Below are 56,638 nucleotides of genomic sequence, written 5' to 3'. Positions count from 1 at the left end.
CGATGGGTGACGGAGCTCTCACTCCTGCACGGGCCCCTGCACGCTGCCCTGCTCGTGGCGGTGGTGCTCGGCACCGGCGTCCTGCTGCTGCGTCGGGGCAGGCCCTGGTGGACGCGCCGGGTGCCCGTCGCCGCGGCCGGCGCGCTGCTGCTGGTCGCGGCGGTGTGGCTGCTGCTCGACGTCACCCACCCGTGGCCCGACCCGCTGCCGCTGGACGCCTACGCCTGGATCGGCGTCGGCCTGCTGGCGCCGGTGCTCCTCGCCGTCGGGTGGGCGGGCCGGCGCTGGTGGGTCCGGGTGCTCGGCGCCGGCGCGGCGCTGCTGGTGGTCCTGGGCGCCGCCGACGGCGTCGACGCGGTCTACGGCTCCTTCCCGACGCTCGCCACCGCGCTGCAGCTGCCCATGCCCGACGAGGTCGACGCGCGCACCGTCCTGGACGCCGCGGTGCCGGCGGCCGCGGCTGCGCCAGCCGGTCTGCCGGCCGGTCCGCTGGCACAGACGTGGCACCCGCCGCAGGACCTCCCGGCACACGGTGCGGTCACCCAGGTCGCCATCCCGGGTACCCGGTCGGGGTTCACCGCCCGCCCGGCGTGGATCTACCTGCCCCCGGCCTACCTGACGGCGCACCGTCCCCTGCTGCCGGTGCTGGTGCTGATCGGCGGCCAGCCCGGCAGCCCCCGTGACTGGCTGGACGGTGGCCGGCTGGCCCAGCGGATGGACGACTTCGCCGCGGCGCACGCCGGCCTGGCGCCGGTGGTCGTCATGCCCGACGCCCTCGGCGGCGAGGTGGCCGACCCCCTGTGCACCGACTCGGCCCTGGGCCACGCGGACACCTACCTCGCGCAGGACGTCGTGGACTGGGTGGACCACGACCTGCAGGTCGACCAGGACACCGCGCACTGGGCCGTCGGCGGCCTCTCCTACGGCGGCACCTGCGCCCTGCAGCTGGCGGTCGCCCACCCGACCCTCTTCCCGACCTTCTACGACGCCTCGGGGCAGCAGGGCCCGACCCTGGGTGATCCGCAGCGCACCGCGCAGGCCGCCTTCGGCGGGGACGCCGCCGCCCTCGCGGCCGTGGACCCCCTGCAGGAGCTGCGCGGCCGCGTCTACCCCGGATCGGCCGGCTACCTCGTGGTGGGTACGCAGGACCCGGGCTACGCCGCCCAGCAGCGCACGGTCGCCGCCGCCGCCACGGCGGCCGGCATGGCGATCACCGCGACGCAGCTACCCGGCCGGCACGAGTGGAAGGTGTGGGGGGACGGCCTGACCGACGCGCTGCCGTGGCTGGCGCACCGGACGGGGCTGACGTCGTGAGCACGCACGTCACCAGCCCACCCGCGCACCCTGGGGAGCGGCTGCGGGTGCAGGTCGGCCCGGTCGGCGGCTTCCCGGTCACCGCCGCGGCGCTCCTCGTGCTGCTCGGCACCGCGCTGGTCACCGGCACGCTGGTCTCCGGGCCCGCGCCGGCGCTGACCCACGCCGTCGGGGCCGCGGCGTCCGGACCGGCGCACGGGCTGCTCACCTCGGCGCTGTGGTGCGCCGGGCCGGGGTCCCTGGCCGTCGCCGCGGTCGCGGTCGTGGTCCTGCTCGGTCCCGCGGAGCGGTGGCTGGGCAGCTGGCCGGCGTTGGGCGCCGTCGTCGCCGGGCAGGTCCTGGGCAACGCCGCCGGGCTGGCCGTGATCGCCGTCCTGGCCGGCGCCGGCGACGCGTGGGCTCGGGAGATCGCGCCCACGGTGGTGCTCGGGCCCTTCTCGGGGCTGCTCGCCGCCGCGGGCCTGGCCACGGCCCGGATGCCCGCGCTGTGGCGCCGCCGCGTGCGGCTGCTGCTGTCGATCAGCCTCACCGCGCTGGTGCTGTACTCGGGGACCGCCGGCGACGTGGCCCGGCTGGCCGGCTGGCTGGTCGGGCTCGCCGCCGGCGCGCTGCTGCGCCGTCCCCAGGACGGGCCGGCGGCGTCGTACCCCAGCCGGCGGGAGGGGCGCGCCCTGGTGGCGCTGGTGCTGGCGGTGACCGCGCTGGGACCGCTGGCGGCGGCGCTGTCACGGACGCCGGACGGCCCGTGGGCCGTCGTCTCCCACCTGTTCGTGGCGGGGGCTCCGCACCGCGACCAGCTGCGCGCGGTGTGCGCCCCGGGGGGCGACGTGGCCGACTGCCGGGTGCTGGAGGCCCGGGCCCGGCTCACCGGCCACGGCCCGGCGCTGCTGTCGATCCTGCCAGTGGTGCTGCAGCTGGTGCTGGCCGAGGGGCTGCGCCGGGGACGGCGTGCGGCCTGGGTGGGCGCCGTGGTGCTCGGGGCGGTGCTGACCACGGTCGGCGGCCTGGTGGTGGCCACGGTCCTGCGCGCCCCCGCCGAGGAGCTGCCGCTGCTCGGGGTGCGCCCCGGCAGCCTGCCCGCGGTCTCCCTGGTGGCACCGCTGGTCGCGCCGCTCGCCGTCCTGGTCCTCCTGCTGCTCACCCGCGACCGCTTCCCGGTCCGCGCCGCCCCGGGCACCGCCCGGCGCTGGGTGCTGGCCGCCGCGGCCGGGACGGCGGTGCTCGCGGCCGGCTACGTCGGCGTCGGCTGGCTGCTGCGCGCGCAGTTCGCCGGAGCGCCGTCCCCCCTGGCCCTGCTGGCCGACCTGCCGGTGCGGATGCTGCCGCCGGGCTACCTGGGGGAGGTCCTGGCGCCGCTGGTGCCGCTGCACGACGGGGCGCGGCTGCTCGCCGACTGGACCGGCGTCGCCGCGTGGACGCTGCTGCTGGTCACCGCGGTCCGCCTGGTGCGCCCGGGCGCGCCGCGGGGGGACGCGCTGCGCGCCCGGGCGCTGGTCGACCGGCACGGTGACGGGCCGCTGTCGTTCATGGCCACCTGGATCGGCAACCGCCACTGGTTCTCCCCCGACGCGGCCGTCGTCGTCGCCTACCGGGTGCTCGGCGGCGTGGCGATCACCACCGGGGACCCGGTCGGGCCGCCGGCCGCGCGGGGGACCGCGGTGCGGGCCTTCACCGCCTGGTGCGAGGACCACGGGTGGACGCCCTGCTGGTACGCGGTGACCGACGAGGTGGCCGGGGCCCTGGCCGGCACCGGAGCCCGGCAGGTGCAGGTCGCCGCCGAGACCTGGCTGCCCCTGGGGGACCTGGCCTTCACCGGCCGGCGCTGGCAGGACGTGCGCACCGCGCTCAACCGCGCCCGGCGGGAGGGGATTGACGCCCGGTGGGTCACCTGGTCGCAGGCCCCGCTCGGGCTGCGCGAGCAGCTGGTCCGGCTGTCGGAGGAGTGGCTGGCCGCCAAGGGGCTGCCGGAGATGGGTTTCACCCTCGGCGGGCTCGACGAGCTGGCCGACGACGACGTCCGCTGCCTGCTGGCCGTGGACGCCGCCGGCCGGGTGCTGGGCGTGACCAGCTGGCTGCCGGCGCACCGGGACGGCCGTCCGGTCGGGTGGACCCTCGACGTCATGCGCCGCGGGCGCAACGCCCCTGCCGGCGTGGTCGAGTTCCTGATCGCGACCGCGGCGCTGGCCTTCCAGGCCGAGGGGACGCAGTTCGTGAGCCTGTCGGGCGCCCCCCTGGCGCTGCCCGCCGAGGCCGCCGACCGGGGCGCCGTCACCCGGCTGCTCGAGCTGGCCGGCCGGACGATGGAGCCGGTGTACGGGTTCCGCTCGCTGCTGGCCTTCAAGGCCAAGTTCCAGCCGCGCTACCGGCCGCTGTGGCTGGTGTACCCGGGCACGGCCGACCTGCCCCGGATCGCCCGTGCGGTCTCCCGGGCCTACCTGCCGCACGTCACGCCGGTGCAGGCCGCCCGGCTGGCCGTCGCGCTGGCCCGCGGCCACCGGTCCCGGCGCGGGTCACGGCACGAGCTGGCCCGCTCGGCGTGAGGGGACGGCGGGCCGCGGCGGCCTGGGCGGCGGTGCTCCTGGCCGAGGCGGCGGTGCCCCTGGCCGGGACGGCGGGCTGCGCCCCGGCCGCCGCCCGGCCCGCTCCGGCCGCCGAGGTCCTGACGGTGGCGGCCGTCGGCGACTCCGTCACCGAGGCCGACTCGGCCGACTTCGACGACGGCGACATCGGCGAGCTGTCCTGGGCCACCTCCGCGACGGACGCGGGTGTGCGGGTGGTCGGCGGCTGGGCGCACGCCGGCGCCACGACCGGGGACGTGCTCGCCGGCGTCACCGACCGGGTGGCCGGCGGGCAGTTCCCGCGGGTCGACGTCGTGGTGGTCATGGCCGGCAGCAACGACGTCGACGTGGACGCGCCGTTCGAGCAGTCGGCGGCCGACCTCGAGGCCCTCGTGCGGACCGTGCAGCCGGCGCGCGTGGTGTTCTCCACCATCCCGCCGGAGGACGCCGTCGCCGCCGGGGTGCAGGCGTTCAACGCCCGGCTGGCCGACCTGGCCCGCTCCGCCGGCTGGCAGCTGGTCGACCCGATGGCCGGGGTGGGCGACGGGGCCGGCCACTGGCTGCCCGGGATGAGCGACGACGGCATGCACCCCTCGGCGCGGGGCGCCCGGCTCATCGGCCGCGCCCTTCACTCGGTGCTGAGCTCGGAGCGGGGGTGAGCGGCGGTCGTCCGACTCCGGCTCGCCGACGGTCGACCGGCCCCGTCCCGGGCGCCTCCCCGAGCCTGCGAAGGGTGGGGAGGACGGCGGCCCCTCCGCAGGGACCCGCGCCGAGCCTGCGAGGCGTGGGGGGCGGAGGGGTCCTTACGCGCTCTTCTCGCGGGGGGCGCGAGCGGGCTTGCGCGGCACGATCGTCGGGTTGACGTGCTCCAGCACGACCTCCTTGGTGATCACCACGGAGGCGACGTCGTCCCGGCTGGGGACGTCGTACATGACCGACTGGAGGACCTCCTCCATGATCGCCCGCAGCCCGCGGGCGCCGGTGCCGCGCAGGATGGCCTGGTCGGCGATCGACTCGAGGGCGTCGTCGGTGAACTCCAGGTCCACCCCGTCGAGCTCGAACAGCCGCCGGTACTGGCGCACCAGGGCGTTCTTCGGCTCGGTGAGGATGTTGATCAGCGCCTCGCGGTCGAGCTTCTCCACGCTGGTGATCACCGGCAGCCGGCCGATGAACTCGGGGATCATCCCGAACTTCAGCAGGTCCTCGGGCATGACCTCGGCGAAGGCGTTGGCCTCGTCGATCTCCTTCCGGCTGCGGATCTCCGAGCCGAAACCGATGCCCTGCTTCCCGGCCCGCTGCTCGATGATCTTCTCCAGCCCGGCGAAGGCGCCGCCCACGATGAACAGCACGTTCGTCGTGTCGATCTGGATGAACTCCTGGTGCGGGTGCTTGCGGCCTCCCTGCGGGGGCACCGACGCCGTCGTCCCCTCGAGGATCTTCAGCAGCGCCTGCTGCACGCCCTCGCCGGAGACGTCGCGGGTGATCGACGGGTTCTCGCTCTTGCGGGCGATCTTGTCGACCTCGTCGATGTAGATGATCCCGGTCTCGGCCCGCTTGACGTCGTAGTCGGCGGCCTGGATGAGCTTGAGCAGGATGTTCTCGACGTCCTCACCGACGTAGCCGGCCTCGGTGAGGGCGGTGGCGTCGGCGATGGCGAACGGCACGTTCAGCATCCGGGCGAGGGTCTGCGCGAGGTGGGTCTTGCCGCAGCCGGTCGGCCCCATCAGCAGGATGTTGGACTTGGCCAGCTCCACCGACTCGTCGCGGCTGCCGGCGCCACCGGCCTGCACGCGCTTGTAGTGGTTGTAGACCGCGACCGACAGCGCCCGCTTGGCCTTGTCCTGGCCGATGACGTACTGCTCGAGGAAGTCGTGGATCTCCTTGGGCTTGGGCAGCTCGTCGAACTTCAGGTCCGACGACTCCGACAGCTCCTCCTCGATGATCTCGTTGCAGAGGTCGATGCACTCGTCGCAGATGTAGACCCCGGGGCCCGCGATGAGCTTCTTGACCTGCTTCTGGCTCTTCCCGCAGAACGAGCACTTGAGCAGGTCGCCGCTCTCACCGATTCGTGCCACCTGCTGACCTCCACCTCGGGGAAATCAGGCTCCTGGGCCCAGGCGCCTGCATGTTGACCACACCGATGTCCCGTGTCCGGCCCCGCCTGTCGTGGTGCTCCGCGAGGCTCTCCTCCCGGCCCTGGCGGCCGGGGATCGGGCGCTCGCCGACGGTACCCGCCGACCCCGGCCGCGACCGGCGATGACTCGCCCGACCACGGCCGACGGCCGACCACGTGCGTCCCGTCTCCCCCGACGGTACGGGTCGAGGGCGCGACACGCGCACACTCGACCCGTACCGATTCGACGGATCAGGCCGGCAGCGCGTTCAGCTTCCGGCTCTGGATGACCTGGTCGACGATGCCGTAGGCCTTCGCCTCCTCGGCCGTGAGGATCTTGTCGCGCTCGATGTCGAGACGGACCTGGTCCACCGTCTGGCCGGTGTGCCGGGCCAGGATCTCCTCCATCTGCGACCGGACCCGCTGGATCTCGGCCGCGTGGATCTCCAGGTCCGACACCTGGCCGCCGGACTCGCCCGACGGCTGGTGGATCAGCACCCGGGAGTACGGCAGCGCCAGCCGCTTGCCCGGCGTCCCGGCCGCGAGCAGGACGGCGGCGGCGGAGGCGGCCTGGCCCATGCAGACGGTCTGGATGTCGGGCCGGACGAACATCATGGTGTCGTAGATCGCCATCAGCGAGGTGAAGGAGCCGCCGGGCGAGTTGATGTAGATGGTGATGTCGCGGTCGGGGTCGGCGGACTCCAGCGTGATCAGCTGGGCCATCACGTCGTTGGCCGACGCGTCGTCGATCTGCACCCCGAGGAAGATGATCCGCTCCTCGAAGAGCTTGTTGTAGGGGTTGGACTCCTTCATGCCGTAGCTGGTCCGCTCCACGAAGGAGGGCAGCACGTAGCGGCTGGAGGGCATCTGGAAACTGCTCATCAAAGTCCCTCCGGACCTCAGTTGTCGGTGACCGGGTTCGCGCTGTCGGTCATGGCCGCCCGGCTCACCACGTGGTCGACGAAGCCGTAGTCGAGGGCCTCCTGCGCGGTGAACCAGCGGTCGCGGTCGGAGTCGCGCTCGATCTGCTCGATGTCCTGCCCGGTGTGGAAGGACTGCAGCTCGTTGAGCTCACGCTTGGTCCGCCGGAACAGGTCGGCCTGGATGGCGATGTCCGAGGCGGTGCCGCCGACGCCGGCCGACGGCTGGTGCATCATGATCCGCGCGTGCGGCAGGGCGTAGCGCTTGCCCTTGGTGCCGGCGGTGAGCAGGAACTGGCCCATCGAGGCGGCCAGGCCCATGCCGTAGGTGGCGACGTCGCAGTCGATGAACTGCATGGTGTCGTAGATGGCCATGCCGGCCGTGACCGAGCCACCGGGCGAGTTGATGTAGAGGTGGATGTCCTGCTTGGGATCCTCGGCTGACAGCAGCAGCATCTGGGCGCACAGCTGGTTGGCGATGACGTCGTCGACCTGGCTGCCGAGGAAGATGATGCGCTCGCGGAGCAGGCGCTCGTAGACGGAGTCGTTGAGGTTCATCCCCCCGGCGGCTGCGCGCAGGAGCGGCGCGCCCGCCGGGTTCGGGTTGGTGCTCACGGGTGCGGTGACCTCCGTAGGACTGCCGCGCAGTCGGTCTCGCTGGCGGGGCTGGTGGTGCGGGCCCGGGGACACCGCGGGGGCGGGTGTCCCCGGTGGTCGGCTGGGTCTGCGTCGACCCTAACGCGCACGTGCGGGGCGGCAGTCCCGGCGCGGGGGGTGTTCGCCGAGGGCGCAGCCGGCGGTGCGCCGCTCCTCCCCCGGGACGACCGACGCCGCCCCGGCCCCGGGTCTCGGGCTGGGACGGCGCGGTCACACTGTCCGTGGCTGGTCAGCCCCTGGTGACGTCCTCGGTGTCCTCGGTGGCGCCCTCGGTCGCCTCGACCGCGGCGGCGTCGGCGACCTCGGCGTCGGGGGCCTCGTCGGTCGCGACGTCCTGGGCGGCGTCCTCGGTCGCGGCGTCCTCGGTCGCGGCGTCCTCGTCGGCCGCGGTGTCGGCCGCGGTGTCGGCCGCCGGCGCCGACACCGTCTTCGGGCGCAGCGCCTCGAGGTCGACGACGTTGCCGGAGGCGTCGGAGATCCTCGTCTGCTCGAGCAGCTGGGCGAGGGTCTTGGTCCGGCGGACGTCGGCGACGAACTCGGCGATGTTGCCGCTCTGCTGCAGCTGCTGGGCGTACTGCTCCGGGCTCACCCGGTTGCGCTGGGCCTGGGCCATGACCTGCGCCGACAGGTCGTCGTTGTCGACGGTGACCTCCCGGGCGTCGGCGACGGCGTCCAGGATGAACTGGGTGCGCACCGCCTCCTCGATGTTCCTGCGCTGGTCGGCGTCGTAGGCCTCGCGGTCCTCGACCCCGGACATCTGCAGGAACGTGTCCCAGTCCATGCCGGCCTGCTGCAACTCGGACTCCATGGCCCGGTTGCGCCACTCGATCTCGCGCTCGACCAGGTTGTCCGGGACCGGCACCTCGATGGCCTCGAGCAGGTGCTCGACCAGCCTGTCGCGGGCCTGCGCGCCCTGCTGCAGCACCTTGGTGCGGGCCAGGCGGGTGCGGACGTCCTCGCGGAGCTCCTCGAGGGTGTCGAACTCGCTGGCCGTGGAGGCGAACTCGTCGTCGAGCTCCGGGAGCTCCTTCTCCTTCACCGAGCGGACGGTGACGGTGACGTCGGCGGTCCGCCCGGCGTCGGGGCCCTGGTGCAGCTCGGTCTGTAGGGTCGCCGACTCGCCGGCGGACAGCCCGCGGACGGCGTCGTCGAGGCCCTCCATGAGGCTGCCGGAGCCGACCTCGTAGGACATGCCGGTGGTCGAGCCGTCCTCGAGCACCTCGTCGTCCAGGCGGGCCTCCAGGTCGATGGAGACGAAGTCGCCGTCCTGCGCGGGGCGCTCGACCCCGGTGAGCATGCCGAAGCGCTCGCGCATGACCGCGATCTGCTGGTCGACCTCCTCGTCGGTGACCTCGACGTCGTCGACGGTGACCGCGAGCTCGTCCAGCGACGGCAGCTCGAGCTTCGGGGCGACGTCGACCTCGGCGGTGAAGGCCAGGGTGTCGTTGTCGTCGAGGCGGGTCACCTCGATGTCGGGCTGACCCAGCACGCGGACCTGGTTCTCCCGGACGACTTCGGAGTAGACCTCCGGGACGGCGTGCTGGACGACCTGCTCGAGCACGAGCGGCCGGCCGATGCGGGTGTCGATGACCCGGTTGGGCACCTTGCCGGGGCGGAAGCCGGGGACGCGCACCTGGCGGCCCAGCTCCTTGTAGACCTCACCGAAGGCGTGGTCCAGGTCCCCCCACGGCACCTCGATCGCCATCCGGACCCGCGTCGGGCCCAGTTCCTCGATGGTGCTCTTCACAGCGGCAGTGCTCCTCGATCGCAGTCAGGGACGGGCGCCGGGCGGGACCGACGACGCCGGCTCGACCTCCGAGTCTAGAGACAGATGCGCGACGGTCGGGGTGGCGGGATTTGAACCCACGGCCCCCCGCTCCCAAAGCGGGTGCGCTACCAAGCTGCGCCACACCCCGTGGCGGAGCACGAGTGTAGGCCGAGCCCGCGGTCGGCCCGAGGCCGCGCCGGTGAGCCGGCCTCCGACCCGCTCCGGCACGCGGGTCGCCTCGTCGGCGCGGTGGGGGGCGGGCTGCCGCGCGGGAGGCGATCGGGGCAGTCTGCACCGGTACGGCGAGGACGGGAGGCGGCGGTGGGGACGAGGGGCGACGCGAGGGTCCGGCACCCGGTCTTCGCTCGGTTCTGGGCACGGCAGGCGTCGTCGCTGGAGGACCACGGAGCCGCGGGACACCGGCAACGGCTGCTCGCGGGCGTCGTCGGCCGCGTGGTGGAGGTCGGGGCGGGGACGGGCGCGAACTTCCGCCACTACCCCTCGGCGGTCACGGAGGCGGTCGCCGTGGAACCCGAGGGCCACCTGCGCGACCTCGCCCGGCGGGCGGCCTCCGCGGCCCCGGTGCCGGTGACCGTCGTGGACGGCACGGCCGACCGGCTGCCGGCCGACGACGGTGCCTTCGACGCGGCCGTCGTCTCGCTGGTGCTCTGCACCGTGCCGGACCAGGCCACCGCGCTGCGGGAGGTCCACCGGGTCCTGCGCCCCGGCGGCCGGCTGCACTTCTGGGAGCACGTGCGCGCCGACCGGCCTGGCCTGGCCCGGGTGCAGCGACTGCTCGACGCCAGCGTCTGGCCGGCGTTCGGCGGCGGCTGCCACACGGCGAGGGACACCGCCGCGGCGATCGCGGCCGCGGGTTTCACCGTCGACCGCCTGGAGCGCTTCGCGTTCCCGGAGACGCAGGTCCCCCTCCCGGCGAACCCGCAGATCCTGGGCACCGCGGTCCGGTCGTGACGGTCGACGGCGGTCGGACCCTGCACGTCACCGTGCGGCCGCGTCACGAGCTCCGTGGTGCGGCATCACGTCTCCGGTGCGTCGGCGTCCTTCAGGGCAGCAGCAGGAGCTTGCCGGTGGTCCGCCGCCCCTCGAGGTCCTCGTGCGCCCGCCGGGCCTCGGCCAGCGGACGGCGCCCGCCGATGCGGACGTCGAGCCGCCCGGTGGCGACGAGGTCCAGGACCGCGCCGGCACGCTGGCGCAGCATCTCCGGGGTGCGCGTGTAGGTGCCCAGCGTCGGCCGCTGCACGTAGAGCGAGCCGTGCGCTGCCAGTTGCTGGAGCTCCAGCGGCTCGGGCTGCCCGCTGGCGGCGCCGTAGAGGATCATCCGCCCGGTGGGCCGCAGCGCGGTCAGCCCCGCGGTGAACGTCGTCCGGCCGACGCCGTCGTAGACCGCTGCCGCTCCCTCGCCACCGGAGAGCTCGCGGACCCGCTCGGCGAACCCCTCGTAGCCGACCACGACGTCGTCGGCGCCGGCGGCCCGGGCGAGGTCGGCCTTGTCCTCGGTCGAGGTCGTGGCCAGCACGTGACCGCCGCGGGCGCGCACGAGTTGGGTGAGCAGCAGGCCGACACCGCCGGCCGCGCTGTGCACGACCGCCCAGTCGCCCTCGGCGACGGGGTACGAGTCGGCAGCGAGGTACTGGGCGGTGCAGCCCTGGAGCATGACGGCGGCGGCGACGTCGAGGGGCACGTCGTCGGGCACCGGCACCAGCTCGTCGCGCGGCGCGACCACCCGGGCCGCGTAGCTGCCGGCGACGCCCAGCCAGGCGACCCGCCCCCCGGTGCCGACGACGGTCCCGGCGCCCTCCGCACCGACGATCGTGGGCACCTCGGCGCCGTAGGGCGGCCGGCCCTCGCGCTCGTAGACGTCGCGGAAGTTGACGCCGACGGCCTCGACGTCCACCAGCACCTGCCCGTCGCCGGGCTCGGGATCGGGGATCTCGCGGACGGTCAACACCTCGGGTCCGCCGGTGCGTTCGATGACCACTGCCTGCACGTTGCCTCCTTCGTCGGTCGTGGGCTGCGGACCACGGTCAGGACACGCGGTTGCGATCGGTGTCGTCCGCGCTGGTCCGGGTCACGAACTCGGTGATCCGCGACCACATCGCCGGTGGATTGGAGTACATCGGCCAGTGCCCGCTGTGCGGGATCTCGGCCAGCTCGACGCCGTGGTCGGCCAGCGTCGGCAGGTACGACAGGGAGCGGTTCTGCTCGCCGTACACGAACACCCGCGGGAACGGCAGCCGGAGGAACCGCTGCATCAGCTGGCCGTGGTCGGAGAGGTCGACCATCGACGCGAAGATCGGCCGCACCGCCTCGGCACGGACCTTGTGCGGCAGGCCGGCCGCGTACAGCGCACTCGAGTACTCCCCGGAGCTCCACACCCGGTCGGCGAACTCGGTGAGGAAGCCCTGCGGATCGGAGTGCGGGTGGCTGATGATCTGGCGGGACAGGAAACAGTCCTCGGGCGCCACGTTGCCCTCGATGTCGACGAAGCCGACCCCCCGGGCGGGGTCGCGGTCGGCGAGCAGCAGCGCGGTCAGGCCGCCCATCGAGTGCCCGACGAGGTGGAACCGGTCCACTCCCGGGGTGGCGAGCACGGCGGAGGCCGTGGCGACCAGGAAGGGGATCGAGACGGCCGAGAGGTCCCCGCAGGTCGTCTGCCCACAGCCGGGTGCGTCGTAGGCGATGACCGGGCGGTCGTCGAGGGCCGGGTGCAGGGCGACGTCGGTGTAGTCCTCCTCGGTGGACCCGAACCCGGGCAGGAAGAGGACCGGTGCCCCCTCCCCGGCCCGGGAGGCCACGGCCAGGTCCAGGGGCACCCCGTCGACGGTCAGTTCGAGCCGGCTCCGGGACAGCCCGGCCCCCGGAGGAGCCGGGGGGGTTCGCCGCTGCTCTGGTCATCCCGGCGTCACTCCCCTGCCCGGCTCGGGTGCTCGACCAGTCGATTGGTGGCGGTGAGGGCGCCGACGCACAGCCACGGGTATCTGGGGACGTCGAAGGCCCTGCCGGGGACGACGGCGACGCCAGCAGCCAGCTAGCCAACCACGCCCTCTGCCGCGACCCGGGCACATGGCGCAATCGTGACCTGGCACGCCTTTGACCGCAGGTCGACCGCCGGCTCTACGCCGACCGGCGCGACCCTCGGACGGCCGGCCTCGGCACGTCAGCGGCGGCGGTGCTGTCCCGGCCGCCGGGGTAGCACCCCCGCACGTCCGGGACACTCCGCTCTCGTGGTCAGGAGGACCGCAGCGCAGGTCGTCCCACGCCCCGCCCCGCCGCGCCAGGGCCTCGCGCTACCCTCTACCCGGACTGGGAGCCCGGTCGATCGCGATCGTCGGGGCTCCTCACGGTGAGGGGACGCGTTGCTCGCGGGTCCTCTTGCCAGAGTCTCGCGGGTGTAGCTCAATGGCAGAGCCCCAGCCTTCCAAGCTGGCCATGCGGGTTCGATTCCCGTCACCCGCTCCACGTACTGACCAGCTCAGACGCCAGTTTTCGCAGCTCAGCCGACGAGTGCGCCTCCTTCCGTGCCTTAACGATGCTGACCCCTGTTGGCCCCCGACCACCGCGTTTGGCCGCTGCTTACAGTAAGTGACCCAGTGACCCAGTGAGCCGGAGCCGGTCGGCTCCAAGGCCAGCCCGCCACCGACAAGAGCGTTCTGGCGAGTCGGCCACCACCTCACGAGCAGCGGCACATGCCGAGATGGCTGATCGCCACCCCGCACGAGCCGCACAGAGGTGTCAGCGAGGCCGGGCGGCGGCTTCCACTCCCAGCGCCGCCGCGCCGCTCGGGCCGCAGGTGCGGTCGAAGCCCTGCCAGTCGGCGGCGCGAGGTCGCGCAGCAGCAGGGCGACTTGGGCTTTGGTCACGTCCGTCCCCGCGGCGCGCAGGGCCGCCGCCACTCGTCGGGCGCCGAGGCCAGGGTGGAGCCGGATGGCCACCGTGATTCGCTCACGTAGGGCGCGCGGCACGACGGGAGCGGAGGCGACCGGCTGGGAGACGGATGACGCGGCGGGGACCCTTCCCGGCACCCGGCCTCGAGGCTGCGCCCGTTTCTGGGTCCCCCCAGAGCCGACCCGTCGGGAGGGGGCGCTGCTCCGCTGCGGGGTTTGCGACGGAGCGCTCCGGAAGGGCGCGAGATCCCAAGGAGCCTGCCGCTCGACGACCTCGTCGTCCATCGCGTCGTCCAGGGACCCCGACTCGCGGTCAGCGAACCAGTCACGGATCGATCTGGCCATCGTCAGCTCCCGGCTGTTCCGTACACGTACTCAGCGGTGTTGCGGACGCGCAGTGCGGAACTCAGCCCGGCCACGTCCGCATGCCAGGCCCGAAGCTCCGCAGCAGTCGGCGCCAGCTCGTAGGGGTGGTGGTGGCAGGCCCTGCTCAGCGCGTGCCAGGCGGCAGCGACGTCCCGCGCGGTCCCGGCCCCCGGCGGTGTCCGCGTCGCAAGCACGAGCAGCTGCGCCCGCATCGGCGCCCCTTCCGTGCCCGGCTCGGCGCGGTCCCAGAAGGCTCGGAGTTCCAGTTCGAGAGCGGCACGGATGAGGAAGGCAGCGGTCCGCGGCCACCAGCCACCGGCGTCCGAGCTCCCGTGGCGGAGAAGCTGGTCGGCCTGGGCGAGAAGCTCCTCGGACTCCGTCACGGGACTGCCGCGGCCGGGCCGAGGGCTCGGAGGAAGTCGGCCACCTTCTGCGCCTTCTCGACCAGATCTATCGCGTCGAACGCAGCTCCGCCGTGCACGCCCTTGTTGCACGCCTGGTGCACGTCCCCCGCCCACCGGCCCAGGCGCTTGTTGTAGTGCGGGAGCACCTGGTCTCCTCTGCCCGGGTCGTCGAACAGTGCCAGCGCCGTGGTGGCCGTCAGCGTGGTCGGTTGGTTCAGCGCCGCCTCGACGTCGGCGTGACGGTCGCCTCGGCCGATACGCCGCCTCCGCACGACGTCGTGGCAGGCGGCCTCCAGCGCGCTCCGGCAGAAGCCGGCGACCACCCGGCTCTTTGCCGCGTCGGTGAGGCTCTGGCTCCGGGCGACCGCCCGGGCGTCGTCGGGGTAGCGCGTCACGGGATGGTCGGATCGCCGCAACTCGACGACGCTGCGTTCCCGGCGCACGACCTCCCAGATGGTCGCCGGAAGCTGGAGCCTGCGGACGGCGTCGGAGAGCCGGTCGTCGTGGGTGAAGACGACGACCTGGTGGGTGACCGCGGTGCCGGCCAGCACGCGAGCGAGGCCGTCGACCTTCGACGGGTCCATGGCCTGCACCGGGTCGTCGATCATGACGAAGCAGAATGGGCTCTGGTCGAGCATCGCCCGGGGCAGGAAGAGCGCGAAGCCGAGCGCGTGCAGCTCGCCTTGGCTCATCACGCCCAGCGCCGCCCCCGCGTCGCCGTCGACGGTGACGTCGAGCGCCACCCGTCGCCGGGTCTTCGCGCCCTCCAGTCGCACCGGCCCCAGGTCGACGTTGCTCTCCTGGCGCAGCTGCCGCCAGACCTCAGCGGCATGGTCGGCGATCGGCCGCAGGCCCTCGTCCCGGAGACCGTCCGCCTGGCCCTTCAGCCAGTCGCGGGCGGCCTTGACGTCGGCGTGCACCTGCGCCTGCTCGACCACCGCGCGGGCCCGAGGCAGGTGTGCGCTCAACCGCTCGGCCAGGGGCTGCCAGGCGTCCTCTCGGCGCCGCAGTTCCTTGCCGGCCGCCTCGGACGCTGCGCTGACCAGCTCCGCGAGCGGGACGGTGTCGGTTCGGAGGGCGGCGACCGCGGTCGCCGGATCGTCGGCCTGGACGGCCGCCGTCCAGGCGGACCAGATCGCCTGCAGTTGAGCCGCATCGACGCCGGGCGGGGGTGCCTGATGCAGCGCTGGGGGCGGGGGCAGGGCGACGTTCTGGACGGCGGAGCGAGCGCTGCGGAGTGCGGCGTGGGCGCGATCGGCGGCTTCGGCTGCCTGGCGCAGCCGGTTCAGCTGCTCCTCTGTGGCCACGCGCCACGCGGCATCGATCCGCCCCTGTGCGCCGCACACCGGGCAGTCAGCGCCCTCGGCATGGTCGGCGTGGGCCATCGCCTGCTCGAGCAGCGACACCAGGCGGCGCGTCTGGTCGCTGTCGCCGCCGGTCAGCCCTTGCACGGCACCGGCAGCGGCGTCGAGCGCCTCGGCCGCGCGGTGTGCTGCCCCAGGATTCGGGGGCGTGATGCCGGCCCACGCCCTCAGCACTGCCAGATCACCGTCCGGAGCCCAGTCAACCCGGATCACGTCGGCGACGGCGTCGAAGTCCGGTACCTTCCCACCGAGCGCCTCGGCGGCTCACGCGGCGCGGTCGTCGGCGGCGGCGCGCAGGGCGGCCAACAACTCCTTGCCTTCGGTCGCGCACTCCTTGCGCCGGTTCTCCAGGTCGGTCAAGGCCCGGTGCAGCCGCCCCTGGGCGTCGGCCACCTTCTGCAGGCCGAGGATGCGGAACAGCGCGTCGTGGAGGTCCGACGGCTTGCCGAGCACGGACCCCAGCTCGGAGTAGGAGAGGAACGGCCGGTAGGCCGTCAGCGCGTCGCCCCAGCCCAGTTCGCCGTACTCCCGTCGCGCCCCCTGCCGCTGCGCCCAGACCCGTGATTCGTCGACGTCCTCGCCCTCCCACTCGCGGGCCACCCGCGTGATGCCCGGCTCGCCGTCGATGTGCAGGTCGACCCGCACCGAGGGCTGCGCGTCGCCGCGGTGGAGGTTGCGCCATCCCTCCCGCCACACCGACGTGCGGTCCTGCCAGCGCGCGTTGGTGCCGATCAGCGCGATCTCGGCAGCCTCAGCGAAGCTCGACTTGCCCGATCCGTTGCGGCCAACGACGAGGGTGAGGCCCGGCCCGGGCTGCAAGTCCAGCGTCGTCTGCGGTCCGATCCCCCGGAAGCCGGCGACCGTGACCGCCGTCAGGTAGGTCCGCGGAACGTCGGCCGGCTCCACCGTGGGCACCGCGGCGACCTTCCCGTGGACCGCCCCGTCGAGCGCCGCCTCGAACTCGTCATTCCCCCAAAACGCGCTGAGGACCACGAGCTTGGCCGCCTCGGACAGCGCGGACCGGTCCACCCGTTGGGAGAGCCGCTCGTGCAGGCCGTCGTCCCCCGCGCTCGTGGACACCCAACAACCTCCCCTTCGTGATCAGCCCACGCGGGCGACCGACTCCCAGAACGCCACCTCACCGATCACCCGCACGCCGAGGGCGCGGGCCTTGCGTGCCTTGCCCGACTGCGACTCCGGGTCGGCACACACGAGCACATCGGTCCTGCCCGAGACCGCGTTCATCGGCTCGAGGCCGGCGGCGCGGGCGGCTTCCACGAACGCTGACCGGGGGCGCGCCATCTCGCCGGTGAAGACGATCGTGTCGCCGGGCGACAGGCCTCGCGCGCCGCGCGGGAGCGACACCCGTGCGCCGGACCGGACCATGGTCAGTGCGGTGTCGACGTCGTCGGGCCGCATGCCCAGCAGGACGGCGACCCGGTCGAGATCCTGACGCTCCGCCTCCGTCACAATGTCGTCGGCAAGAGCGACGGTCGCCAACGCCTCGAGATAGAGCCGGTGCGCAGCCTGCACGTGACCCGGCGCGCACCCGAGCTCCCCGGCCAGCGCGATCAGCTGGTCGGCCTCGCTGACGCTGACCAGCCGGTCCTCGAGCACCTGGTCGAGCGCCGCCAGGTACGGCGCCATCGTCGGCGGGGCGGCGGCCAGGTCGGGGAGTGCCGACACCAGGTTGGGCAGGTAGCTGTCGCGTTCCAGCCGGGCGGCCGCCGCTCGTGATCGGGTCACGCTGCGGCAGGGGTCCACGTACGGTCGCCGGCTCACCGACACCTCGGCCAGCAGGACCGCCCACTCGCGCGTGGACACGCCTCCCGATCCGCGATAGGCGCCGTCGAGGTCGAAGTCGACCGTGAGCGCGGCGTCGGTCAGCGCGTCGTCCCCGAGCAGCTCGCGCAGACGGCACAGTGCCGTCGCGGTCGCGCGGGCGTCCTCGAGTGCCGCGTGTGCACGGTCGTGCGCGATGGACAGCGCTTCGCAGACGGACGCCAACGAGCGCATCGACCGGTCGAAGAAGCCGGCCAGCCGCATGGTGCACAACGCCGGCGACAACCCGATCGGCAGCCCCGCTCGACCGAACTCGCGGGCGAGGAAGCGCAGGTCGAACAGCGCGTTGTGCGCGGCGACCACCCGGCCGGCCAGCAGCGCGGCCAGGTACGGGGCCACCTCGGCGAAGGTGGGAGCGCCGACGACGTCCGAGGCACGGAGGCCGTGGATCGACGTCGCCCCGACGTCGCGGCCCGGGTCGACCACGGTGCAGAACTCGTCCTCCACGGCGCCGGCGTCGTCAAGCAGGACGACGCCGACCTCCACGACGCGGTCGACGCTTGGGTACACCCCGGTGGTTTCCAGGTCGACGACGGCGACGCTCATGCCGCCGCACCCGTCGTCTCGACGCTGCCCGGCCAGCCGGGCGGATACGTTCGCGCCGCCGCTCCTCCGTGCGCCTCCAGGAACGGCCGCGCCAGACGCAGGCCCTCGACCTTGCCCCAGGCGACGAGGAGATCGGACAGCCAGCGGGCGAGTGTCAGCGCTCCGGACGCCACCGGGTCCCCCGCGGTCGTCGGCGTGGCCTCCCCGGGGACCCGAGGCCAGCGGGGCCGGACGAGCTGGCGGCGGGACGACGGCAGCGTCGCCAGGTGTGCAGTGAAGGCCCGGTCGAGCGCATCGACCTCGCCCTGCACGGCTGCGGCGAGCGCTCTCGCATCGGCCCCCACGCCGAACCGGCCGGCCGCCGCGTCCGTCGTCACCAGCAGCCGACCGATGAGAAGCTGTTCGATCCACTCGTCGTCGGCCGGCAGCACCCAGGCGCCGGCCATCGTCGACTCCAGGCCGTCCCCCACGCTGACGTGCCACACGACCACCCGGTCCGCGTCGGGCTGGTCCACCACCGCGATGCCGCTCATCCGTCCCCGTTCAGCGACTACCCCGGCACCGTGTCACACAGCACCGACAGGAACCAAGACCGAACGGACCGTAATCGGCCCACCCGTCTCAGCGGAACCACCCGTTACGCCACCGACGGTTCCAGAGCCCATTCCGTGCGTACCGTCTCCCGGCGACCCGCATCCCGCACGAGCAGGGTTCGCGGAAGACCTCCGGGGGTTCAATGGCGGTGCCCGTTCTCCAGGGCCAGGCACTCGCGGCGGCTCAGCACCGCGGCTCGCACGTCCAGATCATCGCGAGCGCCGGATCGGGCAAGACCGAGGTCGTCTCGCAGCGGGTGGCCGCCCTCCTGGCGGAGGGAGCACTGGCGAGCAGCATCGTCGCCTTCACCTTCACCTTCACCGAGCGCGCCGCGGCGTCGCTGAAGGAGCGCATCAGCGCGCGGGTGGCAGAGCGACTCGGACCGCAGGCGCTCGACCAGCTCGGCGGGCTGTACGTGGGCACCTTCCTGGCCGCCCGGCCGGCCGTACCGCGCCCGGATGGACATGACGGCGTCGACCAGCGCGACCTCCGCCTCCCCCGGGCGGCCGCCGGGCCACTCCACCCAGTCGCTCCCCAGGCGTGTGTCCACATTGGCCAGTAGCGCAGCGACGTCGTCTTCCAGCACGGGTCAGCCTCCAGCGGTCGAAAACCACCGCGCCCGAACGGACCTCACGGGCTCCCACAGCGGATACGCCCAGGTGCCCGACTGGAGGAACAGGCGGCCGAGGTGCTCGACGCTCGCAACCTCCACCCTCCACGAACCGATGCCGAATCCCACGTCACCGCTCCCCCGGTCGAGCGGAGGCCCCCTGTCGCAGTGCTCGTCGAATCCCGGGCTCGGAGGGCGGGCTCAGGGTCGCCGGTACTGCGTCAGCAGCTGAACGGTCATGCCGCCGTTGCCGGTGGGAATCGCCACGGCGCGGCGGTCCGCGAGCTGGTCACGGTGCTCGGCGCACACCAGCCTCGGGTCCGGAACGGACCAGCCGGTGACGGCCTGGCCGTCACAGTCCACGTCGCTGCACTTCCACATCGTCTCCATGTAGGGCATGGTGCGATGCGCTCTCGGGCTCTGTGCCCGTGACACGCCCCGTTCACTGGGGTGAACGCGCGTTCCATGCGCGGCAGGGACTGGCTGCTGCTGGCGGAGTGCCCGGCCGCCTGCAGCGGTCGCGATCGCCGGACGTCGACCTGCGCGAGACCTCGACCGTCGCCGGACGTCGACCTGCGCGAGACCTCGACCGTCGTCGGAGCCGAACCGGCCACCGCGCACTGCGGGTCCGGTCGACGTCCGCGGTCGCCTCTTCACCGCTCTCCGTGTGCCCGCGTGCGCTACGCGGGTCGGACCTCGCGCACGCCGGCCGTCAACCGCCCGTACTTCTGCCGAGCCGCCTCACCGGAGGTGCCGACAGCGTCACCGATCCGGTCCCAGGACACGCCCGCTGCCCGGGCAGCGACCACGGCCTGGCCGAGGTCGCTCTCGGCCAGCGAGCGGCGCAGTGCGGCCGCGCGCAGGGCCGACTCGGCCGGCGGGATGGTCGGCTCGCTGCGGTCCTCCTCGAGGGAGCGGGTCATCTCCTCGGAGAGGGCGACGATCTCGTCGTAGCTGCGGGGCATCTGCATCACCTCTTCCTCGTTCGAGTGCGGTCGTACTTGCTGCGCCGCTCCATGACGTGGACGACGACGTAGCGGCCGTCCTCATCGCAGTCGTAGCCCACCTCCAGGATGGCTCCGGTGGTGGCTGGGCCGACCGCCACGGTCAGGTGGTGGTCGCCCTGGTCGGGGAACACGTCGACGGCGTTGCGCAGTGCGTGGCGGATGTCCTCCTCGATGTACCCGCGCTTGAGCGCGCTGGGGAGGATCACCACATCATCCACGACTCACAAGTTATCTTGCAAGCCACCGCGACGGGAGCCTCATTGGGCCATCAGCTCTCGGCTCCGCGATGAGGACGTCACGACCGCCCCGGCGGTACTGGAGAACTACAAGATCCCGAGTCGACACACCTCATGCACTCCGGCGTCGGGGAACTTGTTGTGACGAGTCCCCTGACGCCGAGGAGGGCAGAACCAGGCCGCCTCGACAAGGAGGTCCGCGAGTGCCCGTCGTGGCCAGGACAGTCCGGTCCGGTCACCAGATGACTTCGACGGCACCGGTCTCCGCGACCGCGGTGATGGCGCGGTCCTTGCTGACCAGCTGAACTCCAAGGTCGATTGCCGTGGCCGTGATCAGCCGGTCCCACGGATCCCGGAGCGCGGCCAGCTCCGCCGAGTCGAAGTAGGCGACGATGGCGCCCGTGATGGCGGCCGAGCTGATGTTCCAGCTCGGGTCCTCCGTGACCGCCCACCAGCGTTGGACGTCGGCCGGGCTGAACCGACCGGCCCGCTGGAGGTAGTGCAGGTCGAGGCGGCTGGCCACCGAGACGACGATGCCGCCGTCGGGGTCCTGCTGCGAGTGCTGGAGCACCTCTCGAGCCCGAACGCCCAGGCGCTGATCGGCCTCGAGGAACCAGACGAGGGCATGCGTGTCAGCGACGACCCTCACCGGTCGGGGAATGTGGGGCCAGACTCGACGTCCTCGACGGCCAGGCGGCTAGCCGCCTCGAAGTCCTCCCAGGACACCTCAGGGAGCTGCCCCCGGAGCGCGCCATAGGCCGGTCGGATCGGGGGGCGGTCGACCTCGGCCACGATGCGCAGGTGCGCGCCCGGCCGGACACCGTGACGCGCCAGCTCCTCCGGTGCGATGCCGCCGTCGGCACCCACCACGACCTCAAAGCCCGCATCCGCGCTCATCGCCCTCCATGATCACACGGTGCGCCAGTGACCGGAAGGACGAACAGGAGGACCACGGGAGAAGTACTGGGGGACACGGGCGACGCTCGATCCCATGACGACACGACCGGCCCGAGGTCAGGATCGCGACCGGGGTCCGCTGCTGACCGTCGCGCAGGCCGGCGGGTACCTGGGCACCGGGCAGCGCTTCATCCGCCGACTCATCACCGAGCGCCGCATCGCCTTCGTCAAAGTCGGCAAGTATGTGCGCCTGGAGCGGTCGACGCTAGAGGCCTTTGTGGACGCGGCCCGTGTCCACTGTCAGCGGTGACGACGGCGGACAACCGCTGACGCTCCCGGCACGGTCGCGGCATGGCCAAGCGGACGTTCGGGTCGGTTGACCGGCTCCCGAGCGGCCGCTATCGCGCCCGGTATCTCGCCCCCGATGGCCGCCGTCACGCCAAGGTCTTCAACGCCAAGGCCGACGCGTGGGCCTGGCTGGCGAGCCAGCAGGCTGACCTCCTGCGCAAGAGCTGGCGAGCTCCGAACGCCGTCCACCGCACCGTTGGCGAGTACGCCGAGGACTACCTCGTCCGCAGTGACCTGCGGGAGGGCACCCGGGTTCTCTACGCGGGCCTGTGGCGTCACCATCTCGCCGAGCCATGGAGTGATGTCCCCGTCGACGAAGTGACCCCGGCCGCCATCCGCGCCTGGCATGCGAGGGCCGGCCGAACGACCGGCCCGACGTCGCTGGCGCAGTCCTACCGACTGCTGCGCGCTGTACTCAACGTGGCAGTCGCCGACGAAGCCATCGCGTCCAACCCGTGCCGACTGCGCGGTGCCGGCACGCCCAACGCCTCGCTGCCCTCTCGTGCCCTCACCGCGGCCGAGGTCCTGCAGCTGGCAGAACGACTGGGGCAAGACAGGAGAACCGAGCGCTACCGCGCGCTCGTGCTCGTCCTGGCCTTCGGCGGACTCCGGTTCGGTGAGGCCACCGCCCTGCGACGGTCCGACGTCCTGGCCGGTGGCCGGCTGCGCGTCGAACGTTCGGTCCGGCGCGTCGGCGGCCGGTGGGTGGTGGGCGAGACCAAGACCGACGCCGGGCACCGAACGGTGCCCCTCCCCGCCGGGATCGCAGCCGTACTGGAGGATCACCTGGAGAAGCACGTCTCCGCTCCTCCGGAGTCCCTCCTGTTCTCCACCAGTTCCGGCGGATACCTCGCCCGTAGCAACTGGAACTCGACCTTCCGCCGAGCCGCGAACGCCATCGGCCTGCCGGCGGTCCGACCGCACGAGCTGCGCCACACCGGCGCCACCCTGGCCGCGGCCACCGGCGCGACCACGAAGGAGCTCATGCGCCGGCTCGGCCACTCCTCCCCCGCCGCCGCCCTGCTCTACCAGCACGCCGCGGACGACCGCGACGCCGACATCGCCCGTGCCCTCGATGCCATGCTCGACGCGCTCACCGAGGCGCCGGACGACGACACGGACGGTCGGCCGACGTAGCGCCCACCTGCAGGCGATTGGTCACATAGTGGTCATGCGGGCCTGTCCAGCCACCTGAATGTGCCGCTGAGCAGCGCATACAGTCCCAAGGCGTCCCGCCTTCCAAGCTGGCCATGCGGGTTCGATTCCCGTCACCCGCTCCGGGCGTCCACCCGTCGCCGGCCCCCAGCCGGCGCTGACTTGCCGCACCAGGCGCCGGTGCGTTCGCTTCCCCTCCGCCGGAGGGCCGCCGCCGCGGCGGCACCGTGCGCGACCCCGGTGCCCCGCTGGCCGGCGCCTGCCCGCGCGGAGCCGACGAGGACGGGCCCGGCTGGCTGGCGCGGACGGCGATGGCGACGAGGTCTGCGGACCGCGCCAGCCGGCGGTACGGGCGGCCCGGTCCACACCGCACGCAGCCGGCCCAGCGCCAGTTCCTCGGCGGCGCCGGATCGACCGAACACGCCGCCTTCTGGCGCTACGTCGAACGCGGCGGGCGGCTCGACGGCGTGGCAGACGACGCGGCATGAGCGGAGGGGGGTGATGCGACGTCGCCTGGCGGGGCTGCGCCGCGCATGGGCAGCAGAGCTGCTCGGTCTGCGTAGCGGGCTGCTGCGTGGGTCACCTGTTCTTCGCTGATGGGGAAGCCGGGCATGCGGGAGAGCCGCTGCAGGGGGACAGCGCGCAGCATCTGCCCGTTGCGCGGGTCGGACATCAGCCGAGCGAACTCCCCGTCACCGAGGGACTGCCGGAGCCAGGGTCCGGCTTGAGGATGGGCCAGCCACGCGTCGGCCGTCGCCTCGACGGTCAGCGGGGGGGTGAGGTCGTCGCCGGACAGCTGGACGTCGGCCTCGAGGCGGACGTCGGAGGAGGACGCCCCGACGCGGATGCCGAACGTGCCGCCCTCGACCACCCAGCGGCCCTGAGGGGTGTGCCAGAAGGCGAACGCGCGGCGAGCGAGCACCAGGGTGACCGAGGCGCTCTCGCCGGGCTGGAGCGCGACCCGCGCAAAGGCCCGCAGCTCCTGCTCCGGCCGGTACACGCTCGCCTCGGGGTCGGCCACGTAGACCTGGACCGTCTCGAGGCCGGCCCGATCGCCGGTGTTGGTGACGGTGAGCCGGACGTCGACCTCGGTGGGAGGTCCCGGGCTGGCGGACACGTCGAGGTCGGAGTACGCGAACGTGGTGTAGGTCAGCCCGTGACCGAAGGGGTACGCGACGGGCAGCCGGTGCGCGTCGTACCAGCGGTAGCCGATGAGCAGGCCCTCCCCGTAGCGGACGTGGCCGTGCTCGCCGGGGAACGCGCCGATGGTCGGGGTGTCCTCGTACCGGACCGGGATGGTCTCGGCGAGCCGGCCGGACGGGCCGACGGCGCCGAGCAGGAGGTCGGCCGTCGCGGACCCGCCGGCCTGACCGAGCAGCCAGCCCTCGAGCACCGCCTGGGCGCGGTCCTGCCACGGGGCGACGGTGACGACCGAACCGTTGGACAGCACGACGACGACGCGAGGGTTCGCGTCGGCCACCACGTGCAGCAGCTCGACCTGGGCGGTCGGCAAGTCCATCGAGGCGCGGTCGTAACCCTCGGACTCCCATGACGGCGGCAGACCGAGGAACAGCACGACGACCTCGGCGGCGTCCGCGGCGCGCACGGCCTCCTCGACCAGCGCAGGGTCGGCCGCGTCGGTCTCGACCCGGTACCCAGGGGCGAAGGTGACCTCGCGCCGGCCGTCGAAGGCCGCGCGCAGCGCGTCCAGAGCGGTGTCGAGTCGGGTGGGGTTGACCTGGGAGGAGCCCGCGCCCTGGAACCGCGGGGTGCGAGCCATCTCTCCGACGACGGCGACGGCTCCCGCGGCGTCGGGGTCGAGGGGCAGGATCGCGCCGTCGTTCTTGAGCAGCACGGCGCTGGCGGCGGCCGCTTCGCGCGCGAGGGCGTGGTGCGCGTCGACGTCGACCGCCTCCACCGGAACGGCCTGCCCGCGCAGCGCGCGGTCGACGAGCGCGAGGACGCGGGAGGCGGCGCGGTCGACGTCGGCCTCGGACAGCGCCTCCGAGCGCAGCGCCTCGAGGACGGTGCGGGTGCCGCCGCCAGACGAGGAGGGCATCTCGAGGTCGAGGCCGGCGGCGACGCCGGCGTCACGGCGGCTGACCGCCCCCCAGTCGGAGACGACGAGGCCCTCGAAGCCCCACTCGCCGCGCAGGACGTCGGTCAGCAACCAGGGGTCCTCGGAGGCGTAGACGCCGTTGACGCGGTTGTAGGAGCACATCACCGTCCACGGCTCGGACCGGGTGACGACCCGCTCGAAGGCCGGGAAGTAGATCTCGCGCAGGGTGCGCTCGTCGACGTCGGCGGAGACCGTCATGCGGTCGGTCTCCTGGTTGTTGGCCGCGAAGTGCTTGAGCGACGTGCCGACGCCCTGGGACTGCACGCCGTCGACGAGCGCGGCGGCGAGCTCGCCGGCCAGGAGCGGGTCCTCGGAGAAGTACTCGAAGTTCCGCCCGCACAGCGGCGACCGCTTCATGTTGACGCCGGGGCCGAGCAGCACCGACACGCCCTGCGCACGGCACTCCCGGCCCAGGGCCTCGCCGACCCGGGTGAGCAGGCCGGTGTCCCAGCTGGACGCCAAGCCGGCCGCAGGCGGGAAGCACGTCGCCGGGACGCTGCTGCCGAGCCCCAGGTGGTCTCCGCCCACCGCTTGCTTGCGCAGGCCGTGCGGCCCGTCGGACAGCAGGAGCCCCGGCACGCCCAGCCGCTCCACCGGAGTGGTACGCCAGAAGTCGGCGCCATCGAGCAGCGCGGCCTTCTCCTCGAGGGTCAGCTGGACGAGCAGGGCTGGGACGTCGAGCCCCTGGGCAGTGTCATCGGACATCGGTGCTCCTTCGCAGGGTGCAGGGTGCAGGGTGCGGGGGCGGCGGTAGAGCGACGCGCTGCGGGACGATCCTCCCCAGCGCGAGCCGGCCCACCTTTCCGCCAGCCCCTCGCGAACGCCGGCCTCTCGCACACGCATGTACCGCATTCTGCGTGCCCCTTCCTCACTCGAGTGGGGTCCGCGTACACGCGCACACCGCCGCGGTGACGGTGCAGGCGAGCACCGCGACCACTTCCCGACGCAGCCCGGGGACCCGCCGACGGCCCGAGGAGAGCAGGCCGACCTGCTCAGGACCGAGCTTGGCCCGGCGGGTGGCCAGAAACGCATCCCATGGGTACACCTGCTCGGGAGAGAACGACTCGCCGAGTGACCCGACACCGCGACGGCGATCGAAGAAGGGCGATCGAAGAGGGGCGATCGAAGAAGTCCGTGCGCTGTCGACCCAGCGAGCCCCGTCCCCGGGCTCCAGCCCGTTCGAGAGGAGCCCATGACCGAGAACAGCACGCAGCGCTTCACCGACGAGGTCGCCTTCGTGACCGGTGCCGGTAGCGGCATCGGCCGCACCACCGCGCTGGCGTTCGCCGCCGAGGGTGCCCGGGTCGCAGTCGCCGGACTGCCGGAGGCCGACGTCGTCGAGACCGCCCGCCTCATCGAGGAGGCCGGTGGGCAGGCGCTGGCCCTGACCTGCGACGTCACCGTCGAGACCGACGTCCAGACCGCCCTCGCCCGGACCGTGGAGGCCTTCGGCCGCCTGGACGTGGCCTTCAACAACGCCGGGATCGAGCAGTCCCTGACGCCGATCGCCGAGCTGTCCACCGCCGACTGGACCAAGATCCTCGACGTCGACCTCACCGGCGTCTACCTCTGCATGAAGCACCAGATCCCGCTGCTGCAGCAGGCCGGCGGCGGGGCGATCGTGAACACCTCCTCCGGCGCCGGCGTCATCGGCATCCCCGGACAGGCCGGCTACGCCGCCGCCAAGTGGGGCGTCATCGGGCTGACCAAGTCCGCCGCCCTGGAGTACGCGGACGCCGGCATCCGGATCAACGCCGTCTGCCCCGGCGTCATCGACACCCCGATGATGGGCCGGGTCACCGGCGGCACCGACGAGGGCCACGAGCGGATGGTCGGCCAGGAACCGGTCGGCCGGATGGGCCGCCCCGAGGAGATCGCCTCGGCGGTGCTGTGGCTGTGCTCGGACCTCGGCGCCTTCGCCGTCGGCCACGCCCTGGTCGTCGACGGCGGCCAGACCGTCGGTCGCTGACGGCCGCCGGCACCTGCGCCACCCTCCTGTCCGCGCCTACATCGATGAGCTGATGCCCGACATCCTCAGCGGCACCATCCAGCCCGGGGAGGTCTTCGACTCCGCCATCGGGCTTGAGGACGTGCCCGGCGGGTACCGGGCCATGGCCGACCGCAAGAACCCCGAGGTCCTCATCACCCCCTGACCAGTCTCCGGGTGCTGGCGACCCCGAGTCGTCCGATCCACGGCCGCCGGCCCTGCGCCTCGTCGTTGACGGCGCCAGCCCGTCGGCTGGACCCGCCCCGCAAGCCGGAGCGGCCTTGCTGACCGACCCCTGCCCCCCAGCCATCCGAAGCAGGACGGAGATCAGTGACCATGAGCAACTCGAGCACCTCAGGTGTCGGATCGGTCGGCGCTCAGCCGGTCCCGGCACGTCCGTCCACCATGGACGCCGAGATCTCGCTGCGGGTCGATGGTGAGGTCCGCCGGCTGACCGTGGACACCCGTACCACCCTGCTCGACCTGCTGCGCGAGCGGCTGGGCAACACCAGCCCGAAGAAGGGCTGCGACCACGGCCAGTGCGGCGCGTGCACGGTGCTCCTCGACGGCGAGCGGGCGCTCACCTGTCTGGCGTTGGCGGTCGCGTACGACGGCGCGGAGATCACCACCGCCGACGGCCTGGCGCCCGAGGGCGAGCTGCACCCGGTGCAGCAGGCCTTCCTCGACCGGGACGCCTTCCAGTGCGGCTACTGCACCCCGGGGCAGATCTGCTCGGCCGTGGGCGTGCTGGACGAGGTCGGCCGCGGCTGGCCCAGCCACGTGACCGAGGACCTCACCGCCGACGTCAGCGTCGACACAGCGCTGACCCACGACGAGGTCGCCGAGCGCATGAGCGGCAACCTGTGCCGCTGCGCCGCCTACGTCAACATCGTCCCGGCGGTGCAGCAGGCCGGGGGTGTGCAGGCGTGAAGCCGTTCGCCTACGCCCGCCCGGGCAGTGTCGCCGAGGCCGTGCGCGACGTCACCGCCGAGCCGAACGCCGTCTTCCTGGCCGGGGGCACCAACCTGGTCGACCACCTCAAGCTGGGCGTCGCCCGCCCGGAGTTGGTCGTCGACGTCCGCACGCTCACCAGCCGCGAGGTGAGCGACCTCCCGGACGGCGGAATCCGCGTCGGCGCCTCCGTCACCAACAGCGAGCTGGCGGCCGACCGGCGGGTGCGGGAGCGGTACCCGGTGCTGGCCCAGGCCCTGCTGTCCGGCGCGACCGGTCAGCTGCGCAACGTGGCCACGACCGGCGGCAACCCGCTGCAGCGCACCCGCTGCGTCTACTTCCAGGACGTCACCACCGCCTGCAACAAGCGCGAGCCGGGCAGCGGCTGCTCGGCGGTGGGCGGCTACACCCGCTACCACGCCGTCCTCGGGGTCCCGGCGGCGCTGCCCGACGCCACGGCGCCGGAGACCTGCACCGCCACCCACCCCTCGGACATGGCCGTGGCGCTGGCCGCGCTCGACGCGCAGGTGCAGGTGCTCGGTCCGGCCGGTGCGCGGACCGTCCCCTTCGTCGACCTGCACCGGCTGCCCGGCGACGACCCGTCCCGCGACACGGTGCTCGAGCACGGCGAGCTGATCACCGCCATCGACCTGCCGCCGCTGCCGGCCGGTGTCCGCTCGGCGTACCGCAAGGTGCGCGACCGGGCCTCCTACGCCTTCGCGCTGGTGTCGGTGGCGGCGGTCGTCGCCGTCGAGGACGGGCAGGTCGCCGACGTCCGCATTGCCCTCGGCGGGGTGGCGCACAAGCCCTGGCGGGCCACCCGCGCCGAGCAGGCGCTGAGCGGGCGCCCGGCCACGGTCGACTCCTACCGCGCGGCCGTGGCCGCCGAGCTGGCGGGCGCGCAGCCGCAGCCCGGCATCGACGGCGGCAACGGCTTCAAGATCCCGCTGCTCACCCGCGCGCTCGTGGCCACGCTGCGCGACCTGACCCCGGAGGCATGAGTTGACTGACCTGCTCGAACCGAGGGCCATCGGCCGGGACCTGGTCCGCCGCGACGGCGTGGCCAAGGTGCGCGGCACCGCGACCTACGCCTACGAGACACCCGTGGACCGGCCTGCCTACGCCTTCCCGGTGCAAGCCACGGTCGCCCGCGGCCGGGTCACCGCGATGGACACCACCGCGGCCGAAGCGCTCGATGGCGTCCTCGTCGTCCTGACGCCGTTCACCGCCGAGCGGCTGGCCTCCACCGAGGATCGCGAGTACGCCGTCCTGCAGTCCGACGAGGTCGCCTTCCGCGGGCAGCTCGTCGGCGTGGTGGTGGCCGAGACCAGCGAGCTGGCCCGGCAGGCGGCCGACTCCGTCGTCGTCACCTACGACGAGCGGCCGCACGACACCGAGCTGTCCGTCGACCGCGACGACCTGTACAGGCCTGACGCGCTGGGCGACGGCGCGGAGAGCGACACGTCCGAGGGTGACGTCGCCGCCGCGATGGCCGCCGCCGAGGTCACCCTCGAGCACACCTACTCGACGGCGATGTACCACAACAACCCGCTGGAGCCGCACGCCACGACGGCGCTGTGGGACGGCGGACAGCTCGTCCTGTGGGACTCCACGCAGGGCGTGCACCCCGACCGGGCTGCGGTCTGCGAGGTGTTCGGCCTGGCGGAGGACCAGGTGCGGGTGGTCTGCCCCTACGTGGGTGGCGGCTTCGGCGCCAAGGGGGAGCCGCACGCCAACGTCATGCTCGCCACGATGGCCGCACGCGCAGTGCCCGGCCGACCGGTCAAGCTCGCCCTGACCCGGCAGCAGATGTTCACCCTCGCCGGCTACCGCACCCCGACCATCCAGCAGGTACAGCTCGCCGCCGACCACCGGGGCCGGCTCCAGGCGATCGCCATCGACGTCGTCGAGCAGACCTCCAGGGTCAAGGAGTTCGCCGAGCAGACCGGCGTCCCCACCCGGATGATGTACGCCTCGCCCAACCGGCGGACCACCCACCGGCTGGCCGCCCTCGACGTGCCGGTCAACTCCTGGATGCGCGCGCCCGGCGAGTGCCCGGGCATGTTCGGCCCCGAGGTCGCCCTCGACGAGCTCGCCGAGACCCTCGGCATCGACCCGATCCAGCTGCGCATCCGCAACGAGCCCGAGGTCGACCCCGAGACCGGCAAGCCCTGGTCGAGCCGGCACCTGGTGGAGTGCCTGCGCGAGGGCGCGCAGCGGTTCGGCTGGGCCGACCGCCCCCCGCCGCGGCACCGCGACGGCGACTGGCTGGTCGGCACGGGGGTCGCCTCCTCGGTCTACCCGACCCAGCGGATGGCGCAGTCGACGGCGATCGTCCGCTACGAGGACGGCCGCTACGTCGCCGAGATCGGCGCCGCCGACCTCGGCACCGGCACCTGGACGACGCTGCCGCAGATCGCCGCCGACGCGCTCGGCGTGCCGGTCGAGGACGTCGAGGTGCGCATCGGCGACACCCGCTACCCGATCGCGTCGGTGGCCGGCGGCTCCTCGGGGATGAACACCTGGGGCTCGGCCGTGGTGGAGGCGGCACGGACGTTCCGGGAGAAGTTCGGCCGCGACCCCGCCGACGGCGACGAGGCGGAGAACAGCGTCGACCAGGCCGCGCAGGACGAGGACCACGCGCCCTACGCCTTCGGCGCGCAGTTCGCGGAGGTGCGGGTGCACGCCGACACCGGGGAGCTGCGCGTGCCGCGGCTGCTGGGCGTCTTCGCCGCGGGCCGGATCATCAACCCGCGCACCGCCCGGTCGCAGTTCGTCGGCGGCATGACCATGGGCCTGTCGATGGCGCTGCACGAGAACAGCGTCTGGGACGACCGCATCGGCCAGGTGGCCAACCACGACCTCGCCGAGTACCACATCACCGTCAACGCCGACGTGGGCGACGTGCAGGCGCACTGGCTCGACGAACACGACCCGTACGTCAACGCGATGGGCACCAAGGGCATCGGGGAGATCGGCATCGTCGGCACCGCCGCGGCCGTGGTCAACGCCGTCCACCGGGCCACCGGCGTCCGGGTGCGGCACCTGCCGGTGACCCTGGACAAGCTGCTGGCCGACCTGCCCTGACCCAGGCCCGCGTCCCACCGGGCGTGGTGTCGCCTCCGGAAGGCCGGCCTCCTCGCCGAGGCGGCGGCCGGCGCGGTCCGCACGCTCGCTCGCGCCGCCGCCGGTTCCTCCGGCGCAGCTCAAGCCTGATCCGCGGCGGGTGCCGTCTCCGGCTGCGCGACCGTCGCCGCCCAGCTGGCCAGGAGGCGCAGCTTCTCCTCCGCGGTCCCGGGTTCGGCGCTGTATGCCGTCAGCGTCAGCCCGGGGTCAGCCGGCAGCTCCATCGCGTCGAAGGCGAGGGCCAGCTCGCCGACGACGGGGTGGCAGAAGCGCTTGGACCCGGTGCGGTGCAGGCGGACGTCGTGGCGCGCCCACCGGGTGCGGAAGGCGTCGCTGCGGGTGGCCAGTTCGCCGACGAGGTTGGTCAGGGCCTTGTTGTAGGGGTCGCGGCCGGCTTCGGTGCGCAGCAGGGCGACGGAGGTGTCCGCGGCGTCGTCCCAGTTCGGGTACAGCTCGCCGGCGCGGGGGTCGAGGAAGCAAAACCGGGCGAGGTTCGCCGGCCGCGCGGGCTCGTCGAAGACCGGCGCGTAGAGGACGTGCCCGAGTGGGTTGGTCGCCAGGACGTCGAGGCGCCCGTTGCGCACGAACGCCGGCGTGGTGGTCATCGAGTCGAGGATGCGTTGCACGCTCGGCCGCACCCGGGACTGCGACTGGCGACGCGGTCCCCGGTGGCTGCCCCGGGCGGCGCGGGCGAGGTCGAACAGGTGCGAGGTCTCCGCCTCGTCGAGCTGCAGAGCCCGGGCCAGCGCGTCGAGGACGCTGTCGGAGACGCCGCCGGCGGTGCCCCGCTCGAGCCGGGTGAGGTACTCGACGGAGAGCCCCGCCAGCATCGCCACCTCTTGGCGGCGCAGGCCGGGGACGCGCCGGTTGCCCCCGTAGAGGGTCAGGCCCGCCTGCTGTGGAGTGATCCTGGCGCGCCTGCTGGTCAGGAACTCGCCGAGGTCCTTGCTGGTGTCCACGGCATCCACGCTAGGTCGCGCCCGGGCCGCCTGGGGGTCCCTGCCGGTACCCCTCTCGAGCGGGTCTCCCACTCCAGCGCGAACCGGCGTTGCCTGGAACGTGGCTGGTTCACGAGCCGGACCGGACCGCCGGAGGACCGGGAGCACATGGTCAGATCGCTGGGCGACGACGTGGCCCCCGCGGCCGGCGCAGCCGGTGCCGAGGGTTCGAGTGCGGCGCTGACCGCGGCGGTCCTGGGGTTCTTCGTGGTCACCCTCGACGCCGTCGTGGTCAACGTGGCCCTGCCGTCGATCCGGGGCGAGCTGGGCGGCGGCATCACCGGGCTGCAGTGGGTGGTCGACGGCTACACGCTGATGTTCGCCGCGCTGCTGCTGTCGGCCGGGTCGCTGACCGACCGCTTCGGCGCCCGCCGCGCCTTCGGCGCGGGGGTGGTCGGGTTCGTCGTCGCCTCGCTGGCCTGCGGGCTGGCCCCGAGCCTCACCGCGCTGGTCGCCGCCCGGTTCGTGCAGGGCGCCGCGGCCGCGGTGATGATGCCGTCGTCGATGGCGCTGATCGGCCAGGCCCACCCGGATCCGGTCGAGCGGGCCCGGGCGGTGGCGATCTGGGCGCTGGGCGGCTCGGTCGCGTCCTCGGCGGGCCCGGTGCTGGGCGGGCTGCTCACCCTGGTCTCCTGGCGGCTGATCTTCGTCGTCAACCTGCCGGTCGGTGTGACCGCCCTGCTCCTGCTGGCCCGCACGGCGCGCTCGCCGCACCGGCCGGCGCCGTTCGACCGGGCCGGGCAGATTACCGCCGTCCTGGCGATGGGCGGGCTGACGTACGGGGCGATCGAGGCCGGCGCCGCCGGGTTCGGCGCACCCCGGGTGCTGGCCGCCTTTGCAGTGGCGGTGCTCGCGCTGGCCGCCTTCCTTGCCGTGCAGGCGCGCGGTACGCACCCGATGGTGCCGCTGGACCTGTTCCGCACCCGCACCGTGAGCGTCGCCGTCGCCGTGGGCTTCGCGTTCGTCGCCGGCTACTACGGGCTGCCGTTCCTGATGAGCCTGTACCTGCAGGAGGTCCGCGGCCTGTCGTCGTTCGGCACCGGGGTGGCGTTCCTGCCGATGATGCTCATCGGCCTGGTCCTCACGCCGTTCAGCGCGCGGCTGGCCGAGCGGTTCGGCGCCCGGGCACTGGTCACCACCGGCCTGCTGGCCATGACGGCGGGCATGGTCGCCCTGGCCATCGTCCCCGCCGACAGCCAGGTGGAGCTGCTGGCCGCGCTCATGGTGCTGGTCGGCCTGGCCGGACCGCTGGTCATGCCACCGGTGACCGCGGTCCTGCTCAACACCGTGCCCGACTCCCGCGCCGGCACCGCCAGCGGCGTGTTCAACACCAGCCGGCAGATCGGCGGCGCGCTCGCCGTCGCCGTCTTCGGCGCCCTGCTCACCACGCCGGCCGGCTTCCTGCACGGCCTGCGCACCAGCCTGCTCATCGCCGCGGCCGTCGCCCTGGCCGCCGCGGCCGCGAGCCTGCTGCTCCCCCGCGCTCCGCGACCGGCCTGAGCAGCACCCGACCGCCCACCGCTCCCCGGCGGCACGAACGACGAGAGGACACGGACATGGCAGACGACGAGCAGCCCTCCGGCGCACAGCAGGCCTTGGGCGACTTCGCCCCGGCCTTCGTCGGGTTCACCGACGACGTGCTCTTCGGCCAGGTGTGGACGCGCCCGGGCCTGTCACCGAAGGAGCGCAGCCTCGTCACGGTCGCCGCGCTGACCACCGGTGGCGACACCGAGCAGCCGACCTACCACCTGCAGCTGGCGAAGGACAACGGCGCCACCGAGAGCGAGCTGGTCGAGGCCATCACCCACCTGGCGTTCTACGCCGGCTGGCCGAAGGCCTTCTCCGCCATGGCAGTCGCCGAGCAGGTCTTGCGCGGCAACTGACCGCACTCCCCACGGCACCACCCACCCCGCCAACCGAGAGGAACACCACCATGCGAGGAGCAGTTCTGCACGCCCCCGGCGACGTCCGCGTCGAGGACCGCCCGGACCCGAGGATCGAGCAGCCCACCGACGCGGTCATCCGGCTGGCCGCCACCTGCGTGTGCGGCTCGGACCTGTGGCCCTACCGCGGCATCGAGGAGGTGAACGAGCCGGCCCCGATGGGGCACGAGTACGTCGGCGTCGTCGAGGAGGTCGGCAGCGACGTCCGCACCATCCGGCCGGGCCAGTTCGTGGTGGGCTCGTTCTTCGCCTCGGACAACACCTGTGAGATCTGCCGGGCCGGCTACCAGTCCCGCTGCGTGCACGCCGAGCCGATGGGCGCCATCGGCACCCAGGCGGAGTACGCCCGCATCCCGCTGGCCGACGGCACCCTGGTCGCCACCCCCGAGCTGCCCGCCGACGACCTGGTCCCCGGCCTGCTGGCCGCCTCCGACGTGCTGGGCACCGGCTGGTTCGCCGCCACCGCCGCCGACGTGCAGCCCGGCACGACCGTCGCCGTGGTCGGGGACGGCGCGGTCGGCCTGCTCGCCGTCCTGGCGGCCAGGCAGCTGGGCGCCGAGCGGATCATCGCGATGAGCCGGCACGCGCCCCGCCAGGCGCTGGCCCGGGAGTTCGGCGCCACCGACATCGTGGCCGAGCGCGGCGAGGAGGGCGTCGCGGCGGTCGAGGAGCTCACCGGCGGGCTGGGGGCGCACTCGGTGATCGAGGCGGTGGGCACCCAGGAGTCGATGCTGCAGGCCATCCGATCGACCCGCCCCGGTGGGCACGTCGGCTACGTCGGCGTCGCCCACGGCGTCGAGCTGCCCGGTGAGGAGCTGTTCTTCTCCGCCGTGCAGCTGCACGGCGGCCCGGCGCCGGTGCGCCGCTTCCTGCCCCAGCTGATCGAGCTGATCTGCACCCGCGCCATCGACCCGGGGAAGGTCTTCGACCTGGAGCTGCCGCTGGAGCAGGCCGCCGAGGGCTACGCCGCGATGGACGAACGGCGCGCGATCAAGACGCTGCTGCGCCCCTGACCGGCCCCGGACCACCCGAGGAGCACCGGTGGAACTCAGACCCGTCCACCCCACCGCGAAGGCACCGGCCTCGAACTTCACCGGCGACGTCTACGTGACCCCGTCTACAGCGGCAGCGAGCCGTCGCGGATGACCGTCGCCCTCGTCCGGTTCACCCCCGGCGCCCGCACCAACTGGCACCGCCACGCCGTCGGCCAGACCCTGCACATCACCGACGGCGTCGGCCTGGTCGGCACCCGCGACGGTCAGGTGGTCGATTCCCGCCACCACGCCGCGACCACGAGACGGCTGCCTCCGGTCACCGCCCTCTCCGATCGGGCTCCGCGCCGCCGGCGTGGGCGGTGAGGAACGGGCGGACGACCGCGGCCAGAGCCCGCGCCGTCGTGTAGTTCACCGCGTGCGGCGCGCCGGGCAGCGTGACGAGCGTCCCGTGCCGGAGCAGACCGGTGACGGTGTCGGCCCAGGCCGCGGAGACCAGCGGATCGCGCTCCCCGCGGACGACGAGCGTCGGGTGTTCCAGGCGGGACAGCCGCGCGACAGCATCGGTGTGCAGGGACTGCCGCAGGGTGCGCCACATCCGCCACGGGCCGGCGCCCAGGTAGTCGGTGACCGCGATCGGGACGAGGGACGGCGCCTCGCGGGGAGCGTCCCGCAACAGCCGCAGCGCCTGCTGCCACGGTCGGCGGGCGCTCGGGTCCCGGGAGGGGCTGGCCAGCACCAGACAGCTCACTCGTGCGGGGCGCTGGTCGGCGACGTGCGCGACGACCTGGGCCCCCAGGGAGTGCCCGAGCAGGGCCGGGCGCTCCAGAGCGACGGCGTCCAGCCACGCCACGAGCACGTCGGCCATCTCGACCAGGGTCAGCGGTCGCTCGGGGCGGCTGCTGCGGCCGATGCCCGGCAGGTCCAGCGCCACCGCCGGCCGGTCGGCTGCCAGCAGCCGCAGCAGCCGGACCATGTACCTGCCGGAGATCCCCAGGCCGGGCACCAGCACCACCGGCCGGCCAGAGGCGGCCGGGTCGCCTGCCCAGCGGGTGTGGATGCTCAGCGTGCCGACCCGGTCGAAGCGCCGCTCGACCCGGCTGTCCTGTGCTCGGCCGACCGTCACCGGCGGCTACTGCGCGTCGGTCTCGACGGCCAGCTCGACGCGCAGCGCGGCCAGCACGAGCAGGTTCACGGCCAGGCCGGCCAGGGCGGCGAACTGCAGGGCGATGAAGGCGACGAACTGCCCGACGAACAGGGCCACCAGCGCGGCCCAGCGGAAGAGCCGCAGCGCGGCGACCCGCGCGCCGCGCAGCAGCTGCCAGACCCCGAGCAGGCTGCACGCACCGACGGCGATCACGGTCACCACCGAGCCGACGGTCACCGCGTCCAGCGGCGGAGTGAGGTCACCGCGCTGGAGAAAGGCGACCAGCGTCGCCGCGACGATGCCACCGGCCAGCAGGAAGAACAGGCCGATCACCGCCCGCCGCACGGCGGGGTGGGCGGCGAGGTCGTACACCCGACGGGGCAGCGTGGTGGCCAGCCGGGTGAGGCGGGCCCACCGGCTCGGCGACTGCGTGTCGGCCGGGACCCGGTCGAGCAACGCCCGGACCTCACCGACCAGCTCGTCGCCGTCGCTCCCGAGCAGGTCCAGGGCCTGGCGGCGACGGCGCGGGCCCAGCTGTCCCGCCGCCAGGTCGGTCAGCGCTCCGTAGGCGTAGCTCAGCCGCTCGGCCCGGGACGGCGCCCGCCGCCACGACACGTACCGCACAAGGAGGAACACGGCGACGAACACGGCGTAGATCAGCGCGACCGCCGGGCGGAAGAAGTAGTCGTTGTCCTGGGTGAGGAACTTGCCCAGCTCGTCGATGAAGCTGCCGAAGCCCACTCCGCCGATCCACGCCGCGGCGGTGCGGACGGAGCTGCCCACGAACAGCAACAGCAGCAGCAGCGCAACCAGCATGCCCAGTCCGCCCCAGAGCATGTGCGCGACGTGCAGCCGGGAACCACCGACCTGCGGATAGCCGGTGGCGGCGAGGAACCCGCGGATGGCCAGCACGGTGACCACGGCGGCGACCCAGAACGCCTGCGCCAGGCCCGCTCCGTTCAGGTCGCGCACCAGCCCGCTGCTGGATGCTGCGCCAGCGGCAGTGGCGCCTGACCGACTACTGGCCGGGATCCCGCCTCTCGCGGCTGACACGGTGCCTCGCCGATGGAGCCGGCCCGGTGGCGGTCAGTCCCCGGTCGCGTCGGCGGTGAGCGCCGCCGGACGCGCGTCTGGGAGCACCAGGACCGCGCAGTCGGCGGACTGGCAGCACCCGGCACGGAACGCCGCCGACACGAGCAGTACTCCTCCTGCACACCCGCCGAAGCTCATGGCACCGCTCCTACCCGCTCGCCCTGCCCGTCTACGCACCCCGGCGAAAGCGCGTCCTGGCTGGCGTGTCCGACGGCAGGCTGGCATGGTGACCGGCGTCACGACGGGCGCGACGCGGGGTCACCGTCGAGTCATCGGCCTCGGGAGGTAGCGGTGCTGCTGACATTGCACGAGCGGGAACGGTTGATGATCTACACGGCGGCCAAGCTCGCCGCCGAACGCAAGGACCGGGGCCTGAAGCTCAACCTCCCCGAGGCCACCGCGCTCATCACCTCGTTCCTGCTGGAGGGCGCCCGCGACGGCCGGACGGTCGCCGATCTGATGGACGCCGGACGCGAGGTCCTGCGCCGGAACGAGGTGATGGACGGCGTGCCCGAGATGCTCGGCCAGCTGCAGGTGGAGGCCACGTTCCCGGACGGCACCAAGCTCATCACCGTCACGGCGCCGATCTCATGAGCACCCCACGAAGCCACCCCACAACGCCACCCCACAACGTTGCTCCGCTTCGCTCCACAACGCCGCGGGGACCCCGGCAGTTGCTCCGCTTCGCTCCACAACGCCGCGGGGACCCCGGCAACCGCTCGCCGCGCTCACGCTTTCGCGGGGACCCCGCATGAGCCGCCGCGAGCACCCCAGTGACGACCCCGGCGGCCGCGGGCCGGCCCGCCGCCAGGACCTGGACCGTCACCCGCACAGCGGGTCCAACAACCCCAGCCTGCCGCGCCGCCCGGGCACCAACGAGCGGCAGGCCGAGCGCCGCCACTACACCGGAGACCACCCGGAGGTCGACGAGCCGCTGATCCCCGGCGAGGTGCTCTACGGCGACGACCCGGTGGTGATCAACGCGGGCCGGGACGTGCTCACCCTGCGGGTGGAGAACACCGCCGACCGGCCGGTCCAGGTCGGCTCGCACTACCACTTCGCCGAGGTCAACCCGGCGCTGGAGTTCGACCGCCAGGCGGCCTGGGGTCGGCGGCTCAACGTCCTGGCAGGAGGGTCCATGCGCTTCGAGCCGGGCGCCGCCGAACAGGTGGAGCTGATCCCTCTCGGCGGCCAGCGGATCGTGGCCGGGCTGCGCGGCGAGTGCGCGGGCGAGCTCGATGGCTGAGATCAGCCGGCAGGAGTACGACGCCTCCTTCGGGCCGACCACCGGCGACCGCATCCGGCTGGCCGACACCAACCTGTTCATCGAGATCACCGAGGACCGCTGCGCCGGCGGGGACGAGGCGGTGTTCGGCGGCGGCAAGTCGGTGCGCGAGTCGATGGGCCAGTCCCGCGCCACCCGCGCAGAGGGCACCCCGGACCTGGTGATCACCGGCGCGGTGGTGCTGGACCACTGGGGCGTGGTCAAGGCCGACGTGGGCATCCGGGACGGCCGGATCACCGCGCTGGGCAAGGCCGGCAACCCCGAGACCATGGACGGGGTCCACCCCGACCTGGTGATCGGCCCGTCGACGGAGATCACCACCGGCAACGGCCTGATCCTCACCGCCGGCGCGGTCGACACCCACGTGCACTTCGTGGTCCCGGACATGCTCGAGGAGGCGCTCACCGCCGGGACCACCACCGTGGTGGGCGGCGGGACCGGCCCCACGGAGGGCTCCAAGGCCACGCTGGCGACCCCGGGGGCGTGGTGGCTGCAGCGGATGCTGGACGCCTTCGACCCGTGGCCGGTGAACGTGCTGTTCCTGGCCCGCGGCAACACCGTCTCGCACGAGGCGCTGTGGGAGCAGCTGCGCGGCGGAGCCGCCGGGTTCAAGGTGCACGAGGACTGGGGCGCCACCCCGGCCGCCGTCGACGCCTCCCTCAGCGTCGCCGACGAGTCCGGCGTGCAGGTCGCCATCCACAGCGACACCCTCAACGAGTCCGGGTTCGTGGAGACCCTGCTGGCCGCGGCCAAGGGCCGGACGTTCCACAGCTACCACACCGAGGGAGCCGGCGGCGGGCACGCCCCGGACATCATCCGCATCGCCAGCGAGCCCTACGTGCTGCCGGCCTCGACCAACCCGACCCGGCCGTTCACGCACAACACCATCGCCGAACACCTGGACATGGTGATGGTCGCCCACCACCTCAACCCGCAGGTGCCCAACGACCTGGCCTTCGCCGAGAGCCGGGTGCGCGCCGGCACGATCGCCGCCGAGGACGTGCTCCAAGACCTCGGGGCGCTGTCGATCATGTCCTCCGACGCGCTGGCCATGGGCCGCATCGGCGAGGTCGTGATCCGCACCTGGCAGACCGCGCACCGGATGAAGCAGCTGCGCGGCTCGCTGCCCGGCGACGGCCGCGCCGACAACCACCGCGCCCGCCGCTACGTCGCGAAGTACACGATCTGCCCGGCCGTCGCCCACGGGCTGGAGCGGGAGATCGGCTCGGTCGAGCCGGGCAAGATGGCCGACCTGGTGCTCTGGCAGCCGGCGCTGTTCGGCATCCGACCGCAGATGGTGTTCAAGGCGGGCATGGTCGCGCTCGCCGAACTGGGTGACCCCAACGCCTCGGTACCGACCCCGCACCCGGTGCTGCCCCGGCTGGGGTTCAACGCGAAGAGCCCGGCCGCCGCCGACACCAGCGTGGCGTTCGTCTCCCCGGCCGCCGTCGACGACGGGCTGGCCGACCGGCTGGCCACCCGCCGGCCGCTGGTCGCCATCGAGAACGTGCGCGGCCGCACCAAGGACGACCTGCCCGAGAACACCGCCATGCCCCGCATCGAGGTCGACCCGGACACCTACAGCGTCCGCGTCGACGGCGAGCTCATCGAGCACGAGCCGGCCACCGAGCTGCCCATGGCCCAGAGGTACTTCCTGTTCTAGAAGGGCCCCCTTGCCCCCCATGAAGGACCCCGTCCCCCTCCCCCCTCGTAGAAGGACCCCTTGCCCCCCGCCACTCGCAAGCTCGCGGTGGGCCCCTGCAAGGGGCCGGAGCCCCGGGACCGGGCCGTTCGAGCTCGCGGCGGGTCCCTGCACGGGGGCCGAAGCGGCGCTGCTGCTGCTCGCCGACGGCCGCCTGCCGGCCGGCGGGCACGCCCACTCCGGCGGCCTCGAACCCACGGTGGCCGCCGGCGGTGTCCACGACGTGGCGTCGCTGGAGGACTTCCTGCGCGGCCGTGCCGCCACCAGCGGGACCGTGGCGGCCGCCTTCGCCGCCGCCGCCTGCGCGAGCCTGACCCGCGGTGACCTCGCCGCCCTGGGGGCCCTCGACGCGGAGCTCGACGCCCGCACCCCCTCGCCCGCGCTGCGCGCCACCTCGCGCAAGCTGGGCCGCCAACTGCTGCGCGGGATGCGCGTCATCCGCTCCCACCCGTGCTGGGACCAGCTGGGCGCCGGCCCGCACCACCCCGTCGTCCTCGGCGCCGCGTGCGCCGTCTCCGGCCTGCCGCCCCGGGCCGCGGCGCTGGCCGCCGTCCACGACGCCGTCGCCGGGCCGGCCACCGCCGCCGTCCGGCTGCTCGGACTCGACCCGTTCGCCACCCACGCCGCGCTCGCCCGGCTCGGGCCGCTCCTCGACGAGGTCGCCGCCGACGCCGACCGGCACGCCGCCGCCGACCCCGCCGACCTGCCCGCCAGCAGCACCCCGCTGCTCGACCTCGCCGCACAACAGCACGCCACCTGGGAGGTGCGTCTCTTTGCGTCCTGACCAACACACCCACGACTCCGAGACCGACCACGAACACCCGCACCCGCACGGCGATCCCGCCGGCGCGCTGCCGCGCACACCCGGCCGGGCGCTGCGCATCGGCATCGGCGGCCCGGTCGGCTCGGGCAAGACCGCGCTGGTCGCCGCGCTGTGCCGCACGCTGGGCGGGGAGGTGGACCTGGCCGTGGTGACCAACGACATCTACACCACCGAGGACGCCGACTTCCTGCTGCGCAACGGCGTCCTGCCCGAGCAGCGGGTGCGCGCGGTGGAGACCGGCTGCTGCCCGCACACCGCCATCCGCGACGACATCTCGGCCAACCTCGAGGCGCTGGAAGACCTCGAGGACAGCTTGCCGGGCGTGCAGCTGCTGCTGGTCGAGAGCGGCGGGGACAACCTCACCGCCACATTCAGCCGCGGCCTGGTCCACCACCAGGTCTACGTCGTCGACGTCGCCGGCGGGGACAAGGTGCCGCGCAAGGGCGGCCCCGGGGTGACCCGAGCCGACCTGCTGGTGATCAACAAGACCGACCTGGCCGGGCAGGTCGGCGCCGACCTGTCGGTGATGGACCGCGACGCCCGCGCCCAGCGCGGCCAGCTGCCGACGGTCTTCCTGTCCCTCGTCGAGGACCCCACCGCCGCACCGGTCGCCGCCTGGGTGCGTGCCCGCCTCGGCGAGGACCGACCGACGGGCGCAACAGGCCGGTCCACCGAAGCGGTGTCACCGCCGCACGGCCCCAGCATCGGCGCGGGAACCGCCACCGGGTGATGCGCGCCGCCGCCGCACTCGCCACGGAGCGCGTCGCGCCGCCCGGCGGCGCGGCCCGCAACCGGGTCAGCACCCTGCGCTCGCAGGCCCCGCTCATGCTGCGCCTCACCCACCCCAAGGGACCCGAACCGTGGACCGCACACGACCCGAGCGCCGCCCGGGTCTGCCTCACCGCGGGCGCCGCAGGGCCGATCGGGGGCGATCAACTCACGCTCACCGTGGACGTCGGGGCGGGCAGCACCCTGGTGCTCCGAGAGGTCTCCGCGAGCCTGCTGCTGCCCGGCCCGCACGGTGAGCAGTCGGCCCTGAGCACCAGCGTGCGGGTCGGCGCCGGCGCCACCCTCGTCTGGCTGCCCGAGCCGGTGATCGCCGCCCGCGGCTGCGACCACCGCACCGACGTGTCCGTCGAGCTCGGGCCCGGTGCCCGCCTGGTGCTGCGCGAGGAGCTGCTGCTGGGCCGGCACGCAGAGCAGCCGGGCGCGGTGACCCAGCAGCTGCACGTCCGGGTCGAGGGACGGCCGCTGCTCAACCAGCACCTGGCGGTCGGCCCCGGTGCGACAGGATGGGACAGCGCGGCGGTGACCGGGGGACGGCGGGCGCTGGGCTCGCTCGTCGTCGTCGACCCCGGCTGGGCCGACCGGCCGCCGCAGCCGGTGCTCCTCGGCGACACCGCGGCGGTGCTGCCGCTGGCCGGACCAGCCGCCCTGGTCTCGGCGGTGGCCGCCGACGCGCTGGCGCTACGCGGCTGCCTCGACGCCGGGCTGGCGCTGCTCACCACACCGGCCGAGGACCGCCGTCCACCGGACGCCTCCTGAGCCCGGTCCCACACCACTCACGGAGCACGGTCGACGCCCCGCGCGGAGGTGTCCGGCGAGGCCGTCCGCCTCGCCGAGTCGAGGTACCAGCTCGACGAGGTCGTGGCCGACGTCAGGAGCTCGTGAGGATGACGAGTCGCTGGGTCGCACGGGTCATCGCGACATAGCGGTCGACCGCTGCCTCGATGCCCGAGCCGTTCGCCTCGGGGTCGATGAGGACGACCAGGTCGAACTCGAGCCCCTTCGCCAGCTCCGGGGTCAGCGACCGGACGCGGGACCCCGTCCTGAACCCCGCCCGGAACACGGGATCGCCGATGACGCAGGCGATCCCCTCGGCGTGCGCGGCGAGCCAGGCGTCGAGGATCGAGTCCAGGTCCGAGGCGGACCCGTGGACGACGGGGACGCCGGTGCTGCGGATGGAGGTCGGCACGTTGGCGTCCGGGAGCACGGCCCGGATGACCGGCTCGGCTTCAGCCATGACCTCTTCCGGCGTCCGGTAGTTGATGCTCAGGGAGGCCAGGTCGATCCGGTCGAGCCCGATGCGCTCCAGCCGTTCCCGCCAGGACTCGGGAAACCCGTGCCGGGCCTGGGCGCGGTCCCCGACGACGGTGAAGCTGCGGGACGGGCAGCGGCTCAGCAGCATCTGCCACTCCGCGTCGGTCAGCTCCTGGGCCTCGTCCACGACGACGTGCGCGAACGGGCCGGCGAGCAGGTCCGGATCGGCGGTGGGCAGCGCACCGTCGTCGACGAGGGCGTCCTGCAGGTCCTGGTGGCGCAGGCTCGTCATGAGCAGCAGCTCGGAGTCGTCGGCCTCGATCAAGCGGTCGATGACGTCGGCCATGCGCGCGCGTTCGGCGGCGACGATGGCTTGCTGCCGTCGCCTGCGCCGTGAGGTCTCCGGGTCGCCGAGCCGCTGCCGCGCCGCGTCCAGCAGCGGCAGGTCGGAGACCGTCCACGCCTGGGGGTCCCGGCGCTGCAGCGCCCGGACCTCAGCGGGGCTGAGCCAGGGAGCGCACGTGCGCAGGTAGGCGGGGACCGACCACAGGTCTCCGACGAGGTCGGGCGCCTCGAGCAGCGGCCACGCGCGGTTGACGGCCGTGAGCAGCTCACTGTCCTGCAGCAGCGCCTTCCGGACGAGATCAGCCGGGACGTCGACGTCGTGCTCGTCCACCAGGATGTCGAGCAGGTGTTCCCAGACCTGGTCGCGCGCCTCGTTGTGCGGAGTGCCGGGATCCGGCGCCTCGAACGCCTCGGCCCAGTCGTCGGCGCTCAACCAGACGTCGGACCAGGGCGTCTCGACCGTCGTCCCCTCGGTCGGCGGCTCCTCGTAGAACCGGACGGCCGTCTCGATCGCCGTTCCCACGTCGATGGACGACTTCAGGCGGGCCACGTCCGGGTCGGTCTCGGTCGTCGCCGCGGCACCCTCCGGGACGAGGTCGCGCAGGGTGCAGATCTGCACGCCCTCCTCCCCGAGGTTGGGCAGGACGTCGGCCACGTAGGCCAGGTAGGGCTGGTGCGGACCGACGAACAGCACGCCGCCTCCATGGTGGCCGAGGCGCGGGTCGGAGTAGAGGAGGTAGGCGGTGCGGTGCAGGGCTACGACGGTCTTCCCCGTACCCGGGCCGCCGTCGACGACGAGCGCGCCGTCCGAGCCCGCGCGGATGATGGCGTTCTGGTCGGCCTGGAGGGTGCCGAGCACGTCCCGCATGCGGTCCGACCGGTTGCCGCCCAGGCTGGCGAGGAAGGCGGACTGGTCGTCGAGCGCGGCGGCGTGCCCCTCGAACCCGTCGGGGGTGAAGACCTCGTCCCAGTAGTCGCTGATCCGGCCGCGGGTCCACCGGTACCTGCGGCGGCTGGTCAGCCCCATCGGGTCGGCGTGGGTGGCTGCGAAGAACGGCTCGGCCGCGGGCGAGCGCCAGTCGAGCAGCAACCGACGACCCGCGCTGTCGGTGAGGCCGAGTCGACCGGTGTACACGGGCTCGGAGTCGTCTGCGGGGTCCATGCGTCCGAGGCACAGGTCCAGACCGAAGCGGCGCAGGGTGCGCAGGCGAGCGGTCAGCCGGTGGATCTCCAGGTCGCGGTCCAGCGCCTCCTGGCCGGTGCCGCCGGGCGCCCTGCGCTCGGCCTCGAGGCGGTCGGTCAGGTCGGCGATCGACTGCTCGAGGCTCTCCGCGATGGCCGCGAAGTGCTGCTCGTCGTCGGCGATCAGCGCCGGGTCGGCCTTGGCGGCGAGGCGGTCGGGGAGGTCGAACGCGCTGGTGGTCAGGGGGTTCACGTCATCAGCTCCGATCGGAGGTCGTGTGCGACCACTGCGCGCAGCAGGCACTGTGCAGCAGGCACTTTGAGGTCGGCCGACGAAGGGCGCCGGTCCCCGCGTGGACGACGCTGGACGTGCAGGTCGCGACTAGCCCGTGGCTTCTGGCCTCGGCCGGCGATTCTGCGGCCCGACCCGGGTCTTGCCGCAAGACCCCTGGTGCGCTGTAGGTTCAAGTGGGACGGAGTGAGCCCCTCCTCCACGGGGCCACCTCGCCCGCGTCAACGGGAGCCAGACCTCTCGGCGGGCCGCCGCAGCCGTCGGCGTGCCGCCGTCCGGTCCCACGAGCCGCGCCACACGCGCGGGTCAACCCGCCGGTGGGTGCTCCGGCAGCCCGAGCCGGCGGAAGAGGTCGCCCTCGAGGTCGAGGAAGCTGGAGACGTGCGCGACCCGGCCGTCGCGCACCTCGAGCACGTGCAGCGCCCACGGCTCGTGACCACCGCCGGGACGCGGCCGGTACTGCGCGAGAGCGGGGACGCCGTTGGCCCGCGTGGGCAGCACCCGGGAACCCCGGCACCCGCTGCCCGGGCCGAGCATCCAGGCGCCGATGTCGGCCCGGCCGCGCAGCCACATCTCGAACGGCGGCATGTGCTGGGTGGCGTCCTCGTGCATCAGCGCGACGAGGGCCTCGATGTCGTAGCGCTCGAAGGCGTCGACGTAGCGGTCGAGCAGGTCGCGCTCGCCGTCGTCCAGCGGCGCGGGCCCCGGCTCCCCACCGGTGTCGGCCAGCGTCGCCCGCGCGCGCTGCAGGGCGCTGTTGACCGAGGCGACCGTGGTGTCGAGCAGCTCGGCCACCTCGGCGGCCCGCCAGCGCAGCACGTCGCGCAGCAGCAGCACCGCGCGCTGCCGCGGCGGCAGGTGCTGCAGGGCGGCCACGAAGGCCAGCCGGATCGACTCCCGCTGCACCGCCCGCTCGGCCGGGTCGGCGTCGTCGGCCACCACCTGCCGGTCGAGCACCGGCTCGACCCACGCCGAGCCCGGCCGGCGGGCGGCCAGCGACGCCTCGACCGGCTGCCACGGGGAGCCGGAGAGGTCCATCGGCAGCGCGCGGCGCTGCCGGCCGGACAGCTGGTCGAGGCAGACGTTGGTGGCGATCCGGTACAGCCACGAGCGCAGCGCCGAGCGGCCCTCGAAGTCGGCCAGCCCGCGCCAGGCCCGCACCATCGTCTCCTGCACCGCGTCGTCGGCGTCGAACGCCGACCCGAGCATGCGGTAGCAGTAACCGGTCAGCTCTCGCCGGTGCGCGAGCAGCCGCGGGTCGAGCTCGTCGACGACGACGGTCACGAGAGGCCTCCTCCGGGACGGGGCGTCAGCTCACCACAGGGCACCGACCAAACGGCAGGACCGGACCCCGTCCGGGGGACGGCGCGACTACTGGTAGGTCACCAGCTCGGGCCGCGGCTGGACCTCGGCGATCGTCTGCTCCGGGGTGAGCATCGGGGAGTCCTCGTCGTAGAAGTTCTTCCACCCCCAGTACAGCGACTCCGGCCCGGTCTGGTGCAGCACCCGCCAGGTGTCCTGCTTCATGGGCTGGGTGCCCTGGCCGTCGGCGTGGACCATGATCGCCAGCTCGTCGCGGGAGGTGTCCAGGCGTTCGCGGTCGGGGATCATCCGCACCTGGAACTGGTGCAGCACCAGCAGCTTCTGCGGCAGCCGGTTGGCGCGGGTGAGGTCGGCCAGCCAGGTGACCACGCGGTTGACCTCGTCGATCGACACCGACCCGATCTGGGCGAGGTGCACCTGGTCGGGCGCCAACCGCCACTCGGGGTCGAGGGCCAGCCCCACGTACGGCAGCTCCAGCAGCGGTTGGTACAGCTGGGCCTGGGTGAGGAAGTCGGTGCGCCCGGGCTGCAGGTCGAGGACGACGTAGAGCCCGGCCTGCCCGGCCGCCTCCACCCACGGCCGCAGCTCGTCGACCGACAGCTCGGTGGAGTAGTTGCCGTCGGGCCCGGGGGCCGCCGAGGCCACGGTGGCGATGATCTCGAAGGCCGGGACGACGGTCGCGTCGGTCACCAGCGACTCGTACGGCGCGGCGTGCGCGCGGGCCCGCTCGACCGCGGCCGGTGCGTCCTGCTCGCCCAGGACGCCGAGGGCGCCGGTGCCCGGCGAGCCGTAGAGGGCCACGAAGAAGTGGCTGGGGAACAGCAGCTGCCCGCCTCCGGGCAGCTGCGTGCCCGTGGCGGCGGTGTCGAGCTCCCAGTCCAGGCCGTTCTCGGCGGCGAACCCGGCGCCCAGGGCGACGACCGTGGCCGGCTTCGCCTCACCGAGCAGCGTGACCACGTCGGTCGAGCCCCGCGGGTCGGTCACCCCGTCGGTGAGCTGCACCCGCGCACCGGCCGCGCGGGCGGTGGCGATGCCGGCCAGGGCCTCCGGCGTCCCGGTGGACATGACCAGCGTCTCGTCGAGGGGGTCGGCCCGCTCGACGGCGGGCAGCTGCTGCACGTCGCCCTCGGCCGGCGCCGACCCGGCGCCCGCGGGCACCAGCGCGGCGGGCTGGTCGGGGTCCAGTCCGGCGACCGCGGCCGGCGCCGCGCCGTCGTCGACCTGCTGCACCCGGTCCAGGTCGAGCCCGGTGGCCTCGGCGACGGCGTCCGGCGCGGCGGGGACGGCGACCACCTCGAGGTCGCCGTCGCCGAGGCCGGCCTCGTCGGCGTCGCCGACGGTGAGCACCGTCGTCGTCCCCAGCCGGTCGAGCTCCGCGGTGAGGGCGTCGGCGGTGCCGCTCCCGGCCGGCTCGAGCAGCAGCGGGACGCCGAGCCCCGTGGCGGCCGAGGCGCCCAGCAGCGTGCCGGCCGCGTCCCCGTCGCGCGCCACGACCGCGACCTCGGCGGAGTCGAACAGCGCCCGGCTGGTCGACGCCGCGGAGGCGACGGGGTCGGCGTCGGCGACCAGGGTGAGCCGGGCGTCGGGAGCCGAGGTCGCCACCTGCGCGGCCTCGTCGGCCCCGGCGCCACCCGAGGTCAGACTGCAGCCGGCGGTGAGCACGACCGCCGTCAGGACGAACGGCACCCCCGTGGTGCGCACGGCTCCCTCCTCCGCCGGGCGCGCGGTCGCGCGGTGGCACGACGACGTCGGCGCGCTCGGTCCCCGCGACCCTAGCGAGGCCACCGGACGGGGCGCCGGGAGCGCAACGCTGGCTGCCGTGGCCACGCCCCCGCCGCGGACGGCGTGGGCTCACCCGTGGTGACCAGCCGACAGCGGGCGATGCGGCGAGACCGTCCGGGCGGCCCGGTTCACCGCTCCGTGCGGTCCAGGGCCCGGGAGACGTTCTCGACCATCCGGCGCAGCACCAGGATGGTGCGCTCGTACTCGGAGGCGGAGAGCCCGTCGGCGAGGTGCCGGCGCACCCGGGTGACCGTGACGGCGATCCGGTCGTGCGCGCTGCGCCCATCGGCTGTGAGCCGCACGCGGTCGCCGTCGCCCGGCTCGACCCAGCCGCGACCGGCGAGGTCGGAGACGACCGCGTCGACCGCGTCTGCGGCGGAGAAGTCGGCCAACGCGGTGCGCAGGGCGGCCCGGTCCTCCTGGCCGCCGGCCAGTGCGTGCAACGCCTGCCAGTGCCGGCGGGTGAGGCCCTCGGGGGCGACCACCCGGTCGACGACCTCCTCGAGCAGCGTGTCCAGCCGCTTGACCCACCAGCCGATCGGCCGCTGCTCGTCCACGTGCGGCATGGTGGCAGCCGGGACGCCGTCCCCGGCCCGGTCGCGCTGCGGCGCGGCGCCCCGGTAGACAGCTCCGGTGACCGATCTCGCCGACCGGCTCCGCCCCGTCGCACCGGAGGAGTGGCCGACCTTCAGCCGGGCCCTCTTCTCCGCCTTCGCCGAGGAGCCGCCCGCCTCCTTCACCGACGCCCCTCCCCCGCACGTCGAGCTGGACCGCACCCTGGCCCTGTGGGACGGCGCGCGGGTGGTCGCCACCGCCGGCGTCTACAGCCGGCAGCTCACCGTCCCGGGCGCCGTCGTGGGCTGCGCCGGGGTGACCTGGGTGAGCGTCTCCCCCACCCACCGCCGGCGCGGCGTGCTGACGGCGGTGATGCGGCGCCAGCTCACCGAGCTGCGCGAGCAGCAGCGCGAGCCGGTGGCGGCCCTGTGGGCGTCGGAGTCGTCCATCTACGGCCGCTTCGGCTACGCGCCGGCGACCTGGCGGGGCAACCTCTCCGGCGACGTGGCCCGGCTGCGGCTGCGCCCGGACGTCGACCCGGGCACCGGCCGGGTCGACCTGGTGTCCGTCGACGACTACCGCGCCGCCGCGCCCGACCTGCACGAGCGGGTGCGCCGCTGGGTGCCGGGGAACATGGCCCGGGACGACCGGTGGTGGGCCCGCGACCTGCGTGACGACCCCGGGGAGCGCCGGGGCGCCACCGAGCGGCGGTACCTGCTGCACACCGAGCCCGACGGCACGGTCACCGGGTACGCCGCCTACCGGGTCAAGGCCGCCTGGACCGAGGACGGCGAGACCGACGCGACGCTGACCGTCGAGGAGGTCCGGAGCACGACGACGTCCGCGTACGCCGCGCTGTGGCGGTTCCTGCTCTCCATCGACCTGGTGCGCACGGTGCGGGCGCCGGACGCCTCGGCGGACGACCCGCTGCGCCACCTGCTGGCCGACCCCCGGGCCCTGCACTCCCGGCCGGTGGACGCGCTGTGGGTGCGGCTGGTCGACGTCGGCCGCGCCCTGGCCGCCCGCCGCTACCCGGCGCCGATCGACCTGGTGCTCGAGGTGCGCGACCGCTTCTGCCCGTGGAACGACGGGCGCTGGTGGCTGCGCGGGCACCCGGCCGGGGCCTTCTGCGCACGCACCGACGCCGACCCGGACCTGGTGCTCGACGTCGAGGCGCTGGCCGCGGCCTACCTGGGCGGGGTGTCGCTGGCCACGCTGCAGGCGGCCGGCCGGGTGAGCGAGGTCAGCCCGGGCGCGGTCACCCAGGCCGGGACGGCGTTCCGCTGGCCGGTCACCCCCTGGTGCCCGGACGAGTTCTGAGAGGACCTCGTCCCTCTCACCACCCGCAAGCTCGTGGTGAGCCTCCGGACGGGGCCGTTCCACGGCGTCACCTGGTGGGCAACCCGCCGGCGGGACGGTGCCGGTTCTGCTCGTAGTCGGTGATCAGCCCGATCCGTCGCGCGTGCCGCTCCTCCTCGCTGAACGGCGTGGCGAGGAAGGTCAGCACCAGCTCGGTGGCCTCCTCGACGCTGTGCTGGCGGGCGCCGACGGAGACGACGTTGGCGTCGTTGTGCTGGCGGGCCAGCTCGGCGGTCTCCCGGTTCCACACCAGGGCGGCGCGCACCCCGGGGACCTTGTTGGCCGCGATCTGCTCGCCGTTGCCCGAGCCGCCGATGACCACGCCGAGGCTGCCCGGCTCGGTGACCGTGCGCTCACCGACCTCGAAGCAGAACGGCGGGTAGTCGTCCTCGGGGTCGTACTCGTACGCCCCGCAGTCGACCGGCTCGTGGCCGGCGTCGGCCAGTGCCCTCTTCAGGTGTTCCTTGAACTCCAGGCCCGCGTGGTCGGTGCCGACGAAGACGCGCATGGCGGGGAGTCTGTCAGGCTGCGGCGGTGGCGGTGCTGGGAGTCGACGGCGTCCGCGGCGGCTGGGTGGGCGCGCGGCTCGAGGGCCGCACGGTGGAGCTGCTCGCGCTGGCCGACGCGGCCGCCGTCCTGGCCGTGCCGGACGTCGCGGCGGTCGGCGTCGACATGCCGATCGGCCTCCCGGACGACGGCCCGCGGGCCTGCGACGCCGCCGCGCGGCGCCGCCTGGGCCGCGCGGGCAGCTCGGTGTTCCCGGCTCCGCTGCGCGCCGTGCTGGGGGCGCGCGACCACACCGAGGCCTGCCGGGTCTCCCGGGCCGCCTCCGGGAAGGCCCTGTCGGTGCAGGCGTGGCACCTGGTGCCGGCGATCCGCTCCCTCGACGACGCCCTCGGCGACCCGCCGGCCGGCTCCGTGGTCGAGGTGCACCCGGAGCTGGCCTTCCGCGCGCTGGACGAGCGGGTGCGCGACCGCAAGGCCACCGCCCGCGGGCTGGCGCAGCGGGTGCGGGCACTGGTGCCGGTGATGGACGTGCTCGACGCGCTGGCCGCCGCGCCGGCCGGCGTCCCGACGGTCGACGCCCTCGACGCCTGCGCGGCCGCCTGGTCGGCGCGGCGGGTCGCCGACGGCACCGCCGAGTGCGTCGGGGACGGGGCGACCGACGCCCGCGGCCGCCCGATGCGCATCGCCTGGTGAGGGTTCACCGCAGCCGCGACGGCGACTGGGCGCTGCTGCGTATCGGCGGGGCGGAGATCGGGCTGCTGGCCCACCCGCCCCGGCGCTCAGGTGAGCCGGCGGACGACGGGCAGCGGCAGCACCCGCAGCGCCGCCGCGACCGGCCGCCACGGCCACTCGGGGACGCAGGCGCGCACCGGCTCCCGCTCGATCGCCGCGGTGAGGGCGTCGACGCCGGTGTCCAGGCCGACGGTGAACGGGCCGCGGCGGCCGGCGTTGACCTCGGTGGCGATGTAGCCGGGCAGCACCGTGGTGACCCGGATGCCGGCGCCCAGGACGTCGGAGCGGATCCCCTCGGCCAGCGCGTTGAGGGCGGCCTTGCTGGCGCCGTACGCGGTCCGGCTGCCGCGCATGCCGCGGATCGAGGCGACCGAGGAGACGACCACGAGGTGGCCGGCGCCCTGGGCGCGGAAAAGCTCCAGCGCCGCCTCGCACTGGGCGTGGGTGCCCAGCACGTTGGTGAACAGCGTGGCCCGGTTCGCCCAGGCCGCGCCGGTGCCCACCGGGGCGCCCTTGCCGATGCCGGCGTTGGCGACGAACCGGTCGATCCCGCCCAGCTCGTCGACCAGCTCGGGCACGGTCTTCTCCACCGCGGAGGCGTCGTCGACGTCGAGGGCGGCCGTGGCCACCCGGATGCGGGGGTGCGCGGCGAGCAGCTCGTCGCGCAGCGCCTCGAGCCGGTCGGTGCGGCGGGCGGCGAGTGCGAGGTCGCGGCCCATCGCGGCGAACCGGCGGGCCATGCCCTCGCCGAGGCCGGAGCTGGCGCCGGTGATCAGGATGCGCTGGCGGACGGGGTGCGGCACCGCGTCAGCATGCCAGGGCCGCCCGAGCGGAGTGCGACAGCGCAGGTTTCCTGCGCCGTCGCACTCCAGTGGGGTCACCGGCGGCTCGTCAGCTCCAGCGTGTCGGCCGGCACGGAGTCCATATCGGGGCCGGAGAGCCGGGTCCGCTTGAGCTCCCAGAAGTCGGGCAGGTTGGCCAGCAGGACCGCGCCGTCGAAGGCCCGGCCGGCGTCCTCCCCGGTGGGCACCTTGCTGATCACCGGGCCGAAGAACGCCACGCCGTCGATGTGCACGACGGGGGTGCCGACGTCGTCGCCGACCGGGTCCATGCCCTCGTGGTGGCTCTTCTCCAGGGCCTCGTCGTACTCGGTGGAGGTGGCGGCCTCGGCCAGCGACGTCGGCAGGCCGACCCGCTCGAGCGCCGGGACGACGATCTCGTCGAGCTCCTTGCCCTCGTGGTGGCGCAGCGTCCCCATGGCCGTGTAGAGGTCGCCGAGGACCTCCTCGCCGTGCTGCTGCGCCGCGGCGATCGCCACCCGCACCGGGCCGATCGCCTGCTCCATCATCGCCTGGTAGTCCTCCGGCAGGTCGCGCCCGCGGTTGAGCACCGCCAGGGACATGACGTGCCAGTGCAGGTCGATGTCGCGGACCTTGGCCGCCTCCAGGACCCAGCGGCTGGTCAGCCACGCCCACGGGCACAACGGGTCGAACCAGAAGTCCACGCGTGCCGTGACGGGCGCGCTCTGCACTGCCTCGGTCATGCCTGTCGCTCCTCGCGTCGAGCCCGGCGGCGCGCCGGGGAGGTCTCTGCCGGTCCCCAAGCCGGCCGGCGGACCGGTTGTTCCCGCACCCCGCGAGTCGCCCGCTCCCGCGGCCTGCCGAGGGGTGTCGGGGCCGCGTGGGAAGCTGCCCTGCGTGGCCGTACCCAACCTGACCCGCGACGACGCCGCCGCCCGCGCCCGGCTGCTGGCGGTGGACAGCTACGACGTCCAGCTCGACCTGACCGACGGCGCCGGGCGACCCGGCGAGGGCACCTTCGGGTCCACCACGACGGTGCGCTTCTCCTGCCGGGAGCCGGGCGCCGGCACGTTCATCGACCTGGTCGCCGATCGGGTGCGCTCCGCCACGCTCAACGGTGCCGAGCTCGACGTGTCCACCTACACCGAGGAGGGCGGCCTGCCGCTGCCGGGGCTGGCCGCGGAGAACACCCTCGTCGTCGTCGCCGACTGCCGGTACTCCAACTCCGGGGAGGGCCTGCACCGCTTCGTCGACCCCGAGGACGGCCAGGTCTATCTCTACACGCAGTTCGAGCCGGCCGACGCCAAGCGGGTCCTCACCTGCTTCGACCAGCCCGACCTCAAGGCCACCTACACCGTGCACGTCACCGCGCCGGCCGACTGGCAGGTCGTCTCCAACACCGGCGACCGGACCGTCGAGGCCGGTCCTGGCGGCGCCCAGCTGGTGCACTTCGCGCCGACCAAGCGGCTGTCGACCTACCTGCTCGCTCTCGTCGCCGGCCCCTACGCGCAGGTCACCGACTCCCACGACGGCATCCCGCTGGGCCTGTACTGCCGCGCCTCGCTGGCCGAGCACCTCGACCCCGAGGCGCTGTTCGGGGTCACCAAGGCCGGCTTCGACTTCTACCACCGGGTGTTCGACTACCCCTACCCGTTCGACAAGTACGACCAGCTGTTCGTCCCGGAGTTCAACGCCGGGGCGATGGAGAACGCCGGCGCGGTGACCGTCCTGGAGGACTACGTCTTCCGGTCCAAGGCCACGCGCGCCCGATACGAGCGGCGCGCGGAGACGGTGCTGCACGAGCTGGCGCACATGTGGTTCGGCGACCTGGTCACCATGCGCTGGTGGGACGACCTGTGGCTCAACGAGTCGTTCGCCACCTACATCTCCACGCTGTGCCAGGCCGAGGCCACCGAGTACACGACCGCCTGGACGACGTTCGCCAACACCGAGAAGGCCTGGGCCTACGCGCAGGACCAGCTGCCCTCCACCCACCCGATCGCCGCCGACATGGTCGACGTCGCCGCCGTCGAGGTGAACTTCGACGGGATCACCTACGCCAAGGGCGCCTCGGTGCTCAAGCAGCTGGTCGCCTACGTCGGCCGCGACGAGTTCCTGGCCGGCATCCGCCGCTACTTCCGCGAGCACGAGTACGGCAACACCACGCTGGCCGACCTGCTCGACCCGCTGTCGGAGGCGACCGGCCGCGACCTGTCGGAGTGGTCGCGGCAGTGGTTGGAGACCAGCCAGGTGAACACGCTGCGCCCGGTCCTCGAGGTGACCGAGGACGGCCGCTACGCCCGGGTGGCCATCGAGCAGACCGCGGTGCCCGAGCACCCGGTGCTGCGCCGGCACCGGCTGGCGGTCGGCCTCTACGACCGCGGGCCCGACGGGCTGACCCGCACCACTCGCGTGGAGCTCGACGTCGACGGCGCGCTCACCGAGGTACCCGAGTTGGTCGGAGCCCCCGTGGCCGACCTGGTGCTGGTCAACGACGACGACCTGACCTACGCCAAGCTGCGCCTCGACGAGCGCTCCCTGGCCACGTTGCGCGAGCACATCGGCGCCATCCCCGACTCGCTGGCCCGCGCGCTGTGCTGGTCGGCGGCGTGGGACATGACCCGGGACGCCGAGCTGCCGGCCCGCGAGTGGGTCACGCTGGTGCTGGCCGGGGTGGCCGCCGAGACCGAGATCAGCGTCGTCCAGTCACTGCTCGGCCGGGTGCAGACGGCGCTGGCCAGCTACGCCGACCCGCGCTGGGCCGAGACCGGCTGGCGGGCGCTGGCCAACCGGGCGCGGTCCGCACTCGAGGCCGCCGAGCCCGGCAGCGACACCCAGCTGCAGTGGTCGCGCACGTTGGCCGCCGCCGCGCGCACCGAGGAGCACGCCGCCGTGCTGCGCGGCCTGCTCGACGGCTCCCGCACCGTCGAGGGCCTGGCCGTCGACGCCGACGCGCGCTGGGCGTTCCTGCACGGCCTGGTCGCCATCGGCGCCGCCGGGGACGCCGAGATCGACGCCGAGGAGGCCCGCGACGCGACGGCGACCGGGCAGCGGCGGGCCGCGACCGCCCGCGCGCTGCGTCCGACGCCGGAGGCCAAGGAAGAGACCTGGCGGAGGGCCTTCTCCGACGACAGCATCCCCAACGCCGTCCACGAGGCGATGCTGCAGGGCTTCTGGCACCCGGCCCAGCGGGCGCTGACCGCCGGCTACGTCGACCGCTACTTCACCGACATCGGCCCGCTGTGGGACCGCCGTCCCGGCGAGATCGCGAAGAACGCCGTGCAGTACCTGTTCCCGCCGATCGTCGAGCCGCGCACAGTGCAGGCGGCCGACGCGTGGCTGGCCGAGGAGGACCACCCCGCCCCGCTGCGCCGGCTGGTCGCCGAGGGCCGCGACGGGATCGCGCGGGCGCTGCGGGCCCGGGAGCGGGACGCCGCCGAGGAGTAGGAGGACCCCCTGCTCCCCAGCACTCGCAGGCTCGCGGTGGGACCCTGCAGGGGGCCACCCCTTGTCCCACCGGGACGGCCCCTCCTGGGCCTCTCCGAGCCTGCGAGGGGAGCTCGGCGGGGGTCCTCGTTCAGTGCGGGCGCAGGTGGCGCGGGTGACCGGCCTGGTCCGACAGCTGGCGCAGGCCGTTGACGATGCCGCCCACCAGGTCGCCGGAGCCGAAGGAGTTGGTCATCGACAGCACGGCCAGCGCGCAGGCCCGATCGGGTAGCCGGCGGGACGCCGCGGCGCCGGTGACGACCTCGACGACCCGCTGGCCGGGCGAGACGGCGAGCAGCACGGACTCGGCCAGGTCGCCGCCGGAGCGCCCGAAGAGCTCCTCGGCCCGGGCGCGGGTCTGCGGGCCGAGGTCACCGATGTAGAGGGTGAAGCGCAGGCCGGTCTCCCGGGAGGACATGGTCAGCGCCTCGTCGAGGCGCAGCAGCTCGCGGTAGCTGAACAGCGAGTCGGGGACGGACTCGTCGGTGCGAGTCGGGGCGGTGTCCCTGGTCGCCGTGTCGTGCGACGTGACTTCCAGCGCACCGGTCATCTCCGGCCTCCGGGGGCGGTTGCGGTGGGGCGGTCGGGGGTCATCGGGTCACCAGGTCCCGCGGGCGCCGCCGTGGGGGCGGCCCGTGGCCTGGGGCGCGGCGGTGAGGGCGTGGGCGCCGCCGTGCCCGGCGGTGAGGGCACGGGCGCCGCCGTGCCCGTCGGCGTGCGCCGAGTCGTGGCCGCTGCCGGCCTCGTGCGGCGCGTACCAGACCGGCTCGTGGTCCCAGGGCTGCCCCGGCTTGTACCGCGGCCTGCGCCGGCGCCCGGGGACGAGGGTCAGCAGCGCCAGCAGTAGGAACACGGCCAGCGGGGCCACCGCGTAGACGAGGATGGTCTCGACGACGGTCACGGGCCCCAACCTACCGGCAGCGGCCCGAGGTCTCATGATCAGTCCCACCGCGCAGGGTGGCGCCGCGCCCGGGGGCGGGCCGTCGCACCCGGGCGGAGAGCGGGACCAGCGTCGCCTCGTCCGCGGGACGCCGGCCCGGCGGCTGTGGTGCGGCGTGCCGCAGCGACAGCGGCGGCCTACCAAGCGCTGCTCGACCCCCGCACAGTGAGGTGTTCTCAACGGATTGGTCGCTCGGCGTTGGTCAGGACGAGTGCCGCTTTGGCGATGGCGCCGATTCGCTGGGGACACAGTCGGATGCGGTTCAGCGCCTTCCAGCGCAGGGTCGAGGCAAAGTCGTGAAGCGCGTCGCTGACCTGCGGTGTTAGGGCGGGCACGGGCCGTGTGGTGATCTGAGGGTGTCGAAATCCTTGACCACCAGCGAGAAGGCCCGTGCCCGCGAGCTCATCTTCCCCGACCGCCCTGGCCGATGCCGCCACCGCCGCCGGAGTGCCGGCCCGGCCGCTGTCGGCGCCCGAGTCGATCAGCCTGCTGCAGGCCCTGGCCGCGGTGCCCGACCCGCGCAAGC

Annotated in this window: 54 protein-coding genes, 2 tRNA genes and 1 pseudogene; 27 read left to right on the top strand and 30 right to left on the bottom strand. The window is 74.0% G+C overall.

What is annotated here, in order from left to right; translation table 11 throughout:
• The first annotated feature begins 6 nt into the window (after positions 1-6).
• From DQ238_RS18945 to DQ238_RS18935, 3 genes are read left to right on the top strand one after another with little or no spacing between them, the layout of a single operon-like run.
• On the top strand, positions 7-1,314 hold the full coding sequence (locus DQ238_RS18945; protein WP_199506451.1) for an esterase family protein: 1,308 nt from the start codon (positions 7-9) through the stop codon (positions 1,312-1,314).
• Positions 1,311-3,854 (top strand): bifunctional lysylphosphatidylglycerol flippase/synthetase MprF, encoded by a 2,544-nt coding sequence (locus DQ238_RS18940; protein ID WP_147263130.1) that lies wholly within the window; start codon positions 1,311-1,313, stop codon positions 3,852-3,854. The genes DQ238_RS18945 and DQ238_RS18940 overlap by 4 nt, the downstream gene beginning before the upstream one ends.
• Positions 3,851-4,531: an SGNH/GDSL hydrolase family protein gene (locus tag DQ238_RS18935; RefSeq protein WP_158550843.1), complete on the top strand. Its 681-nt coding sequence runs from the start codon at positions 3,851-3,853 to the stop codon at positions 4,529-4,531. Before DQ238_RS18940 ends, DQ238_RS18935 begins: the two co-directional genes overlap by 4 nt.
• A 144-nt stretch (positions 4,532-4,675) precedes the next feature.
• Here DQ238_RS18935 and clpX read toward each other — a convergent pair whose 3' ends face one another.
• From clpX to DQ238_RS18910, 5 genes are all read right to left on the bottom strand, one after another.
• Positions 4,676-5,947, bottom strand: coding sequence for an ATP-dependent Clp protease ATP-binding subunit ClpX (gene clpX, locus DQ238_RS18930; RefSeq protein ID WP_113782799.1), 1,272 nt, complete (start codon positions 5,945-5,947; stop codon positions 4,676-4,678).
• A gap of 290 nt (positions 5,948-6,237) precedes the next feature.
• The gene (locus tag DQ238_RS18925) at positions 6,238-6,867 is read right to left on the bottom strand and encodes an ATP-dependent Clp protease proteolytic subunit (protein ID WP_113782798.1); all 630 of its coding nucleotides are present in this window, start codon (positions 6,865-6,867) and stop codon (positions 6,238-6,240) included.
• Between the two features lie 17 nt (positions 6,868-6,884).
• A complete protein-coding gene (locus DQ238_RS18920; RefSeq protein WP_113782812.1) occupies positions 6,885-7,463 on the bottom strand; it encodes an ATP-dependent Clp protease proteolytic subunit in 579 nt (192 codons plus the stop codon).
• Between the two features lie 328 nt (positions 7,464-7,791).
• The gene (gene tig, locus DQ238_RS18915) at positions 7,792-9,309 is read right to left on the bottom strand and encodes a trigger factor (protein WP_113782797.1); all 1,518 of its coding nucleotides are present in this window, start codon (positions 9,307-9,309) and stop codon (positions 7,792-7,794) included.
• 95 nt (positions 9,310-9,404) lie between these two features.
• Positions 9,405-9,478 (bottom strand) — tRNA-Pro (locus DQ238_RS18910).
• Positions 9,479-9,651: 173 nt separating this feature from the next.
• On the opposite strand from DQ238_RS18910, the gene DQ238_RS18905 reads away from it, so the two are divergent.
• Positions 9,652-10,302, top strand: a complete 651-nt coding sequence (locus DQ238_RS18905; protein ID WP_113782796.1) for a class I SAM-dependent methyltransferase — start codon at positions 9,652-9,654, stop codon at positions 10,300-10,302.
• A gap of 91 nt (positions 10,303-10,393) precedes the next feature.
• Here the strand turns inward: DQ238_RS18905 and DQ238_RS18900 are convergent, their stop codons facing one another.
• Together DQ238_RS18900 and DQ238_RS18895 are read right to left on the bottom strand one after the other, a co-directional pair.
• Positions 10,394-11,338 (bottom strand): quinone oxidoreductase, encoded by a 945-nt coding sequence (locus DQ238_RS18900; RefSeq protein WP_113782795.1) that lies wholly within the window; start codon positions 11,336-11,338, stop codon positions 10,394-10,396.
• 37 nt (positions 11,339-11,375) lie between these two features.
• Complete coding sequence (locus tag DQ238_RS18895) at positions 11,376-12,164, bottom strand: alpha/beta fold hydrolase (protein WP_199506450.1); 789 nt, start codon at positions 12,162-12,164, stop codon at positions 11,376-11,378.
• 572 nt (positions 12,165-12,736) lie between these two features.
• On the opposite strand from DQ238_RS18895, the gene DQ238_RS18890 reads away from it, so the two are divergent.
• A tRNA-Gly gene (locus DQ238_RS18890) sits at positions 12,737-12,810 on the top strand.
• Positions 12,811-13,980: 1,170 nt separating this feature from the next.
• Here DQ238_RS18890 and DQ238_RS18880 read toward each other — a convergent pair.
• The 4 genes from DQ238_RS18880 to DQ238_RS18865 form a co-directional block, all read right to left on the bottom strand.
• The gene (locus DQ238_RS18880) at positions 13,981-15,456 is read right to left on the bottom strand and encodes a hypothetical protein (RefSeq protein WP_113782792.1); all 1,476 of its coding nucleotides are present in this window, start codon (positions 15,454-15,456) and stop codon (positions 13,981-13,983) included.
• A gap of 177 nt (positions 15,457-15,633) precedes the next feature.
• Positions 15,634-16,449 (bottom strand): AAA family ATPase, encoded by an 816-nt coding sequence (locus DQ238_RS18875; protein WP_113782791.1) that lies wholly within the window; start codon positions 16,447-16,449, stop codon positions 15,634-15,636.
• 21 nt (positions 16,450-16,470) lie between these two features.
• A complete protein-coding gene (locus DQ238_RS18870; protein ID WP_113782790.1) occupies positions 16,471-17,757 on the bottom strand; it encodes an exonuclease domain-containing protein in 1,287 nt (428 codons plus the stop codon).
• A complete protein-coding gene (locus DQ238_RS18865) occupies positions 17,754-18,290 on the bottom strand; it encodes a hypothetical protein (RefSeq protein WP_113782789.1) in 537 nt (178 codons plus the stop codon). The genes DQ238_RS18870 and DQ238_RS18865 overlap by 4 nt, the downstream gene beginning before the upstream one ends.
• Before the next feature lie 203 nt (positions 18,291-18,493).
• Here DQ238_RS18865 and DQ238_RS18860 point away from each other — a divergent pair, with 203 nt between their 5' ends.
• The gene (locus DQ238_RS18860; RefSeq protein ID WP_113782788.1) at positions 18,494-18,913 is read left to right on the top strand and encodes a UvrD-helicase domain-containing protein; all 420 of its coding nucleotides are present in this window, start codon (positions 18,494-18,496) and stop codon (positions 18,911-18,913) included.
• A 249-nt stretch (positions 18,914-19,162) separates the two neighbouring features.
• Here DQ238_RS18860 and DQ238_RS18855 read toward each other — a convergent pair whose 3' ends face one another.
• The 5 genes from DQ238_RS18855 to DQ238_RS18835 all read right to left on the bottom strand — a co-directional run bounded on the left by DQ238_RS18855 (position 19,163) and on the right by DQ238_RS18835 (position 21,101).
• Entirely contained in the window at positions 19,163-19,351 is a 189-nt protein-coding gene (locus DQ238_RS18855; RefSeq protein WP_147263128.1) for a hypothetical protein, read from the bottom strand.
• Between the two features lie 290 nt (positions 19,352-19,641).
• Complete coding sequence (locus DQ238_RS18850; protein ID WP_113782811.1) at positions 19,642-19,926, bottom strand: hypothetical protein; 285 nt, start codon at positions 19,924-19,926, stop codon at positions 19,642-19,644.
• Positions 19,927-19,931: 5 nt separating this feature from the next.
• Positions 19,932-20,186 carry a hypothetical protein gene (locus tag DQ238_RS18845; protein WP_147263126.1) on the bottom strand — a complete coding sequence of 85 codons (255 nt, stop codon included), beginning with the start codon at positions 20,184-20,186 and terminating at the stop codon, positions 19,932-19,934.
• 253 nt (positions 20,187-20,439) lie between these two features.
• On the bottom strand, positions 20,440-20,853 hold the full coding sequence (locus tag DQ238_RS18840; protein ID WP_113782785.1) for a type II toxin-antitoxin system VapC family toxin: 414 nt from the start codon (positions 20,851-20,853) through the stop codon (positions 20,440-20,442).
• Positions 20,850-21,101: a hypothetical protein gene (locus DQ238_RS18835; RefSeq protein ID WP_113782784.1), complete on the bottom strand. Its 252-nt coding sequence runs from the start codon at positions 21,099-21,101 to the stop codon at positions 20,850-20,852. Before DQ238_RS18835 ends, DQ238_RS18840 begins: the two co-directional genes overlap by 4 nt.
• 94 nt (positions 21,102-21,195) lie before the next feature.
• Between DQ238_RS18835 and DQ238_RS18830 the strand changes: the two genes are divergently transcribed.
• The 3 genes from DQ238_RS18830 (at position 21,196) to DQ238_RS18820 (ending at position 23,092) form a co-directional block, all read left to right on the top strand.
• Complete coding sequence (locus tag DQ238_RS18830; protein WP_113782783.1) at positions 21,196-21,411, top strand: excisionase family DNA-binding protein; 216 nt, start codon at positions 21,196-21,198, stop codon at positions 21,409-21,411.
• Positions 21,412-21,452: 41 nt separating this feature from the next.
• On the top strand, positions 21,453-22,586 hold the full coding sequence (xerC, locus tag DQ238_RS18825; protein WP_113782782.1) for a tyrosine recombinase XerC: 1,134 nt from the start codon (positions 21,453-21,455) through the stop codon (positions 22,584-22,586).
• Positions 22,587-22,831: 245 nt separating this feature from the next.
• Positions 22,832-23,092, top strand: coding sequence for a hypothetical protein (locus DQ238_RS18820; protein ID WP_113782781.1), 261 nt, complete (start codon positions 22,832-22,834; stop codon positions 23,090-23,092).
• Here DQ238_RS18820 and DQ238_RS18815 read toward each other — a convergent pair.
• The gene (locus DQ238_RS18815) at positions 23,041-25,428 is read right to left on the bottom strand and encodes a glycoside hydrolase family 3 C-terminal domain-containing protein (RefSeq protein ID WP_113782780.1); all 2,388 of its coding nucleotides are present in this window, start codon (positions 25,426-25,428) and stop codon (positions 23,041-23,043) included. The genes DQ238_RS18820 and DQ238_RS18815 overlap by 52 nt on opposite strands.
• Positions 25,429-25,915: 487 nt before the next feature.
• Here DQ238_RS18815 and DQ238_RS18810 point away from each other — a divergent pair, with 487 nt between their 5' ends.
• The 5 genes from DQ238_RS18810 to DQ238_RS18795 all read left to right on the top strand — a co-directional run bounded on the left by DQ238_RS18810 (position 25,916) and on the right by DQ238_RS18795 (position 30,748).
• Positions 25,916-26,692 carry a glucose 1-dehydrogenase gene (locus DQ238_RS18810; RefSeq protein ID WP_113782779.1) on the top strand — a complete coding sequence of 259 codons (777 nt, stop codon included), beginning with the start codon at positions 25,916-25,918 and terminating at the stop codon, positions 26,690-26,692.
• A 52-nt stretch (positions 26,693-26,744) separates the two neighbouring features.
• Positions 26,745-26,876, top strand: coding sequence for a hypothetical protein (locus DQ238_RS24165; protein ID WP_255418068.1), 132 nt, complete (start codon positions 26,745-26,747; stop codon positions 26,874-26,876).
• A 239-nt stretch (positions 26,877-27,115) separates the two neighbouring features.
• Positions 27,116-27,640: a 2Fe-2S iron-sulfur cluster-binding protein gene (locus tag DQ238_RS18805; protein ID WP_113782778.1), complete on the top strand. Its 525-nt coding sequence runs from the start codon at positions 27,116-27,118 to the stop codon at positions 27,638-27,640.
• Positions 27,637-28,662, top strand: a complete 1,026-nt coding sequence (locus DQ238_RS18800) for a xanthine dehydrogenase family protein subunit M (RefSeq protein ID WP_113782777.1) — start codon at positions 27,637-27,639, stop codon at positions 28,660-28,662. Before DQ238_RS18805 ends, DQ238_RS18800 begins: the two co-directional genes overlap by 4 nt.
• Before the next feature lies 1 nt (position 28,663).
• On the top strand, positions 28,664-30,748 hold the full coding sequence (locus tag DQ238_RS18795) for a xanthine dehydrogenase family protein molybdopterin-binding subunit (RefSeq protein ID WP_113782776.1): 2,085 nt from the start codon (positions 28,664-28,666) through the stop codon (positions 30,746-30,748).
• 119 nt (positions 30,749-30,867) lie between these two features.
• Here DQ238_RS18795 and DQ238_RS18790 read toward each other — a convergent pair whose 3' ends face one another.
• Positions 30,868-31,746 (bottom strand): helix-turn-helix transcriptional regulator, encoded by an 879-nt coding sequence (locus DQ238_RS18790; RefSeq protein WP_199506448.1) that lies wholly within the window; start codon positions 31,744-31,746, stop codon positions 30,868-30,870.
• A 147-nt stretch (positions 31,747-31,893) separates the two neighbouring features.
• Here DQ238_RS18790 and DQ238_RS18785 point away from each other — a divergent pair, with 147 nt between their 5' ends.
• The 4 genes from DQ238_RS18785 to DQ238_RS23390 all read left to right on the top strand — a co-directional run bounded on the left by DQ238_RS18785 (position 31,894) and on the right by DQ238_RS23390 (position 35,086).
• Positions 31,894-33,285, top strand: a complete 1,392-nt coding sequence (locus tag DQ238_RS18785; protein WP_113782774.1) for an MFS transporter — start codon at positions 31,894-31,896, stop codon at positions 33,283-33,285.
• 56 nt (positions 33,286-33,341) lie between these two features.
• A complete protein-coding gene (locus tag DQ238_RS18780; RefSeq protein ID WP_113782773.1) occupies positions 33,342-33,668 on the top strand; it encodes a carboxymuconolactone decarboxylase family protein in 327 nt (108 codons plus the stop codon).
• A 50-nt stretch (positions 33,669-33,718) separates the two neighbouring features.
• Entirely contained in the window at positions 33,719-34,741 is a 1,023-nt protein-coding gene (locus DQ238_RS18775) for a zinc-dependent alcohol dehydrogenase family protein (protein WP_113782772.1), read from the top strand.
• A gap of 129 nt (positions 34,742-34,870) precedes the next feature.
• The gene (locus DQ238_RS23390; RefSeq protein ID WP_199506447.1) at positions 34,871-35,086 is read left to right on the top strand and encodes a hypothetical protein; all 216 of its coding nucleotides are present in this window, start codon (positions 34,871-34,873) and stop codon (positions 35,084-35,086) included.
• Here DQ238_RS23390 and DQ238_RS18765 read toward each other — a convergent pair.
• Together DQ238_RS18765 and DQ238_RS18760 are read right to left on the bottom strand one after the other, a co-directional pair.
• Positions 35,040-35,846: an alpha/beta fold hydrolase gene (locus DQ238_RS18765; protein ID WP_113782771.1), complete on the bottom strand. Its 807-nt coding sequence runs from the start codon at positions 35,844-35,846 to the stop codon at positions 35,040-35,042. The two genes, DQ238_RS23390 and DQ238_RS18765, sit on opposite strands and share 47 nt — an antisense overlap.
• A gap of 6 nt (positions 35,847-35,852) precedes the next feature.
• Positions 35,853-36,839: a hypothetical protein gene (locus tag DQ238_RS18760; RefSeq protein WP_113782770.1), complete on the bottom strand. Its 987-nt coding sequence runs from the start codon at positions 36,837-36,839 to the stop codon at positions 35,853-35,855.
• Between the two features lie 411 nt (positions 36,840-37,250).
• Between DQ238_RS18760 and DQ238_RS18755 the strand changes: the two genes are divergently transcribed.
• The 6 genes from DQ238_RS18755 to DQ238_RS18730 all read left to right on the top strand — a co-directional run bounded on the left by DQ238_RS18755 (position 37,251) and on the right by DQ238_RS18730 (position 42,314).
• Positions 37,251-37,553 (top strand): urease subunit gamma, encoded by a 303-nt coding sequence (locus DQ238_RS18755; RefSeq protein ID WP_113782769.1) that lies wholly within the window; start codon positions 37,251-37,253, stop codon positions 37,551-37,553.
• 340 nt (positions 37,554-37,893) lie between these two features.
• Complete coding sequence (locus DQ238_RS24470) at positions 37,894-38,205, top strand: urease subunit beta (protein ID WP_113782810.1); 312 nt, start codon at positions 37,894-37,896, stop codon at positions 38,203-38,205.
• Positions 38,198-39,907, top strand: a complete 1,710-nt coding sequence (locus tag DQ238_RS18745; RefSeq protein WP_113782768.1) for an urease subunit alpha — start codon at positions 38,198-38,200, stop codon at positions 39,905-39,907. Before DQ238_RS24470 ends, DQ238_RS18745 begins: the two co-directional genes overlap by 8 nt.
• A 262-nt stretch (positions 39,908-40,169) precedes the next feature.
• A complete protein-coding gene (locus tag DQ238_RS18740; protein WP_233496101.1) occupies positions 40,170-40,730 on the top strand; it encodes an urease accessory protein UreF in 561 nt (186 codons plus the stop codon).
• Positions 40,720-41,499: an urease accessory protein UreG gene (ureG, locus tag DQ238_RS18735; protein WP_113782766.1), complete on the top strand. Its 780-nt coding sequence runs from the start codon at positions 40,720-40,722 to the stop codon at positions 41,497-41,499. Before DQ238_RS18740 ends, ureG begins: the two co-directional genes overlap by 11 nt.
• Positions 41,499-42,314: an urease accessory protein UreD gene (locus tag DQ238_RS18730; protein ID WP_147263124.1), complete on the top strand. Its 816-nt coding sequence runs from the start codon at positions 41,499-41,501 to the stop codon at positions 42,312-42,314. The genes ureG and DQ238_RS18730 overlap by 1 nt, the downstream gene beginning before the upstream one ends.
• 112 nt (positions 42,315-42,426) lie before the next feature.
• On the opposite strand, the gene helR is transcribed toward DQ238_RS18730, so the two are convergent.
• The 4 genes from helR to DQ238_RS18710 all read right to left on the bottom strand — a co-directional run bounded on the left by helR (position 42,427) and on the right by DQ238_RS18710 (position 48,290).
• Positions 42,427-44,589, bottom strand: a complete 2,163-nt coding sequence (gene helR, locus DQ238_RS18725; protein ID WP_113782764.1) for an RNA polymerase recycling motor ATPase HelR — start codon at positions 44,587-44,589, stop codon at positions 42,427-42,429.
• Positions 44,590-44,934: 345 nt separating this feature from the next.
• On the bottom strand, positions 44,935-45,912 hold the full coding sequence (locus tag DQ238_RS18720; RefSeq protein ID WP_199506446.1) for a sigma-70 family RNA polymerase sigma factor: 978 nt from the start codon (positions 45,910-45,912) through the stop codon (positions 44,935-44,937).
• 87 nt (positions 45,913-45,999) lie between these two features.
• Complete coding sequence (locus DQ238_RS18715; protein WP_113782763.1) at positions 46,000-47,652, bottom strand: hypothetical protein; 1,653 nt, start codon at positions 47,650-47,652, stop codon at positions 46,000-46,002.
• Positions 47,653-47,861: 209 nt separating this feature from the next.
• Positions 47,862-48,290 (bottom strand): MarR family winged helix-turn-helix transcriptional regulator, encoded by a 429-nt coding sequence (locus tag DQ238_RS18710; protein ID WP_113782762.1) that lies wholly within the window; start codon positions 48,288-48,290, stop codon positions 47,862-47,864.
• A gap of 76 nt (positions 48,291-48,366) precedes the next feature.
• On the opposite strand from DQ238_RS18710, the gene DQ238_RS18705 reads away from it, so the two are divergent.
• Positions 48,367-49,608, top strand: a complete 1,242-nt coding sequence (locus DQ238_RS18705) for a GNAT family N-acetyltransferase (RefSeq protein WP_113782761.1) — start codon at positions 48,367-48,369, stop codon at positions 49,606-49,608.
• A 67-nt stretch (positions 49,609-49,675) separates the two neighbouring features.
• On the opposite strand, the gene DQ238_RS18700 is transcribed toward DQ238_RS18705, so the two are convergent.
• Positions 49,676-50,155: a ribose-5-phosphate isomerase gene (locus DQ238_RS18700; RefSeq protein WP_113782760.1), complete on the bottom strand. Its 480-nt coding sequence runs from the start codon at positions 50,153-50,155 to the stop codon at positions 49,676-49,678.
• 26 nt (positions 50,156-50,181) lie between these two features.
• On the opposite strand from DQ238_RS18700, the gene DQ238_RS18695 reads away from it, so the two are divergent.
• Positions 50,182-50,847, top strand: coding sequence for a DUF429 domain-containing protein (locus DQ238_RS18695; RefSeq protein ID WP_113782759.1), 666 nt, complete (start codon positions 50,182-50,184; stop codon positions 50,845-50,847).
• An 86-nt stretch (positions 50,848-50,933) separates the two neighbouring features.
• Here DQ238_RS18695 and DQ238_RS18690 read toward each other — a convergent pair whose 3' ends face one another.
• On the bottom strand, positions 50,934-51,689 hold the full coding sequence (locus DQ238_RS18690; RefSeq protein ID WP_113782758.1) for an SDR family oxidoreductase: 756 nt from the start codon (positions 51,687-51,689) through the stop codon (positions 50,934-50,936).
• A gap of 74 nt (positions 51,690-51,763) precedes the next feature.
• Positions 51,764-52,429 (bottom strand): DsbA family protein, encoded by a 666-nt coding sequence (locus DQ238_RS18685; RefSeq protein ID WP_113782757.1) that lies wholly within the window; start codon positions 52,427-52,429, stop codon positions 51,764-51,766.
• 154 nt (positions 52,430-52,583) lie between these two features.
• On the opposite strand from DQ238_RS18685, the gene pepN reads away from it, so the two are divergent.
• Positions 52,584-55,133, top strand: coding sequence for an aminopeptidase N (gene pepN / locus DQ238_RS18680; protein ID WP_113782756.1), 2,550 nt, complete (start codon positions 52,584-52,586; stop codon positions 55,131-55,133).
• Positions 55,134-55,263: 130 nt separating this feature from the next.
• Here pepN and DQ238_RS18675 read toward each other — a convergent pair whose 3' ends face one another.
• From DQ238_RS18675 to DQ238_RS18665, 3 genes and pseudogenes are all read right to left on the bottom strand, one after another.
• On the bottom strand, positions 55,264-55,722 hold the full coding sequence (locus DQ238_RS18675) for a DUF5130 family protein (protein WP_113782755.1): 459 nt from the start codon (positions 55,720-55,722) through the stop codon (positions 55,264-55,266).
• Positions 55,723-55,770: 48 nt separating this feature from the next.
• Positions 55,771-56,073 (bottom strand): hypothetical protein, encoded by a 303-nt coding sequence (locus DQ238_RS18670; protein ID WP_199506445.1) that lies wholly within the window; start codon positions 56,071-56,073, stop codon positions 55,771-55,773.
• Positions 56,074-56,288: 215 nt separating this feature from the next.
• Positions 56,289-56,390 (bottom strand): annotated as a pseudogene (locus DQ238_RS18665) (IS5/IS1182 family transposase); the annotation flags it as partial.
• Positions 56,391-56,638 lie beyond the last annotated feature (248 nt).

Source organism: Geodermatophilus sp. TF02-6 (genome assembly GCF_003319115.1).
Classification (GTDB): domain Bacteria; phylum Actinomycetota; class Actinomycetes; order Mycobacteriales; family Geodermatophilaceae; genus Geodermatophilus.
The sequence above is the reverse complement of the archived record's forward strand: the minus strand, read 5'-3'. Positions and strand labels throughout refer to the sequence as shown.

Bases quoted from the DNA above. Each gene is read 5' to 3' on its own strand.
- DQ238_RS18925 (WP_113782798.1), bottom strand. From the start codon at position 6,867: ATGAGCAGTTTCCAGATGCCCTCCAGCCGCTACGTGCTGCCCTCCTTC.
- DQ238_RS18920 (WP_113782812.1), bottom strand. From the start codon at position 7,463: ATGAACCTCAACGACTCCGTCTACGAGCGCCTGCTCCGCGAGCGCATC.
- DQ238_RS18870 (WP_113782790.1), bottom strand. From the start codon at position 17,757: ATGAGCGTCGCCGTCGTCGACCTGGAAACCACCGGGGTGTACCCAAGC.
- DQ238_RS18865 (WP_113782789.1), bottom strand. From the start codon at position 18,290: ATGAGCGGCATCGCGGTGGTGGACCAGCCCGACGCGGACCGGGTGGTC.
- DQ238_RS18860 (WP_113782788.1), top strand. From the start codon at position 18,494: ATGGCGGTGCCCGTTCTCCAGGGCCAGGCACTCGCGGCGGCTCAGCAC.
- DQ238_RS18855 (WP_147263128.1), bottom strand. From the start codon at position 19,351: ATGGAGACGATGTGGAAGTGCAGCGACGTGGACTGTGACGGCCAGGCC.
- DQ238_RS18850 (WP_113782811.1), bottom strand. From the start codon at position 19,926: ATGCCCCGCAGCTACGACGAGATCGTCGCCCTCTCCGAGGAGATGACC.
- DQ238_RS18835 (WP_113782784.1), bottom strand. From the start codon at position 21,101: ATGAGCGCGGATGCGGGCTTTGAGGTCGTGGTGGGTGCCGACGGCGGC.
- DQ238_RS18830 (WP_113782783.1), top strand. From the start codon at position 21,196: ATGACGACACGACCGGCCCGAGGTCAGGATCGCGACCGGGGTCCGCTG.
- xerC (WP_113782782.1), top strand. From the start codon at position 21,453: ATGGCCAAGCGGACGTTCGGGTCGGTTGACCGGCTCCCGAGCGGCCGC.
- DQ238_RS18815 (WP_113782780.1), bottom strand. From the start codon at position 25,428: ATGTCCGATGACACTGCCCAGGGGCTCGACGTCCCAGCCCTGCTCGTC.
- DQ238_RS18810 (WP_113782779.1), top strand. From the start codon at position 25,916: ATGACCGAGAACAGCACGCAGCGCTTCACCGACGAGGTCGCCTTCGTG.
- DQ238_RS24165 (WP_255418068.1), top strand. From the start codon at position 26,745: ATGCCCGACATCCTCAGCGGCACCATCCAGCCCGGGGAGGTCTTCGAC.
- DQ238_RS18805 (WP_113782778.1), top strand. From the start codon at position 27,116: ATGGACGCCGAGATCTCGCTGCGGGTCGATGGTGAGGTCCGCCGGCTG.
- DQ238_RS18785 (WP_113782774.1), top strand. From the start codon at position 31,894: ATGGTCAGATCGCTGGGCGACGACGTGGCCCCCGCGGCCGGCGCAGCC.
- DQ238_RS18780 (WP_113782773.1), top strand. From the start codon at position 33,342: ATGGCAGACGACGAGCAGCCCTCCGGCGCACAGCAGGCCTTGGGCGAC.
- DQ238_RS18775 (WP_113782772.1), top strand. From the start codon at position 33,719: ATGCGAGGAGCAGTTCTGCACGCCCCCGGCGACGTCCGCGTCGAGGAC.
- DQ238_RS23390 (WP_199506447.1), top strand. From the start codon at position 34,871: ATGACCGTCGCCCTCGTCCGGTTCACCCCCGGCGCCCGCACCAACTGG.
- DQ238_RS18745 (WP_113782768.1), top strand. From the start codon at position 38,198: ATGGCTGAGATCAGCCGGCAGGAGTACGACGCCTCCTTCGGGCCGACC.
- DQ238_RS18730 (WP_147263124.1), top strand. From the start codon at position 41,499: ATGCGCGCCGCCGCCGCACTCGCCACGGAGCGCGTCGCGCCGCCCGGC.
- DQ238_RS18700 (WP_113782760.1), bottom strand. From the start codon at position 50,155: ATGCGCGTCTTCGTCGGCACCGACCACGCGGGCCTGGAGTTCAAGGAA.
- DQ238_RS18685 (WP_113782757.1), bottom strand. From the start codon at position 52,429: ATGACCGAGGCAGTGCAGAGCGCGCCCGTCACGGCACGCGTGGACTTC.
- DQ238_RS18675 (WP_113782755.1), bottom strand. From the start codon at position 55,722: ATGACCGGTGCGCTGGAAGTCACGTCGCACGACACGGCGACCAGGGAC.